Below are 56195 nucleotides of genomic sequence, written 5' to 3'. Positions count from 1 at the left end.
GTCGAGGGGAGCGGGGTGTTTGTGGCGCTGGCCTGTCTTGGCGGGGAGTCCGAGGTGCCGCTTGCGGAGGCGGTGACCAGAACGAGGTTCTTTGGCGGGGAGTTGACGGTGTGCTGGGCCGATGGGTTCGAGACCGTCGTGGGGTTCGAGCCGCTGCGCGTCCAGTGCGGGTGAGTGGGGGCTGGTCGCGCAGTTCCCCGCGCCCCTGGCGGGGTTGAGGCGGGGGCGTGTCGGGAGCGCGGCCCCTACTCGGTGCGTCCCCGCGCCCCTGGCGGGGGCGCGGCCGCGGCGGAGTCGCTAGGCGATGGGGTCCCGTGATCCTGACGGGGGCGCGGCCACGGCGGCGTCGCTAGGTGATGGGGGCCCGTGCTTCTGGCGGGGCCAGCTGTGCTTGTACGGCCGGGGCGTAGCGCCGCACCAGTTCCTCGATGGGCGCGGCCCGTACCTGCGGGCCGCGGGCGATGCCGTACATGACGCCCAGGCCGAGCAGCATCGAGACGGCCAGTTCGGCGCGCAGGCCCGCGTCCTCGCCGGTGAGGCGGCCTGCGAGGGCACCGCTGACCTGGGCGCGGAAGTTCGCCCGGAGGATCTCGCCCTGCTCGCCCTGGAGCGGGGCGAAAACGATGCGCAGGATCGGGTCGGCGCCGCGCTCGGCCTGCCCGGTCAGGACGTGGCGCACCAGGTGGGCGCCCAGGCCGTCCAGGGGCGCGTCGAGGAAGGTCTCCACGTCGGCCTCGAAGTTCATGACGCCGGAGAACAGGGCATCCTTGTTCCCGAAGTACTTGAGGATGAGCGGCGGGCTGACACCGGCCCGCTCGGCGACCGCCTTGAGGGTGATGTCACCGTGCGCGTGCCGGGCGAGCAGATGCCGGGCGGCCCGCACGATGGCGGCCTTGGTCGCCTCGGCGTCGCGGCGCCTCGTGCCCGGCCCCCGCTGCCGTCCCCGTCCCTGTTCCTGTTCCCGTTCCCGGGGGTACGCCGTGGTCATCAACTCAGGGCTCCCTTCGTCGTGGCCGCCCGGGGGGCCACGCCCGCGTCCGTGTCCTCGCGCGCCCGGTCGGACGGGACGGCCAGGGCGACGGCGGTGGCCACGAGCGCGACCGCACCGGCCATGGTGAAGGCGAGCTGGTAGCCGGGGAGGGTCGGCACCTCGGCGCCGTCCACGCGGGTCGTGTGGTGGACGAGGACGGCGGCGACGGCGGCGCTGGAGACGGCCTGGCCGATGGTGCGCATCAGGACGTTGACGCCGTTCGCGGAGGCGGTCGCGCCGGACGGGACGGCGCGCAGGATCAGCGTGGGCAGTGCCGAGTAGGCGAGGGTGGTGCCGGTCGAGACGACGGCGGCGCCGACGAGGATGACCCACAGGTCGGTGCTGTCGGCGATGCGCACCGCGTAGCCGAGCGCGAGCACGACCCCGCCGACGGCGAGCGTGACGCGGGGCCCGCGCGCGGCGGAGACCCGGGCGGAGACCGGGGAGAACAGCAGCATGATGACGCCGCTGGGCAGCATGCACAGGCCGGTCGCGACGATGGAGAGACCGAGCCCGTAGCCGGTGGCGACGGGGGCCTGGACGAGCTGTGCGGTGACGAGGGAGTTGGCGTAGAACGCGAAGCCGGTGAAGAGCGCCGCGACGTGTGGAAGGCCCACCCGGCGTCCGACGGCGAGCCGCAGGTCCACCAGTGGTCGTGCGGTGCGCAGTTGCTGCCACGCCCACAGGCCGAGGATCACGACGGCGGCCGCGAACAGGCCGACGACCCGGGCGCTGCCCCAGCCCCACTGACCGCCCTGGGAGACGCCGAGCAACAGGCTGCTCAGGCTGGCGGCGAGACCGAGGGTGCCGAGCGCGTCGAAGCGGCCCGGTGATCTGACGGGTGATTCGCGCACCGCCCACCAGGCGAGCGCGAGGCCGAGCGCGCCGAGGGCGCTGGTCGCCCAGAACATCACGTGCCAGTTGGCGTACTGCACGATCAGCGCGGCCAGCGGCAGTCCGAGGGCGGCGCCGATCCCGACGGTGGAGCTCATCAGGGCGACGGCGGAACCGGTGCGGTGCGGCGGGAGTTCGTCGCGCAGGATGCTGATGGAGAGCGGGACGACGGCCGCGGCGGCGCCTTGCAGAGCGCGGGCCGAGATCAGGACCCGGATGTCGGAGGTGACCGCGCACAGCACGGAGCCGCAGGTCATCAGGGAGAGGGCGATCAGCAGGACGCGCCGCTTTCCGTACATGTCGCCGGCCCGCCCGAGGACGGGGGTGAGGACGGCGCCGGCGAGCAGGGTCGCGGTGACCGTCCAGGAGACGGCGGCGGGGGACGCGCCGGTGAGCCGGGGCAGGTCGGGCAGGAGTGGCACGACGACGGTCTGCATAACCGCCATGAGGATGCCGCCGAAGGCCAGTACAGGCACGGTGAGGCGCTCGCGCAGGCGCGGCGCCGCGGGCAGCGGGGCGGTGGCGGAGGGCATGGGTCTCCTGCTCGGGGACGCGGCCGGCGGGCCCGGCGTCGTGGAGTCCGGGTGAATCAGCATTCACTCGTGAGGTGAATCAGTATTCACCATCCTGTGCCCCGCTGTCTGCGCCCCGGCGGGCCCGGCCGCGCCGCGCGCGGGGGCCCGGGCCCTTCGGTTCCCGGCGGGTCCGGGCGATACTGCCGATCATGACTTCGACTGACGCGCCCCGCTTCGGACTTGTCGGCACGGGCCCCTGGGCCCGGCGGACCCACGCCCCCGCGATCGCCGCCCATCCGCGCACCGCTTTCACGGGCGTCTGGGGGCGCCGTCCGGAGGCCGCCGCGGAACTCGCCGCCGAGCACGGCACGACGGCCTACGACGACGTGGACGCGCTGTTCGCGGCGTGCGACGCGGTGGCGTTCGCCGTGCCGCCGGACGTGCAGGCCCCGCTGGCGGCGCGGGCCGCGGCGGCCGGCTGTCATCTGCTGCTCGACAAGCCCGTCGCCACCGAGCCGGCCGCGGCCCGCGCCGTGGTGGAGGCCGCCGACGCGGCGAGCGTCGCCTCGGCCGTCTTCTGCACGCTGCGCTATGCGCCCGCCCCCGCGGCCTGGATCGCCGAACAGGCGTCCACGGGCGGTTGGTTCACGGGCCGCGCCGACTGGTACGGCTCCCTGTACACGCCCGGCGACGACGCCGCGGTGCGGGCCTCGACGCCGTGGCGTGCCGAGCGGGGCGCCCTGTGGGACGTGGGCCCGCACGCCCTGTCGGTCCTGCTGCCGGTCCTCGGCGACGTGGAGGCGGTGACGGCCCGGCGCGGCGCGGGCGACACCGTGCATCTCGTGCTGCGGCACTCGTCGGGGGCCTCCAGCACGGCGGCGCTGAGCCTGACAGCGCCTCGGGGTGCGGGTGGCACGACGGTCGAACTCCGGGGCGAGGCGGGGCTGTTCACGATGCCGGCGGGCGGCGCGGCGCAGGATTCCTTCGGCATCGCCGTGGACACCCTGCTGGAGTCGGCGCGGACGGGCGTGGCGGCACCGTGCGACGCGCGGTTCGGCCTGCGGCTCACCGAGATCCTCGCCGCGGCGGAGCGTTCCCTGGCATCGGAGGGGTCCGCAGCGGATCCCGGCCGGTGAACCAGGGGCGCCCGCGCCGCGGCCCGGGCGGCGAGATCCGCACCCGGGCGCGGTCCGGGGCGCTCGCAGCGCGTCGCGGGTCGCGCGCGCGGGCCCTCTACGCTGGTGACCATGCCGCTCGAGATCAGCGCCACCAACCCCGAGCACCCGGTGCTCCTGCTCGCCCTGCCGTGGCACATTCCGCTGGAGGAGTGGCCGCAGGAGTACCTCGTGCCGTTGCCGCGCGGCATCTCGCGACACGTGGTGCGCTATGCGCGGGCGGGCGACGAGGTCGTCGCCGTGAAGGAACTCGCCGAGCGTCCGGCGCTGCGCGAGTACGAACTGCTGCGCACACTGGACCGGTTGGGGATACCGTCGGTCGATCCGCTGGCCGTCGTCACGGGCCGCGAGCAGCCGGACGGCAGCCCTCTCGAACCGGTGCTGATCACCCGGCACCTGGGCGGGTCCCAGCCCTACCGCTCGATGTTCGAGACGACGATGCGCCCCTCCACCGTGCACCGGCTGATGGACGCGCTGGCGGTGCTGCTGGTCCGGCTCCACCTCGCCGGGTTCGCCTGGGGCGACTGCTCGCTGTCCAACACGTTGTTCCGGCGGGACGCGGGCGCGTACGCCGCGTACCTCGTGGACGCGGAGACGGGCGAGCTGCATCCGACGCTGAGCGACGGGCAGCGCGCGTACGACATCGACCTGGCCCGCGTGAACATCAGCGGCGAGATGCTCGACCTGGAGGCGTCCGGGGCGCTGCACCCCTCCATCGACCCGATCGAGTTCGGCACGGAGATAGAACAGCGCTACACCGGCCTGTGGAGCGAGCTGACCCGCACCTCGGTCTACCCGGCGGGCAAGCACCACTACATGGAGCGCCGGATCCGGCGCCTGAACGACCTGGGCTTCGACGTGGCCGAGATGCAGATCTCCCGTTCGCCGCAGGGTGACACGGTCACGTTCGTGCCGAAGGTCGTCGACGCGGGCCACCACCAGCGTCAGCTCCTGCGTCTGACCGGTATGGACGCGGAGGAGAACCAGGCGCGGCGGCTGCTCGCCGATCTGGAGAGCTGGATGGCGACGCAGGACGACGCGCCGGACGCCCGCCCCGAGGTGCTGGCCCACCGGTGGGTGCGCGATGTGTTCCGGCCGACGGTCCGCGCGGTGCGCGACCGGATTCCGACCCCGGTGGACCCGGCCGAGCTGTACCACGAACTACTGGAACACCGCTGGTACTTGTCCGAGCGCGCCCAGCACGACATCGGGCTCGACGCCGCGGCGGAGGAGTACGTACGCGGCCTGCTGAAGGAGTGACGCCGCCGGGTCAGTGCCCGCCCCGCGGTTTCACGCAGCCGGTGCCCTCGATGTACACGCCGTGCGTCTCCACGTCGACGACGCCCGTGACCCCGCCGACGGAGCCCTCGACGCACACGGGGGCGAGGTCGACGACGTAGGTCACGATGGAGCCGACGCCGTCCGTGGTCACCTTGCCGGGCGCGTACCCGAGCCCGGTCAGCGCGGACGCGACCTGTTCCGGTGTCACGCCGTCCTGTCCGGCGAGGCGCGCGAGGGCGCCCTTGACCCGTTCCTCCTGGCGCAGGGCCGTGCACAGGGTGGCGCCCTTGAGCTCCAGGGTGCTCTGGAAGGCGTGGTTCTCGCGGTACTTCGCGTTGGCGTCACCGGCCGCGTCGGGTTGCTCCGGCGGGGCATCGGAAGCGGCGGGCGGCGCACAGTCGGTGGCGGTCGCGGACGGGGCGGGGGGTTCGGCGCGGGCCGCGGAGGGGGCGGGTCGTCCGGCTCCGGCCGCGTCGCTCGCGTTCTGCGCACCGCATCCGGCGAGCAACAGGCCCCCGGCGAGGACCGTTCCCGCCACCGCGGCGCGTCTTCGTGTCGTCATGGGCCCGAGTATGCCCGGGCGGCCGCGCAGGACCGGGCGCGGCCGATGCCGTGGCCGCTACGTAATGGCGAGTGACGGCACCGACCGCAGCCAGTGACCCTCGGTCCACCGCTCGCGGACAAGTGCGGGACGTGCGTCGTGCAACGCATTTTCCGGCCACATCGAACGAATTTGGTGGCCCGGTCCCGCCCTCTCTTCCTCGAACAGCCCGAAGGCTCGTGAGTTACCCGGCGCCGGGTTGTTTCGGCCATTTTCGAGCGGCCTGGCACAGGTGCCCCATCACTGTGTCTACATGCCCACAGATGATGAAACCGGCAGGTGGGTAACCCCGCACCAGACATCATGACGGACCGCCTGATCGTTTTCTTCGGGCAATGTTTATTACCAAAGGCGATGGGAGTATTTAGACTGCTCACGCTCAACTCGGCGTGTACGAAGAGGGATTACCCACCATGAACAAGAAGGCGCTCCGCGCCCTGCTCCGTGAACGGCGCGCCCTCGTAGCCCCCGAGTCCCACGGCTTCACCCGGCCCACGGGGCAGGGCCGGCGCGCGCCCGGCCTGTCCCAGCACCAGGTCGACCAGCTGCTGCACCGGACGCTGGGGACGTATCACCGGCTCGAGGCAGGCAACTACCCCAATCCGCCCACCGATCTCCTGCGCGATGTGGCCCTGCTCTTCGGCCTCGACGAGCAGGAATGGGTCTCCTTGTGCCGCTTCGCGCTCCTCCAGGACCCGCCGGGCCCGCTCCACCAGTCCTCGGGCAAGGAGATCCCGGCGTTCTGGCAGGACGCGCTGAACGGCATGAGCGACATGGCGTACGTGACGGACGCCTCCTGGGACCTGATCGCCCACAACGACGCCTTCGCCGCTCTCTTCCCCGGACGTCAGGTGCCGGGCAACACGATGCGGTGGATGCTTCTGGAGCCCCAGGGGCGTGCGTTGCTGGCCGACTGGGACAACGCGTGGGCACCGTGGGTGCTGCCGCAACTGCGCGCCGCCCTCGCCGCACGCCCCGCCGACGAGACACTGCAGCAGATCGAGAAGGAGGTGCTGGCCGACCCCGACACCGCCCGCATCTACGAGACCGGGGCCACGCTCATCCACGCCGACGGGCACGAGCGCCCCATCCGCCACGCGCTGCGCGGGTACGGCTGGGTGTCGATCTGCGCGGCCCAGCCGATGACGGCACCGGGTTCGCGCCTCTTCATCCTGTTGTTCCGTCCCGGTTTCGACCGCCCCCTGCACCAACAGCAGATGTTGCGTGCTCACACCCCCACTCGATGACCCCTCGAACCCCTGGACGGGCCGCACGGACCGTCCAGTAATTTGGGCACCGCCCCCCACGCATCCCCGATCCAGCTCTGTGGGAGTTGCCCATGCCCGCCTACGTCTCGCCACCGCGCTCCGTGCTCGGAGCCCACAAGGTGACCACAGAGGAGATCGCCGACGACATCCGGGCGCACCACAGCGGGCATCCGCGGCTGGGCGCGTTCTTGCGCGTGGTCAACAACTGCGGCGTGCACACGCGCTACTTCAGCCGCCCTCTGCACTCCCACACGGTCGCCGGCACGGCCAATGTGCACGTCCGTACCCGGGCCGCCTTCGATGACGCTCTCGACATGTCCGAACGTGCCGCGATCGCGGCGATCGAGTCCGCCGGTCTCGCTCCTGAGGACATCGGTGCCCTCGTCACGAGCCACGCCACCGGTTACGCGGTGCCGAATCTGGACGTCCATCTGATCCACCGGCTGAACCTGCGTCCCACGACCCGGCGCGTTCCCCTCACCACCCTGGCCTGCGCGGGCGGGGTGCACAGCCTCATCAAGGCGGCGGACCTGGTCGCCGTCCGGCCCCGGGAGCCGGTTCTCGTGGTGGCCGCCGAGGTGCTGTCCACCGCCTACAACCACACCGCCGCCACGACCGAGGCCATGATCTACAAGGCGCTGTTCGCGGACGCCGCGGGCGCCGCCGTGGTCAGCGCCACCCCGCTGACCACGGGGTTCGCCATCGAGGACACGTTCGAGTACACGCTGCCCGGGAGCATGGACCGTTATCGGGGCCGGCTCGACGCCCACGGCATGCACTTCGACTCGACGAAACAGGCGCCCAAGGCACCGGCGGAGACGTTCCCCGCCCTGACCGGATGGATCGGCGCCCGCTCCGTCGAGTTCGCCGCCATCCACCCGGGCAGCCCCAAGATGATCATCGACACGGCCGAGGTCCTCGGACTCGACGCGCACCACGCGCGCCACTCGACGGAGACGCTGAGCGACGAGGGCAACATCGGTGGGGTCAGCGTGCTCCGCGTCCTGGAGCGCCTCCACGGCGCTCCGCCCGCACCGGGGGCCCAGGGCGTCGCCGTGGCGTACGGCCCCGGATTCACCACCACGGCCGTCCACGGGCACTGGCACGCCTGACGCGCCCGTTCCCTGTATGTCCCGCTGAGACATATGTCCCGCCGGGACATATAGGTGTACCCTGAAGGCATGAAGGCGAACGAGGCAGGCACCGTCCGGCCCCCCGAGGACCGTCGACAGGTCAAAGCCCGCCGGACGCGCGAAGCGCTGGCCGAGGCCGCTGTCGAGCTGGTGCTCGAACGGGGGCTGGGGAACGTGACCGTCGAGGCGATCGCCGAGCGCGCGGACGTCACGCGCCGCACCTTCAGCCGGCACTTCACCGGCAAGGAGGACGCGGCGCTCGACTTCACCCGCGCGGACGGCGCCCGCATCAACGCGGCGCTGCGCGCCCGCCCCGAGGACGAACCCCCGCTGCTCGCGTACCGCGGCGCCGTCGCGGACTGGCTCGCCGACCGGGAGGACCCCGGCTGGCACCACCGCCCCGCGACGCGCGCGCTGTACGCCGTCCTGGACAAGGAGCCCGCACTGTTCGCCGCGTACGAACGCATCCGGGTCGACGCCCAGGACGAGTCCGTCCGCATCATCGCCGGCCGGCTCGGCACCGACCCGTCCCGGGACCTGCGTCCCGAGGTCGTCGTCGGCGCCGCCGCCGGTGTGCTGACCGCCGCGCTGCGCGCATGGGCGCGCGGCACGGGCAAGGACGCCGAGGACCTCGCCGCTCTGGTGGCGCGGGCCTACGACGCTCTCATCGGGGAGGCCGCCCGATCGGCGGCGACCTCCGACATCGCAACCAGAGAGTGACACGCACCATGAGCACCACCCGCACCACCGGTCAGGTCGTCGAGAACGCCGTCGAGTTCGCCGGGAAGACCGCCCTGGTCACCGGCGCCGCCTCGGGCATCGGCCTGGCCACCGCCCGCCGCCTGGGCCGCGGCGGCGCGCACGTCGTCATCGCCGACCACAACGAGCAGGGCGCGAAGGAAGCCGCCGAGACCCTGAAGGGTGAGGGGATCACGGCCGCCGCGGTCGCCGTCGACGTGACGCTGCCCGCCTCCGTCGAAGCCGCCGTCCGGTTCGCCGTCGACACCTTCGGCGGGCTCGACCTGGCCGTGAACAACGCCGGGATCGGCGGCGCCGCCGCACCGACCGGCGAGTACGACATCGACGTGTACGACCGGGTCGTACGGACCAACCTCGACGGTGTCTTCTACTCGATGCGCCACGAGCTGCCCGCCATCGAGGCCACCGGCCGGGGCGGCGCGATCGTGAACGTCGCCTCGATCCTCGGCTCGGTCGGCTTCGCGGGCTCCCCCGCCTATGTCGCCGCCAAGCACGGCGTCGTCGGTCTGACCAAGACCGCGGGCGCCGAGTACGCGGCCAAGGGCATCCGCGTCAACGCGGTCGGCCCGGGCTTCATCGAGACCCCGCTGCTCAAGGAGATGGACAAGGCGGCCTACGACGGTCTCCTCGCCCTGCACCCGGCGGGCCGGCTCGGTCACTCCGAGGAGGTCGCGGAGCTGATCGCGTTCCTGCTCTCGGACCGCGCCTCGTTCATCGCCGGCAGCTACCACCTGGTGGACGGCGCCTACACCGCCGTCTGATCCGCCGCCGACGCGGCGAGCGCCCCGCCCCCTCGTGTCACGTCCGTCACGTGACGGCGCTTGTGCCCCGCCCCCAGTCATGGAACCGTCTGCACGGGGCAGGCGGGGGGTTTGGTCCGGCTCAGGAGGGGCGCAGGGGGCGCGATGGAACGGCAGGCAGCGGCGCAGGGCATATCCGACGGCACCGGCACGGCCACGGCGCAGGGGCCGCGCAAGGCACGCGAGTCGTACTTCGACAACGTGAAGTTCCTGACCATCGTGCTGGTGGCGTGCGGACACGCGTGGGAACCGCTGACGTACGGCAGTCGCGCGGTGACGGCGGTGTACCTCACCGTCTACGCGTTCCACATGCCGGCGTTCGCGCTGGTGTCGGGGTATTTCTCCCGCAGCTTCGACATGGCGCCCGGGCGGCTGAAGCGGCTGGTGACCGGCGTCGTCGTGCCCTACGTCGTCTTCGAGGTGGCGTACACGCTGTTCTACCGGTGGGCGCAGGACGACCCCGGGTATCCGATCAGCCTGCTGGACCCCTGGTATCTGATGTGGTTCCTGGCGGCTCTGTTCATCTGGCGGCTCTCGACCCCGCTGTGGTTGCAGATGCGCCATCCCGTGCCGGTGTCGCTCGCGCTGGCGACGGGGGTGTCGATGATGCCGGACGCGGGCGGTGATCTGGCGCTCCAGCGAGTGATCCAGTTCCTGCCCTTCTTCGTGGTGGGGCTGGTGCTGCGGCCCGAGCACTTCGCGCGGCTGCGGACCTGGCGGGTGCGCGGGGCGGCGGGGCCGGTGGCACTGGGCGCGGTGGTGGCCGCGTACTGGGCGGCGCCGTGGTTCGACGCCGGCTGGTTCTATCACCGCGGGAGCGTGGAGGGGCGCGGGGTGTCCGCGTGGGCGGGGGTGCTGGCCACGCCCGCCCTGTTCGTGCTCGCGCTGGTGCTCACGGCCTGCTTCCTGGCGTGGGTGCCGGGGCGCAGGCTCTGGTTCACGGCGCTGGGCACCGGGACCGTCTACGCGTATCTGCTGCACGGTTTCGTCATCAAGTCCTCGCGCTTCTGGGACTGGTACGACCACCCCTGGGTGCACTCCCCCGCGGGCGCGCTCGCGGTGACGGCGACGGCGGTCACCGGTATCACCCTGCTCTGCACGAACCCGGTGCGGCGCGTCTTCCGGTATGTCGTCGAGCCCCGCATGGACTGGGCGTTCCGGCGCGCCGAGCCGAAGCCGGGGCCCGAGCGGGCGGCCGAGCGCGAGAAGGTCACCTCCGGCGGCGGGTGAGCGCCTGCGCCGAGGTGAGCAGGCAGTGCATCCGCTCGGTGAGCGCCGTCAGGTCGTCGGCGGGGCTGTGGAACGGGATGCGGACGTCGGCCTGGCCGCGGGCCCGCTCCAGGCGCAGCGTCAGGCCGTGCCGGTCGACGGCGAGCGGCTGGACCCGAACGACGCCGTGCAGGCTGTCGGGGGTGATGAGGCGGGTGAGCTGCTCGATCGCCTCGGGGTGGGCGTCGGCGAGATGGGTCAGCAGGCGGGGCTCGGCGACGGCCAGCGGGTCGGGCGCGGCGGCGGCGAGTTCACCGAGGTCGATGCCGATCCGCTCGGTACGGGTCTGGAGCACGGCGCGCCGGGGGCGCAGCACCATCTCGCCGTCGCCGCGGCCGTCCGGGCTCCGGGCGCCGTCGGGCACGAGTTCGCCGGAGAGCCACAGCCGGGCGCGGACCCGGTCGCGTACGGGCACCGGTGCCGCGTCGGCGAACTCCAGGAGTGCGGTGGGGCGGCCGTGCGGTGAGCAGAGGACGGCTGCGGCCAGCACGCTGTCCGGCGGCGGCGTGATCCGCACGGTGCCGTCGTCGGCGACGTGGTGGGCGCCGACGAGGTCGTCCTGTCCCACGTCGGTGGTGACGCCGCAGGTCCACGCGGCGGCGAGCACGGAGCGTGCGCGGGTCGCCGTGGTGGGCACGGCGGTAGCGATCTGGCGGACACCCATCCTGAACCTCCATTAGGTAAGCCTTGCCTAACTTAGCGGAGATCGTCGGTGGGGGTCCACCCCACGAACGGGGGGTGAATATGCCGTCCGCCCACGCACCGGGTCCGGGGACGGCATCATGCCGCCATGGACGGACTTGCGCTTCTGCGGGAGCTCTTCACGCCCGACGAGTACGAGGCGGTGTGCGGGCACGCCGATCACCTGGGCGTGACGGTCACCGAGTACGTTCGCCGCACGGCAGCCGAACGGGCGCTGGGGCGGCGGCACTTGACGGAGGCCATCGAGGCCCAGGCGCCGCATCTCGGGAAGTCGCCGATACCGCAGGTCGACCGGGTGCGCTGCGGGGGCGGCGCGTCGCCCCCTGCCCTTGAGCGGTTCCTGGACACGCTGGCCCATCCCCCCGAGACAAGTTGACATGCCGTCACCCCGCGTGTTCCGGCGCCGACGGGGCATCCGGAGTCCATGACATCGGTGACGGCACAGACCGGTAAGGCGGACCGACCACGTTCGGGACGCTGGTGGCGAGTGCTGGCGCGGGCGGCGATCGCGCTCGTCGCGTTCCTCGCCCTCGTCGCCTTCTCCGCCGTACTGGCACGTCTCACGCTCACCCCGTCCCCGGCCTCCGACAAGATCGCCGGGTCCAATCTGCGGCCGGGCGCCTCGCTGCAGCAGTACGCGCAGTCGTACACGTTCGCGGCCGCGTGCAAGCAGATCGGCGGCAACCTGCTGCTCGGGGCGCCGTTCGGGCTGTTGCTGCCGGTGCTGGTGGCACGGCGGATGCGCATGATGCGGGTGCTGCTGGTGACCGCGATCGTCATGGTGCTGGTGGAGCTGGCGCAGGGCGCGCTCGTGCAGGGCCGCGCGTTCGACGTGGACGACGTCATTCTCAACACGGCGGGCGCGCTGATCGCGTACCTCCTGGTCGGCCGGCGCATCGGGCACGGGTTCCACGCGCTGGCGGGGCCGTCGGAGCGGAGCCGCTTGCCGATCACGCTTCGTGGGAATGGTGCCCGTGACCAAGACAGGACCCCTGTAGGAGACAACGAGAGGGAGTGATCGTCATGCGTGCGCTCAGGACCGCCGAACGGCGCGCCGCACGCGTGGAGTACCTGATGCCGCAGGGCACGGGAGCCGCCCGCTGGGCGCGCCGCCTGACCCGGTCGTTCCTGGCGGGACGCACCGACGAGGCGGCGACGGACGCCGAGTTGGTGGTGTCGGAACTCGTCACGAACGCCACCCGTGCGTCCGGTCATGGCTGCCGGATGAGTCTGCGCCTGGACGCGGGCGAACTGATCGTGGAGGTACGCGACGACGGGCCGGGACTCCCCCGGCTCAAGGCCCCGTCATCGACCGCCGAGTCGGGCCGCGGCATCGCCCTGGTCCACGCGCTCGCCCAGCGGTGGAGCGTCCGGCCGGACCGGCGCGGCGGCAAGACGGTACGCGCGGTCTTCGCCGCGGCCTGACACATACGGCCGACGCCTTCGGCCGGGCGGCAGCGCTCGGCTGCCGCCCGGCCGAAGGCGCGGGGCGCTCAGTGGCCGCGCTTGATCCACTCGTCGAGCTGCGGCGCCTCCGCCCCGATCGTGGTGCTGTCGCCGTGCCCGGTGCGGACCACGGTCTCGGGCGGCAGGGTCAGCAGCCGCTCGCGGATCGACTCGACGATGGTCGGGAAGTCGCTGAACGTCCGCCCGGTCGCGCCGGGACCACCCTGGAACAGGGTGTCGCCGGTGAAGACGGTGCCGAGCGCGGGCGCGTACAGACTGACCGCTCCGTGGCAGTGCCCCGGCGTGTGCAGCACGGTCAACTCCACGCCCGCGACGGTCAGTTGTTGACCGTCCGTGAGTTCACCGTCGGGCGCGCGGTCCGGGTGCGTCCGCTTCCACAGCTCCGTGTCGGCGGGGTGCAGCAGGACCGGCGCGCCCGTGCGGGCGGCGAGTTCGGGCGCGGCGTCGATGTGGTCGTCGTGGGCGTGGGTGCACACGATCGCGACGAGCCGCCGGCCTCCCACGGCCGCGGCGATGGCGTCGGCGTCGTGCGCGGCGTCGATGACGACGACCTCGGAGTCGTCGCCCACGAGCCATACGTTGTTGTCGACGTCCCACACCCCACCGTCGAGGGAGAACGTGCCGGAGGTGACGAGGTGCTCGACCCGCGCGGCAGGCGTGGCGGCCATCAGAACATCACCACCGAGCGCAGCACGTCACCGTGGTGCATCCGCTCGAACGCCTTCTCCACGTCCTCGAGCCCGATGGTCTCGGTGACGAACGCGTCGAGGTCCAGGCGCCCCTGCAGATACAGGTCGATGAGCATCGGGAAGTCGCGGGAGGGCAGGCAGTCGCCGTACCAGGACGACTTGAGCGCGCCGCCGCGTCCGAACACGTCGAGCAGCGGCAGATCGAGCCGCATCTCCGGCGTCGGCACCCCGACGAGGACCACCGTGCCGGCCAGATCCCGTGCGTAGAAGGCCTGTTCGTAGGTCTCGGGGCGGCCGACCGCCTCGATGACCACGTCCGCGCCGAAGCCGCCCGTCAGCTGGCGCACGGCCTCGACCGCGTCGGTGGAGCGGGAGTTGACGGTGTGGGTGGCACCGAGCGAGCGGGCCGTCTCCAGCTTCTTGTCGTCGATGTCGACGGCGATGATCTTCGCGGCGCCGGCCAGACGGGCCCCGACCACCGACGCGTTCCCGACGCCGCCGCACCCGATGACGGCCACCGAGTCGCCCCGGCCGACCCCGCCGGTGTTGATGGCGGCGCCGAGCCCGGCCATCACGCCGCAGCCGAGCAGTCCGGCGGCGGCGGGCGACGCGGACGGGTCGACCTTGGTGCACTGCCCCGCGGCGACCAGCGTCTTCTCGGCGAACGCGCCGATGCCGAGCGCCGCGCTCAGCTCGGTGCCGTCGGACAGGGTCATCTTCTGCTTCGCGTTGTGGGTGCTGAAGCAGTACTCGGGGCGGCCCCGGCGGCAGGCGCGGCACTGGCCGCACACCGCACGCCAGTTGAGGATCACGAAGTCGCCCGGGGCGACCTCGTGCACCCCCGCGCCCACGGACTCCACGACACCCGCCGCCTCGTGTCCGAGCAGGAACGGGAACTCGTCGTTGATCCCGCCCTCCCGGTAGTGCAGATCGGTGTGACAGACCCCACACGCCTGGATCCTCACGACGGCTTCGCCCGGCCCGGGGTCCGGCACCGTGATCGTCGCGATCTCCACCGGTGCGCCCTTGGCTCGCGCGATCACGCCCTGCACCTGCTGTGCCATGACGGTCGGCCCTCTTTCTCTCGGCGTCGTCTGTCTACGCTGTATTGTCCGCCCATCGTCGCGCATGCCCGAGGTGCGGAACAGCACCGGTGCCCAGGTCGGAGGTCGCGAACCCTAGGCTCCGGGGATGTCCGGTCCAACGGTGGCGGCGTCCGCCCTCCTGCCCGTCAACGGCGTCCTCGCGGTCGCGCTCGTCGCACTGTTGCTGGTGGCCGTCGCCGCGGCGGCGGTGTTCCGGCTCGCGCCGGACGCCTCGTGGCGGCGGGCCGGGGAGATCGCGGTGGCGGGTGTCCGCGCGGCGGTCCAGCTCGGCGCGGTCTCGCTGGTGCTCGGCTGGGTGGTCCACCACGGCGCAGCGGCCTTCGGGTTCGTGCTGCTGATGTTCTGTGTGGCGGCGCGTACGGCCGGCCGCCGCATCACACCCGGCCGCGGCTGGATGTGGGCGGCGCTGCCGATCGCGGCGCCGGTGGTCCCGGTCGTCGGCGCACTCCTCGCCTCGGGCCTGCTGCCGCCGGCCGGCATCACGCTGATCCCCGTTGCCGGCATCCTCATCGGCGGCGCGCTCACCGCGACGGTCCTCGCGGGCCGGCGCGCCCTGGACGAACTCGCCGCACGCCACGGCGAGGTGGAGGCCGGCCTGGCCCTCGGCCTCCTCCCCCGCGAGGCCCGGCTGGAGATCGCGCGCCCCGCCGCGTCCGACGCCCTGCTCCCCGGGCTCGACCAGACCCGCACGGTGGGCCTGGTCACCCTGCCGGGCGCGTTCGTCGGAATGCTCCTGGGCGGCGCCTCCCCGGTACTGGCCGGCGCGGTCCAGCTCTTCGTCCTCGTAGCTCTCATGGCTGTCCAGACGATCGCGGTGGCGGCGACGGTCGACCTGGTGGCCAGGGGCCGTCTGCACCGCCGTCCCGCCGACCGTCGCGCGTAGTTGTCGTTCCCGGCGTCAGACCGTCCCGTACGCGTGGGCGGGCGCGCCGCGCCACTCGATGTGCGGTGAGTCCCCGAGCACGATGTCCTCCGCGCTCTCCAGCCCCGCGCGGCGCAGGAACTCGATGACATCCGCGTCGGAGTGGGCGATCCCGAGGGGCACGGCCCCGACCGTGACGCTGCGGCCACCGCCCGGGGAGGGGCGGTGCACGACTACCGCGGGGCGCATGAGCCCGACCGGGAGCCGGCGTCGTACGCCCGCGCGCCAGGCCGCCCGGTCCGTTCCTGCCGTGTGCGTACGAGGTCGTCGGTGTTGGTGTGCCACATGTCCGTGATTAGATCGCATGTTCGAATTCGCATGCAAGCGGGACCGCGCCCCGGGCGGCTGCCCGAAACCGCCGACGAGCCTCGTCACGGTGAGCAATACTTCGATGACACAAGGTGGCCGCTTCCCGTACAGCAGCTCACCGCGAGGGGGTTGCCCAGTGGAACCGTCCGAAGCACCCGTCGCCCTGGACCGCGACGTCTTCATGCGCAGTCTGATCCGTGAACTCTCGCGCGTTCTGGAGGACGTGGTCGGCCTGGAGGAGGCGGCGGGCTACGTCAGCCTCGTCAGCCAGACCATCGGCGGCGACATCAACCGCCAGTACACCAAGGCACTCTCGGTCGACCGGCTCGACCGCGGGCAGGTCGCCAAGGTCATGGTCGATCTCAAGAAGCGGCTCGGCGGCGCCTTCTTCGTCATCGAGGAGAACGAACAGCGCATCGTCCTTCGCAACCATGTCTGCCCGTTCGGCGAGAAGGTCGTGGGACGCCCCTCGATGTGCATGATGACGTCGAACGTCTTCGGGACCATCGCCGCGGAGAACCTCGGCTACGCGCGCGTGGAGCTGGCCGAGACCATCGCCCGCTGGGACGTGGGCTGTCGCGTCATCATCCATCTCCGCCCGTCGTCGGAGACGGACCACGACTCCGGGCGTGAGTACTACGGCGACCCTCTGTGATCCGCGACGAAGCGCTCGGCCTCTTCACCCAGATCACCGGGCTGCTCGTGGAGCCGGTGCTGCTCGTCGACGCCGACGCCCGGGTCCTGGCCGCGAACCCGGCGGCCGTCCGGCTGCTGCCGGGGGTCAGGGAGAGCCCGCCGCTGAGCACCCTCGTCTCGGAGACCGCCGACGACGTCACCCGGTTCGTCCGGCAGTGGCTGCGCACCAGCCACCCGACGCCCGCCGGTCTCACACTGCGCGGCTTCGACGGCGCACGGGTCCGCTCCCGCTGCTTCGGCGCCCGGGCCCGCTGGGTGCCGACGCCTGCCGTCCACGTGCGCGCCGTGCGCATCGACCCCGGTGACCGCTTCCTCACCCTACGGGAGCGCGTCAACGCCCTCGAACGCGAACGCACCCTCCGCTTCCGCGCGACCGAGGACCGCACGGCGCTCACCACGTCCCTGGTCTCGGTCCACGACAGGCTGGATCATCTGCACGCGCTCGTCGTGTCGACCACCGCGGCCGTCACCGCCGCCGACGTCGTCCGAGCGGTCGCCCGGCACGCGGCCCCGGCCCTCGGCTGTGCGCGGGCCGACCTGTACCTCACCCCCGCGGCCCGCTCCCCCGCCCGGTTCCACCTCCCCGTCCCCCCGGGCGCCACCCTCGCCCTCACGGCGGCCGGCCTGCCACCGGCGGCGCACCTGGAGTCGGTGACGGCACTGGTCAGCGGCGCGCTCAAGAACGTGGCCGGATAGCGGCCGGTCCTCCCGGGGCGACACCGCCTCAGGCGACGTCGGCGGTGCGGCGCAGGACCAGCGTCACGAAGCCGAAGGTGTCCCGGTAGCCGCGCAGCCATTCCGTACGGCGGATGGCGGCCGTCTCCAGCGCGTGGGCGCTGTCGGGGTCGGCGGGGTGGTCCAGGGCCCAGGCGGCGAGCGAACCCCAGCAGGACCATTCGTAGGCGTCCAGCTCGCTCCGGCTGCTGACGTGACCGTCGACGGGGGTCCACCCCTCGGCGACGACGCGGTCGACGGTGGTCGCCAGGTCGGCGAAGTCGCCGAGCATCCCGACGGCCTCCGGGGACGGGGTGCGCTCCCAGAAGCCGTCGCCGATCAGGACCCGGCCGCCCGGCGCCAGGTGGGCGCGGGCGGCGGCCAGCGTCGGGAGCAGACCACCGAAGACATGCGCGGCCCCGACGCTCAGCACGAGATCGAACGGCTGCTCCGGGGCGAACTCCTCGGCCCGCTGATGATGGAGGACGAGGCGCTCGTGCACGCCGAGTCCGGCCGCCGCCCGTCGGGCCTCGGCCAGGTCGCCCTCGGAGATGTCCACACCCTCGGCGTGCAGACGCGGCCGGGGGGCGAGGGCGCGCAGGAGCCACTCCGCGCCGCCGCACCCGAGGTCCAGGACGCGTTCGTCGCCGCGCGGGAGCCCGCGTTCGAGCAGCCGGTGGACCGAGGCGTCGTCCATCGGCGCCTTGATGGGGTGCTCGGCGTGCGCGATTCTGGAGATCTGTTCACGGTTCACGGGCGCAGCATGGCAACAGCGGTGGGCCCGCGCACCTTGTTTTCGCCCGGCGCCCGACGGTTCGTGCGGCGCGGCATATGAGCATGTCGGCATGGCCGAGGGCCGCATCGTCTTCCTCAACGGGACGTCCGGTTCGGGCAGATCGAGCATGCGATGAACTGGCCCGCCGGAAAGCGGTGTGCGGCGACCGCCCCCCGGGCCTCGCCGCCCACCGGTAGGGGCTTCGGGCGCGCTCCCCCGGGTGACCGTACGGGTGCGCCCCATGGGTGCGCGTTGCACCATGGCTGCATGCTCTTTGCCCGGCTGGCTCAGGTGTCGCAGGAGGTCGCCGCCGTCTCGGCGCGGTCCCGGAAGATCGAACTGCTCGCGGAGCTGTTCCGGGACGCGGAGCCGGACGACGTGCCGATCGTCATTCCGTATCTCGCGGGCCGGCTGCCGCAGGGGCGGCTCGGTATCGGGTGGCGGGTGCTGGGCGAGCGGGTGGCGCCGGCGGCCGTGCCGGGGCTGAGCGTGCGGGACGTGGACGCGGCGCTGACCACGCTCGGTGAGGTGTCCGGTGCCGGGTCGCAGGCCGAACGGCGGCGCCTGGTGGGCGAGTTGATGGGGGCCGCGACGGAGGACGAGCAGCGGTTCCTGTTCGGCCTTGTGACCGGCGAGGTACGGCAGGGCGCCCTGGACGCGGTCGCGCTGGAAGGGCTGGCCCGGGCGACCGGGGCGGCGCCGGGCGACGTACGGCGTGCGGTGATGCTGGCGGGCGGGCTCCAGCCGGTCGCGCGGGCGCTGCTGGCCGGCGGCCCCGACGCGCTCGCGGAGTTCCGGCTGACCGTGCGCAACCCCGTGCTGCCGATGCTGGCGCACTCGGCGGGCTCGGTCGGCGAGGCCCTGGACAAGCTGGGCGCGTGTGCCGTGGAGGAGAAGCTCGACGGCATCCGCATCCAGGTGCACCGGGACGGCGATGACGTCCGGATCTTCACGCGCACGCTCGACGACATCACCGACCGGCTGCCGGAAGTGACGGCGGCGGTAAGGGAGTTGCGGGGCGAGCGGCTCATTCTGGACGGCGAGGTCATCGCCCTGGACGCCGCCGGGCGGCCGCGCGCGTTCCAGGAGGTGGCCGGCCGGGTCGGGTCACGGGTGGACGTGGCGCGGGCCGCGGCGGCGGTGCCCGTCTCGCCGGTCTTCTTCGACGTGCTGTACGTCGACGGGGCCGATCTGCTGGACCTGCCGTTCGCCCGGCGGCACGAGCGGCTGTGCGCACTCGTGCCGGAACCGATGCGGGTGCGGCGCACGGTCGTCGAGGACAGCTCGGAGGCGCGGCAGCGGGCGGCGGCGCAGGGCTTCTTCGACGCGACGCTGGAGCGCGGGCACGAGGGTGTCGTCCTCAAGGGGCTCGAAGCCCCGTACAGCGCGGGGCGCAGGGGCGCGTCCTGGCTGAAGGTGAAGCCGGTGCACACGCTCGACCTGGTGGTGCTCGGCGCGGAGTGGGGGCACGGGCGGCGTACTGGGAAGCTCTCCAATCTGCATCTGGGCGCGCGGCGCGAGGACGGTTCGTTCGCGATGCTCGGCAAGACGTTCAAGGGGCTCACCGACGCGCTGCTGGCCTGGCAGACGGAGCGGCTGCGGGAGCTGGCCGTCGAGGACGACGGGCACGTCGTGACGGTCCGGCCCGAACTGGTCGTGGAGATCGCCTACGACGGACTGCAGCGGTCGACGCGCTATCCGGCGGGCGTGACGCTGCGGTTCGCGCGCGTGGTGCGGTACCGGGAGGACAAGACGGCAGAGCAGGCGGACACGGTGGAGACGGTGCTGGCCGCGCATCCGACCCTCGACAGCTGACGATTTCTTTGCCAAAACATGGTCCGTATAAGGTGACAGTCGCATCGAAAGATGCATTCGCCACGTAACGGCCGCCGGGACCGCAGCCCGGACACGCACGGACAAGGGGAGAGACGTGCCCGCCTCACGCCTGAGCAGGACACCATTGCCGGGGATCGGATTCCGCTACGACCTCACCACGCGAGAACAGCGGCAACTGTCGGTCGTCGCCCACCGGGACGGCGGCCGCACGCTCAGCGCGTACCAGGCCGACGACCCGGACGCCTGCGCCCTGTCGCTGAAGCTGACCTCGGGCGAGGCCGCGTACCTCATCGACGCGCTGATGCCCTCGCACCACAGCCCGAACCTGCTGCACACCACCGATCTGGGGCTGGTCGCCGAGCGCATCGAGATCCCGGGCGTCTCCCACTGGAACGGCCGGGTCCTCGGGGAGACGCACCTGCGCACCGAGACGGGGGCGTCGATCGTCGCGGTGCTGCGCCGGGCGGAGGCGATCCCGTCACCGACGCCGGACTTCCGGCTCGCGGGCGGCGACACGGTCATCGTGATCGGCACCCGCGAGGGCGTCGAGGCGGCGGCCGCGATCCTGGGGCGGGAGTGATCGGATGCACTCCGCTGTCTTTCTCATCGAGTTCGGGGCGATCATCCTGGCACTCGGCCTGCTGGGCCGGCTGGCCGGACGGATGCGGTTCTCGCCGATCCCGCTCTATCTCCTCGCGGGACTCGCGTTCGGCGAGGGCGGGCTGCTGCCGCTCGGCGCGAGCGAGGAGTTCGTCGCGATCGGCGCCGAGATAGGTGTGATCCTGCTGCTGCTGATGCTCGGCCTGGAGTACACGGCGAGCGACCTGGTCAGCAATCTCAAGACGCAGTACCCGGCGGGCCTCGTCGACATGACGTGCAACGCGCTGCCGGGCGCCGCCGCCGCGCTGCTGATGGGTTGGGGCCCGGTGGCGGCCGTCGTGCTCGCCGGTGTCACCTGGATCTCGTCGTCGGGTGTGATCGCCAAGGTGCTCGGGGACCTCGGGCGGCTCGGCAACCGTGAGACACCGGTCATCCTGAGCATCCTGGTCCTGGAGGACCTGGCGATGGCGGTGTACCTGCCCATCATCACCGCGCTGCTCGCCGGCGTCGGCTGGGCCGCGGGCGGGCTCACCCTGGCGATCGCGCTGGGCGCCGCCGGGCTCGTGCTCTTCGTGGCGGTGCGCTACGGGCGCCACATCTCCCGGTTCGTGTCGAGCGACGACCCGGAGAAGCTGCTCCTCGTCGTGCTGGGTCTGACGATCCTGGTCGCCGGGCTCGCCCAGCAGCTCCAGGTGTCCGCCGCCGTCGGCGCGTTCCTCGTCGGCATCGCGCTCTCCGGCGAGGTCGCCGAGGGCGCGCACACGCTGCTCTCACCGCTGCGGGACCTGTTCGCCGCGGTGTTCTTCGTCTTCTTCGGACTGCACACCGACCCGGCGAGCATCCCGCCGGTGCTGCTGCCCGCGCTGCTGCTCGCCGTGGTGACGGCCTGCACGAAGATCTTCACCGGTCACTGGGCGGCACGCCGCGCCGGTATCTCGGTGAAGGGCCGCTGGCGGGCAGGTGGCGCGCTGGTCGCCCGCGGGGAGTTCTCCATCGTCATCGCGGGGCTCGCGGTGACGTCCGGCATCGAGCCGCGACTCGGTCCGCTGGCGACCGCGTACGTGCTGATCCTGGTGATCGTGGGGCCGCTCACCGCCCGCTACACCCAGCCGCTGGCCCAGCGGCTGTTCACCCGGCGCGCCGCCGAGCCGGTCCAGACGACGGCCGCGGTGCCCGGGCCGCGCGCGGCGGAAGACCCCGCTCCGGCGGACTCGGCCCCGGTGGACGAACAGATCGGCTGAGCGGCGCGGACCGGGGCGACGACGGCGGCCGCCGGGGGAACGGCGCCGTTCTCTCCCCGGTCGCCGACCCGGGGCAGGGCGCTTAGCGTGGTGGACGAGGTTGATCAGGGAGTGCACCCGGGGTGTCTGGAGGCCACCATGGATCGCTCGTCCGACTCCGCCGCGGCATCGTCCGATCCCGGCATACCGTCCGCTCCGCCCGACGGCGGATCGGCGGCGTACACGGGCGGTGGGAAGCACGAGCACCGCTGGCTGATCCTCGCCGTCATCGGCATCGCTCAGCTGATGGTCGTCCTCGACGCGACGATCGTGAACATCGCGCTGCCGTCCGCGCAGCAGGATCTCGGCTTCAGCGACGGCAACCGGCAGTGGATCGTCACCGCGTACGCGCTCGCCTTCGGCAGCCTGCTGCTGCTCGGCGGCCGCATCGCCGACCTGGTGGGCCGCAAGACCGTGTTCATCGCCGGTCTGATCGGCTTCGCGGCCGCTTCCGCGCTCGGCGGCGCGGCGACGAGTTTCGGGATGCTGGTGTTCGCGCGGGCGCTGCAAGGTGTCTTCGGCGCGCTGCTCGCACCCGCCGCGCTGTCGCTACTGACGACGACGTTCACGAACCCGCGCGAGCGTGCGAAGGCGTTCGGCATCTACGGCGCCATCGCGGGCGCGGGCGGCGCGGTCGGCCTGCTGCTGGGCGGTGTGCTGACCGAGTACCTGGACTGGCGCTGGTGCCTGTACGTGAACCTGCTGTTCGCGGTGGTCGCGATCGTCGGCGGGATGCGGCTGCTGCACGGCGGCCGGCCCACGGACCGGCCGAAGCTCGACGTGCCCGGCACGGTGCTGGTCTCGGTCGGCCTGTTCTGCATCGTCTACGGGTTCTCGAACGCCGAGTCGCACGCCTGGGGCGATGTGCTGACCTGGGGCTTCCTCGTCATCGGTGCGGCGCTGCTGGTCGCGTTCGTCTGGTGGGAGATGCGGGCACCGCATCCGCTGCTGCCGCTGCGCGTGGTCCTGGACCGGGACCGCGGGGCGTCGTACCTCGCCATGTTCATCTCCGGCGCGGGCATGTTCGGTGTGTTCCTGTTCCTGACGTACTACCTGCAGCAGATCCTCGCGTACTCGCCGGTGATCACCGGTGTGGCGTTCCTGCCGATGGTGGCCTGCATGGTCTTCTCCTCCGTCGTCACGACGAACTACCTGGTCCCCAAGCTGGGGCCGAAACCGATCGTGCCGCTCGGCATGGCGCTCGCGGCCGGCGGCATGGGCTGGCTGACCGCCCTCGATCTGCACAGCACCTACGCGGCGCATGTGCTGCCGCCGTTGCTCATCGCCGGTCTCGGGCTCGGACTGATCTTCGCTACGGCGATGAACCTGGCCACGGCGGGCGTCGCCGCGCACGACGCGGGCGTCGCCTCCGCGATGGTCAACACCAGCCAGCAGGTGGGCGGTTCGATCGGTACGGCGCTGCTCAACTCGCTCGCGACCTCCGCCGCGACGAACTACCTCGTCGGGAAGAAGCCCTCGCCGCTGGTGAAGGCGCAGGCGTCGATGGAGAGCTACTCGACGGCGTTCTGGTGGTCGGCGCTCTTCTTCGTCGTCGGCTTCGTGGTGACGCTGGTGCTGTACCGGCCGGGCGTGCCGAAGTCGGCGCTGACCGAGGACTCGTCCGCGCCCGTGTGACGCGGTTCGGGGCGACCGTTCACGGGGCATACCCCTTCTGCAAAGTCCGCCCGTCCGGCCGTGCGCCGGGCGGGCGACTGTGCCTGCGCGGGGCGAACGGGTGAGGGGCAAGGGGGACAGCCATGCGTGGCGTGCCGTACGAGGCGTACCAGGTGGACAGCGAACGGCTCGCGACGGCGTTCGTGGAAGTGGCGGACGCTGCCGCGCGCGGCCCCACCCAGGCTCTGGGCGCCCTCGTCCGGAGCTGTACCTCGCTGCTGGGCGTGGGCTCGGCGGCGGCCGTCCTCAAGCCGCCGACGGGGCGGGTGGAGATGGCGGCGTCGGACGACCGCGGCCTACGCCTCGAGCGGGCCTCGCTCTCCTGGGGCGAGGGCCCCGGTGCGGACTGCCGTACCTCGGCGCAGCCCATCCGCGGTGTGCCGCTCGCTCATCCCTATGCCCGCGCCAACTGGCCGTCGTACACGGCGATGGCGCGCTCGCTGGGTTTCGCCTGCGTGGTGGCGGTGCCGCTGCGGAGCCAGGACCGGGCGGTGGGCTCGCTCAGCCTGCTGTCCGAGCGGACCGGCCCGCCCGGAGCGCTGCAACTGCGCCTGGGCCAGCATCTGGCGGACGCCGTGGCTCTCGGCATCGTGCCCCGCGGCCGCTGCTGAACCCGCTCCTGCCATGGAGCCGCCCGGCGGGGTCGGCGAACTTCCCTCCGCCGGGTACTCGCGCTCGTCCGGTGTCCGCACCGAGACTGGTCCCATGACTGACGGGACGAAGCGCACCAGACGCAGCGCGGGCCTGCTCCTCTTCCGCCGCACCCCCACCGGGCCCGAGGTGCTGCTCGGTCACATGGGCGGCCCGTTCTGGGCGCGCAAGGATGCCGGGGCGTGGAGCGTCCCGAAGGGTGAGTACGAGGCCGACGAGGCGCCCTGGGACGCGGCGCGGCGCGAGTTCCGCGAGGAGCTGGGCCTGCCCGCGCCCGAGGGGACGCCGCTGCCGCTCGGCGAGACGGTGCAGTCCGGCGGGAAGCACGTCACGGTGTGGGCGGTGGAGGCCGACCTGGACCCGGCGGACATGGTGCCGGGCACCTTCACGATGGAGTGGCCGCGCGGCTCGGGGCGCATCGCCGAGTTCCCCGAGCTGGACCGGGTGGCGTGGTTCGGCCTGGACGCGGCGCGGGTGGCGCTCGTCAAGGCGCAGACCGTGTTCCTGGACCGGCTCGCCGGGCAGGTCTGACGGCGGCCTGGCCGGGTACGCGGAGGAGCCCCCCGCGTTGCGCGGCCCCGCGCCGCGCGGGAAGGTCGAAGGAACCGCGCACAGGAGGTCGCCCCATGCCCATCGCGACGGTCAACCCCGCGAACGGCGAGACACTCAAGACGTACGACGCCCTCTCCCCCGAGGACATCGAGCAGAAGCTGGCCCAGGCGGCCCGCACGTTCGACACGTACCGCACGACATCGCTCTTCGACCGGGCGAGGCTGCTCCAGCAGGCCGCCGACCTGCTGGACGCGGACACCCCGGACATCGCGCGTGTCATGTCGACGGAGATGGGCAAGCCGATCGCGGCGGCCCGCGCCGAGGCGGCGAAGTGCGCGAAGGCGATGCGCTGGTACGCGGAGAACGCGCAGCACCTGCTGGCCGACGAGCATCCCGCCGAGGCGGATGTGAAGGACTCCGGCGCGGCGCGGGCGGTCGTGCGCTACCGGCCGCTCGGTGTGGTGCTCGCGGTGATGCCGTGGAACTTCCCGCTGTGGCAGGTCGTCCGGTTCGCGGCGCCCGCCCTGATGGCCGGGAACGTGGGTCTGCTCAAGCACGCGTCGAACGTCCCGCAGACCGCGCTCTACCTGGAGGACCTGTTCCGCCGGGCCGGGTTCCCCGAGGGCTGCTTCCAGACGCTCCTCGTCGGCTCCGACGCCATCGAGGACATCCTGCGCGACGAGCGGGTGGCGGCGGCGACCCTCACCGGCAGCGAGCCCGCAGGCCGGTCCGTCGCCTCGATCGCCGGTGACGAGGTGAAGAAGACGGTCCTGGAGCTGGGCGGCAGCGACCCGTACGTGGTCATGCCGTCGGCGGACGTCGCCAAGGCCGCGAAGACCGCGGTGACGGCCCGCGTGCAGAACAACGGCCAGTCGTGCATCGCGGCGAAGCGGTTCATCGTGCACGAGGACGTCTTCACGGAGTTCAGGGACGCCTTCGTGGAGGGCATGCGGGCGCTGCGCGTGGGCGATCCGCTCGACGAGTCGACGGACGTCGGCCCGCTCGCCAGCGAGCAGGGCAGGAAGGACCTGGAGGAGCTGGTCGACGAGGCCGTCGAGTCCGGGGCCACCATGCTCTGCGGCGGACAGCGGCCGAAGGACTTCGCGGACCACGGCTGGTTCTACGAGCCGACGGTCCTGGCGGACATCACCCCGCAGATGCGGATCCACAAGGAGGAGACGTTCGGGCCGGTCGCCACGGTGTACCGGGTCGCGAACCTGGACGAGGCGATCGAGGTCGCCAACGACACGCCGTTCGGGCTGAGTTCCAACCTGTGGACCGGTGACGAGGAGGAGATCGAGCGGTTCGCCCGCGACAGCCAGGCGGGCGGGGTCTTCGTGAACGGGATGACGGCCTCGCACCCGGCGCTGCCCTTCGGCGGCGCGAAGCGGTCCGGGTACGGGCGTGAGCTCGCGGGCCACGGGATCAAGGAGTTCTGCAACATCACCACGCTGTGGGTCGCGGCCTGAGCAGGAGAGGCCCTGGGGAGGTCTTCCCATGGAACGCTCAAAACGATCAACTTGGTCGTTCCTCTTGAGCGTTTGAAACTCCGGGTGCTAGAAACCGCTTACCCCCAGCGGTCACTCCAGCATCCCGGAGCTTCTCATGACGTCGCAGACGCCCTCTTCCCCGCTCCCCTCCCCCTCGGCGCCTCCGTCGTGGTCCCGGCGCGGCTTCCTCGCCTCGACCGCCGCCGCGGGCGCCGCGCTGGCCGTCGGGCTCCCCCAGCAGGCCGGAGCGGCGGACGGGGGCGAGGGCGGGGCCGCCGCTGCGGACGACGACGCGTTCGCCGCGCTGCGGGCCAAGTGGCGGGCGCTGTACCTCGGCGAAGGGTTCAGCCCCACCGCCGAACCGTTCAAGTCGAAGCTGGCCACCCTCGGTACGCAGGCCGGCTCCTGGCGCGACGCGATGGCCCCGGCGGAGAGCTCGCTCTGGCCGGACGCGGTCTTCGGCGACCCGGACCCCGACACGGACACCGAGTCGTACGGCTACTCGGAGAAGATCCAGACCAGTTACGAGCGCGTACGGACCATGGCGGAGGCGTTCTGCCAACCCGGCACCGGCCTCACCGGCGACGACTCCCTCAAGAGCGCCATCCTCACCGCTGTCGACCACCTGAGCGCGCGGGTCTACAACACGTCCCGGACCCAGTACGGGAATTGGTACAACTTCCAGATCGGCGCTCCGCAGCGGCTGCTCGACATAGCGATCCTGATGTACGAGCACCTGAGCGCCAAGCAGCTGACAGCGGCGGTCGAGGCGATCGACCACTTCGTCCCGGACTCGCTGGTGGCGACGTACACGGGTACCAGCACCGGCGCCAACCGCATCGATCTCTGCCGCGTGCTCGCGCTGCGCGGCATCCTCGACGGCACCGCGGCCAAGGTCGCGCTGGCCCGCGACGCCGTCTCGCCGGTCTTCCCGTACGTCACCTCCGGCGACGGCCTCTACGCGGACGGCTCGCTGATCCAGCACACGTACGTGCCGTACACGGGCTCCTACGGCGCCGTCCTCATCGACGGCCTGAGCAAACTGTTCGCGCTGCTCGGCGGATCCACCTGGGCGATCACCGACAGCAGGCGGCAGATCTTCCTGGACTCGGTGGAAGGCGCGTACGCGCCGTTCCTGCACGACGGGTTGATGATGGACAACGTGTCCGGGCGGGCGATCAGCCGCGGTCTGGTCGCCACCGATCCCCTGAGGATCCAGCAGGACGATCACGCGCGCGGACACGCGGTCATCGCCTCGATCCTGCTGCTCGGACAGGGTGCGAGCAACGAGGAGAACGCGCGCTGGCAGGCGCTCGCCAAGGGCTGGTACACCCGTGACCGCTACAGCGACGTGACGACGGGCCGCACCCTCGGGGTCGCCGCGCTCTCCCGGGTGACGTCGCTGCTCGGCGACTCCGCGGTGAAGCCGGCCGCCGAACCCCTCGGCCACCACGTGTTCCCGTCGATGGCGCGGGCCACGCACCGCACCAAGCGGTTCACGGCGTCGGTGTCGATGTCCTCGAAGGCGATCACCTTCTACGAGAACGGCAACGGCGAGAACGTCCGCGGCTGGCACACCGGTTCGGGCATGCTCTCGTGGTGGGCCGAGGGCGACAGCGACGGCGGCGGCCAGTACAGCGACGGCTACTGGCCCACCGTGGACCCGTACCGGCTGCCCGGCACGACGGTCTCGCGCAAACCGCTCGCGGACGCCGAGGGCGGCACGTGGGGTGCGGCGCGGCCCGACACGACGTGGGTGGGCGGCGCGACGGACGGCACCTACGCGGTGCTCGCCCAGGACGTGCGCGGCCTGTCGTCGACATTGCGGGCGAAGAAGTCGTGGTTCTTCCTCGACGACGCGGTGGTGTGCCTGGGCGCGGGCATCACCGGCACCGACGGCGCGCGGGTGGAGAGCGTCCTCGACACCCGCAACCTGGGGGCGTCGGGCACGGCCCGGCTGACGGTCGACGGCCGCCCCCAGCCCACCCGGCTCCCCTGGAACTCGGGCTTCGCACGCGCCCGTTGGGCCCATGTGGCGGGGCACGGCGGTTACGTCTTCCCCGGCGGTACGTCCCTGACGGCGCTGCGCGAGGAACGCACGGGCACCTGGCGGAGCATCAACGGCGGCGGCTCGACGGACCCGGTGACACGCCGGTACGTGACCCTGCTCGCCGACCACGGCACCGATCCCACGGACGCGGCGTACGCGTACATCCTGATGCCCGGCGCGAGTGAACTGCGCACGGCGGCGCGGGCGCTGGACCGGGGCTGGCTCGCGATCGGCGCCAACTCCGGTGCGCAGCAAGGGGTGCGGGTGCCGTCGCTCGGGTTCACGGGGGTGACGTTCTGGGAGCCGGGGACGGTCGGCGCGGTGACGGTCGACGCACCGCTGATCGTGCAGATCAGGGAGAAGGGGGACGGCACGGCGACGGTGTCGGTGAGCGACCCGAACCGCGCGGTGCGGGCGGCCACGCTGACCTGGCGGCGCCGGGTGCGGTCGGTGACGTCGAAGCCGGGTACGGTGACCGGCGTCCGGACCGGCCGCGAGCTGCGGCTCGCCTTCGGCGACCTGAGCGCGGCCGGCGGCGTCACGCAGAAGGTGACCGTCCGGCTCGGCTGACCGGGGCTCCGCACGAGGCGCGGACCCGCAACTCCGGGAGCACGTCGATGTGTTGCCCCGGCTCGTGGGTGCCGGGGGGCGCGGCGAGCCGGGACAGCAGCAGTTCGGCGGCGCGCCGGCCGACGGTCCGCTTGGCCGGGGCGACCGCCGTCAGCGGCAGGTCGGCGAGGGCGGCGACCTCGTCGTCGTACGTGATCACGGACAGCTCCTCGGGCACGCGCACGCCGTGCGCCCGCAGCCGGGGCACCAGGACGATCGCGTCGGCGTCGCTGTGCAGGATCGCGGCGCTCACGCCGTGCTCCTCGACCGCGTCGCGCAGGTAGGCGAAGGTCCGCTCGAACCGTTCGGCCTCGGTGGCGGCGGGCTGCCGCTCCTGCGGCCCGGGGGCGCGGCGCAGCCCGAGCGCCTCGACGGCCGCCTCGTACCCGCGCCTCAACTGGGCGCTGGTGGGCGACTCCTGGGCCGCGAGGGCGAGGGTACGGTGGCCGAGCGCGGCCAGATGGCGGACGGCCTCCGCGGCGCCGTGGGCATGGTCGGAGCGGACCCGGTCGAGCGCCGCGGCCGGGTGGCCGTGCGGGGCCGAGCGCTCGACGAGGACCGTCGGCACGGGCCGCTCGGTGATCCGCAGCCCCTCCCCCGGGCCCGGCACCCCACGCTCCCAACTGGGCGTCAGGAGCAGCCCGTCGACCCCCGCCGCGAGGAGCCGGTCGACCTGGACGGAGTCCTCGCCGGGCAGGTACCGCGACAGTGCGACGACGAGGCGGGCGCCGCTCTCCTCCACGGCCTCCCGGGCGCCGCGCACCACCTCCGCGTAGTAGTACTCGGTGGTCGGCACCACCATGCCCACGACGACGGCCTCCTTCGACTCGGCCGCACCGTACGGGGGTTCGGCCCCGTCGCCGGGCCAGACCACGGCGCCGTGCAGCCGCTGGAGCCGACCGCTCACGGCGAGGGCCTCGACGTCGCGGCGCAGGGTGACCAGGGAGACGTCCAGCTCACGGGCGAGGTCGGCGACGCGCACCGTGCCGCGCTCCCGCACCAGTTCCAGGATGCGCGCGTGGCGCCGGTCGACGTGCAGCCGCATGAGTCCGGCCCTCCCCCAACGTGCCCCGCCGATGATCCGTCCACCGTCGGCGGCGGCCGCGTCATCGTATCGATCGCAAGCGATCGGAACGATCCGGGCGGGGAGGCTACGGGCGGCGGCCCACGACGTGCGCGTGGCGAGGTACGACTCCAAGGACGCCGACGCGCTTCACGAGGTCGCCTCCATGACGTACGAGGTCGCCTCCGTGACTTACGGGGTCGTCTCCGTGGATTATGGGGCCGTCTCCGCGGCGAGGGAGTCCCGGACGAACGCGAGGATCTCCGTACGGGCGGCCTCGGCCTGCGGCTCCAGGCCCGGCGTGCTGAGGAACGCGTGCTCCGCTCCCGGGTATTCGGTGAGCCGGGTGGGCGTCCCGGCCGCTCGCAGTCGTTCGGCGTAGCGGCGGCCGTGGTCGGCCACCGCGTCGTGGGTCGGCACCACCACGAGCGCCGGTGCCAGGCCACTCAGGTCGTCGGCGTACAGCGGGGAGACCGCGCGGGGATCGGTGCCCGCCGGTACGGCGAGCCGCTGGAACAGCTCCAGCTTGGGCCGGGCCAGGGCCTGACCGTGGCCGTACCGTTCGACGGAGTCGTGGTCGAACATCGTCCCTGTCACGTCGACGGCGGGGTTGACCAGCACCTGCGCCCGCAGGCGCAGGCCGGTCCCCCTCGCCCGGACGGCCACCAGGGCAGCGATCAACGCGCCGCAGCTCTCGCCGAACACGACCGTCCGCGCCGGGTCGACGCCCCACTGTGCGGCGTGCTCCACGACGTGCCGGAGCGCGTCCCAGCCGTCGTCCACGGCGTCCGCCAGCGGGCTGTCCTGCGCGAGGAGGCGGTGCTCGACCGAGACCACGACCGCGGGCAGCCGGGCGGCGAGATGGCTGGTCACCCAGTCGCACTGCGCCGCCGTGCACGTGGAGCACGAGGGGGAGGTCGGTGCGGACGGCGCCCTCGTGCCCGGGCAGCGGGCGGTACACCCGGATGGGGAGTTCACGACCGGGCAGCGCCATCCGCTCCCAGCCGATCGTGGCGCCGGGGTCCGGTTCCCCGGTGATGCTCCGTATCGCCTCGGATGCGCGGAAGCGGTTCTCCGCCTCGCGGTAGACGGCCAGTTCCTCGGCGGTGACCGAGGACCAGTCCGGCTCCGGCGGCCTCTGCACGGCAGTTGTCTCACTCATGGCTTCTCCTCGTCCTGCGGCACCCGTGGCGCCGCCTCGACAGTTACGCGACCTGAGGTATCGAAACCTAAGGTAGCGTAAAGCGGTATCGTCCGGGCATGCCTTCGACCGATCCGCCCACCAGACCGCCCGGCCGCCCCCGTGCCGGGGTCACCGACACGGTGTTCGCCGCGACCTTGGACACGGTCCAGGAGCTCGGCTACGCCCGCGCCACCGTCGAGCGGATCGCCGCGGCGGCCGGCGTCGCGAAATCGACGGTCTACCGGCGCTGGCCCTCCAAGGGCGCGCTGATCGTGGACTGTCTCCTGGACGCGTTCGGCCCGGCTCCAGTGGCCAACGCCGACCGGGCCGCGTTCATGGACTCGACGATCCGCTGGATCGCGGAGAAGATCGGCGAGCCCGGGGTGGGCGACGCGTTCGCCGGCGTGTTCAGCGACGCCGTCAGCGACCCCGCCCTGCGCGAGATCCTGTCCACCCGGCTCCAGGACCCGTACCGGCTGGCGCTCCAGGAGGCGCTCGGCGAGCCGGAGCACCGGGTCCTGTTCTTCATCGACGTCGTGGTCGGCGTGCTGCTGCACCGGATGGGCATGACGGGTGAGCCGATGGTCGACGCCGACGTCGACGCGCTGGTCGAGATGGTCCTGCCGCACTTCTCCGACGGCCCGGCCCCTGGTTCCGGCCCGCGACACCCGCGGTAGAGCACGGGCCGGGGGCGGTCGGGCCGGGAGGCCGGTCGGGGGCGGAGGGTCGGCCGGGGGCGTTCGGGCCCGTGGGCGGTCGGGCCCCGGGCGGTCGACAGGCGCCGTCCATGCGTTCACCCGTATTCACCCTGCCGTCACCGGGAGTTCGACGCCGGGGCCGACCGTGTGCGCAGTTCACCTTTCCGCGCCTCAGGAGGCTCGATGTCCCCGCACGTCCCCGGCAAGCGCCGCGTCCGCCGCACCGTCGCAGCGGGGGTGCCGCTCGCCGCGCTGGCCGCGTTCGCCATGGCCGGGAGCGCGACCGGCGCCCCGGCGGGGTCCGGCAGGCCGGACACGGCCGTGGTGACGGGCGGCGCGACGCTCGGCGAGATACCGCTGGCCGCGTTCAGCAACGGCCTGCAGCCGGGCTCGGTGGGCGACGACCGCGGCGTCCACCTGGGCGGCATCGGCTCCGATCTCTACCCGGCGGGGAGCGCGGGCGAGTTCTGGACGGTGACCGACCGCGGTCCGAACGGCCAGATCAAGGTCGACGGCGCCAAGCGCCGGACATTCCCGGTGCCCGGCTTCGACCCGGCGATCGTGAAGATCCGTGTCACAGGTGACCGGGTGCGCGTCCTGCGGTCGATACCGCTGACGACGACGTCCGGCAAGCCCGTCACCGGCCTGTCGAACCAGGAGGGCAGGGACGAGAAGCCGTACACGTACGACGCGGGGACCCCGCTCCCGTACAACCCGAACGGTCTGGACACCGAGGGCATCGTGCGGGCGGCGGACGGCACGTTCTGGCTCGTCGACGAGTACGGGCCGTCGCTGGTGCACGTCTCGGCGCACGGGAAGGTGCTCGCGCGGCACGTGCCGAGGGGGCTGAACCTGAAGGGCGCGGATTATCCGGTCGTCGAGTCGCTGCCGGCAGTCCTGCTGCACCGGAAGACCAACCGGGGTTTCGAGGGGCTCGCCCGACTCCCCTCGGGCGACCTGGTGCTGGCCGTGCAGAGTCCACTGTCGCTGCCCGACGGGGCGGCCGGGGACGCCTCGCGGACGACGCGGCTGCTCCGGTTCTCGCCGAAGAGGCAGGCGGTCACGGCCGAGTACGCGTACCGCTTCGACCCGGTCGGTGTCGTCGACCCGGGTGAGGACGACACCTCCGAGCTGAAGATCTCGTCCGTGGTCGCGCTCGGCGACGACCGGCTGCTGGTCGAGGAGCGGACGGACAAGGCGGCCCGCCTCCAGGAGGTGCGGCTCACCCGCCGCGCGGACATCCTGGGCGGCCCCTTCGACCGCGCGGCCACGTCGCCGTCGCTGGAACAGCTGGCGGACCCGGCGGCCGCGGGGGTGCCGGTGCTCGGCAAGCGGCTCGTGGTGGACCTGAACACGGTGGACGGGGTGCAGGACAAGATCGAGGGCGTGGCGCTCGCCGGGCGCGGAACCCTCGCGCTGATCAACGACAACGACTTCGGGATGACGGACGGCGCGGGTGCGTTCGACGCGGCCGGGCGGCTCGTGGACAGCGGCATCGAGACGAAGGTGACGTACGTGAAGCTGCCGAGGGGCGCGCTCTGACGGACGCTCCGGGCATGCGTCCCACGGGGTGCGGAGCGGTCGGCCGCCCCTCGTCGGCCGCACGCCCGGCGGGTCAGGGCAGCAGGGACCCGATGTCGCTCGGCAACAGGCTGCCGGGCAGTTCGCTGGGCACCTTGCTCGGGATCCCGGACGGAAGCTCGCTGGGCAGCCCACTCGGAAGCTCGCTGGGGAGCGCGCTCGGCAACTCGCTCGGCAGTTCGCTGGGAATGTTCGCGGACGGTGATTCCGTACTCGAACGGCTGGTCCTGTCCGGGGAGGGTTTGTCGTCGCCGTCCGAGGAGCGCGTCGTCACGAGCACGACGGCGCCGACGATCACCACGAGGGCGATCAGCACCGCGAGCAACAGGTAGGGGCGGTGCCCGGGGCGCCGCGGACCCTCGGGCGGCGGAGCGCCGAACGGCGGCCCTCCGGGCGGCGGACCGAACCCGCCACCACCCGGGGGCGGCCGGTCACTGGGCGGCGGGGGCGGCTGCGGCGGAGGCGGGGGCACGGACATGCCCCCAGACTCCCCGCCCGGAGGCCCAACGCGCGACCCCCTGACGAAAGTTGTCGCACGCCGCGTCCCGACGGGGGCGCCGGGTCGGGGGTGCCCGGGTGGACGACCCCGCTGGACATATCCCGTCGGGGAGCGCCGGTGGCGCCCCCGGCAGGGCCCCGGGGCCGCCTATGAGCAGGGCTCTGGGGGACGCGCCCTGGCAGGAGCTCGCGGGGCGGCCCCGGTTGGACGCGCCCGTGCAGGAGCCCACGGGCCCCCGTGGGGAGCCCCGGCGGAGGCATCCCGTCACGAGATCCCGGCGACAGCCTCCCGACGGAAAGCCCCGCCGAACGCCTCCCCGCCGGGCCCGCCCCCCGGGCCCGCACCTCGGCAGGGTCAGCCGCGCGCGGCCAGCAGGTGGTCCATCGCCAGCTGGTCCAGGCGCTCGAAGGCCATCCCGCGCTCGGCGGCGGCGTCGACGTCGAACTCCTCGAACGCGCCCTTGTCCGCGAGAAGACCGGCCACGCCGTCGGTCGCCGTGGGCTGCGCCAGCTCGTCCAGGCGGGACGCGCGCAGCGCCTCCTGAACCTCCGGGTCGGCGCGGAAGGCCGCCGCACGGTCCTTGAGGATCAGGTAGTTGCGCATGCAGCCCGCGGCCGACGCCCACACGCCGTCGAAGTCCTCGGTCCGCGGCGGCTTGAAGTCGAAGTGCCGGGGGCCCTCGTACCCGGCGGTCTCCAGCAGGTCGACGAGCCAGAACGCGGCGCGCAGGTCACCGGCGCCGAAGCGCAGGTCCTGGTCGTACTTGATGCCGGACTGGCCGTTGAGGTCGATGTGGAAGAGCTTGCCGGACCACAGCGCCTGGGCGATGCCGTGCGGGAAGTTCAGGCCCGCCATCTGCTCGTGGCCGACCTCCGGGTTGACGCCGTACATCTCCGGGCGCTCCAGGCGCTCGATGAACGCGAGGGCGTGGCCGACCGTGGGCAGGAGGATGTCGCCGCGCGGCTCGTTCGGCTTGGGCTCGATGGCGAACTTGAGGTCGTAGCCCTGCTGGAGCACGTACTCGCCGAGGAGGTCGAACGCCTCCTTCATCCGGTCGAGGGCGGCGCGGACATCCTTGGCGCCACCGGACTCGGCGCCTTCGCGGCCGCCCCACGCGACGTACGTCTTCGCGCCCAGTTCGGCGGCGAGGTCGATGTTGCGGATCGTCTTGCGCAGCGCGAAGCGGCGGACGTCACGGTCGTTGGCGGTGAAGCCGCCGTCCTTGAAGACCGGGTGGGTGAACAGGTTCGTCGTGGCCATCGGAACGATCAGGCCGGCGGTGTCCAGGGCGGCGCGGAACCGCTTGACGATCGCCTCGCGCTCGGTGTCGGACGCGCCGAAGGGGATCAGGTCGTCGTCGTGGAACGTGACGCCGTACGCACCGAGCTCGGCCAGGCGCTGCACGGACTCGACCGGGTCGAGCGCGGGCCGGGTGGCGTCGCCGAACGGGTCGCGTCCCTGCCAGCCGACGGTCCACAGGCCGAAGCTGAACTTGTCGTCGGGGGTGGGCTGGTACGTCATCTTGCGGCTCCCTCGCCGTCGGCGGACACGGCGATGCCGTGCCACTGCCTATTTCGTCATGGCACTTTACAAATTAGTATGCGGGCACGCCGCTGGGAAGAGCCGACCCGTGTCGGACCCTTCTCGGTCACGTTCCGCTCACCGGAACCCGGAGATCAGGAGAGCCGCATGTCAGTCGCCGATGGGCCCTTTGTCGTAGGGGTGGACAGCTCCACGCAGTCCACGAAAGCCCTGGTCGTCGATGTCGCCACGGGCGCGGTCGTGGCCAGTGGCCAGGCGCCGCACACGGTGACCTCGGGCGCGGGCCGCGAGAGCGACCCCGAAGAGTGGTACACCGCACTGCGCTCGGCACTCGCCGGTTGCGGTGACGCAGCGCGCCGCGCCTCGGCCGTGTCGGTCGGCGGGCAGCAGCACGGTCTGGTCACACTCGACGCGCGGGGCCGGCCGGTGCGTCCGGCGCTGCTCTGGAACGATGTGCGCTCCGCGCCCCAGGCCCGGCGCCTGACCGACGAGCTGGGCGGGGCGAAGGTGTGGGCGGACCGGTTCGGCAGCGTGCCCGGCGCCTCGTTCACGGTGTCGAAGTGGGCGTGGCTTGCCGAGCACGAGCCGGACTCGGTACGCGCGACAGCGGCGGTGCGGCTGCCCCACGACTACCTGACGGGGCGGCTGACGGGCGCGGGCACGACCGACCGGGGCGACGCGTCCGGCACCGGGTGGTGGGCATCGGCGACCGAGGCGTACGCCGAGGACGTCCTCGGCCGGGTCGGGCTCGATCCCGCGCTGCTGCCGAGGGTGGTCGGGCCCGGCGAGGTGGCGGGCACGGTACGCGACACCGACCACGAACTCCCCTTCTCCAAGGGCACGTTGGTGGCCGCCGGCACCGGGGACAACGCCGCGGCCGCGCTCGGCCTCGGCCTGCTGCCGGGCACGCCCGTACTGAGCCTCGGCACCTCGGGCACGGTGTACGCGGTGTCACGGCGCAGGCCCACGGACGCGAGCGGCATCGTCGCCGGGTTCGCGGACGCCCGCGGCGACTGGCTGCCGCTGGCCTGCACACTCAACTGCACCCTCGCGGTGGACCGGATCGCCGCGCTCCTCGGCCTGGACCGGGAGGCCGTCGAGGGGGGCGGCGCGGCGACGATCCTGCCCTACCTGGACGGTGAGCGGACCCCCGATCTCCCCCGTGCCAGCGGCCTGTTGACCGGCCTGCGGCACGACACGACGGGCGGGCAACTCCTCCAGGCGGCGTACGACGGAGCGGTGCACGCGCTGCTCGGCGCCCTCGACCGCGTCCTGGACGACGAGGCCGACCGGACCACTCCCCTGCTGTTGATCGGCGGCGGCGCGCGCGGCACTGCCTGGCAGCAGACGGTGCGGCGCCTCTCGGGGCGGGCCGTCCAGGTCCCCGAGGCCCGCGAACTCGTGGCACTCGGCGCCGCCGCCCAGGCAGCGGGCCTCCTGACCGGCGAGGACCCGGCAGCCGTGGCCCGCCGCTGGGACACCGCCCGCGGCCCGCTCCTCGACCCGGTCGAGCGGGACGAGGCGACGCTGGAACGGATCTCGGGGGTGCTTGCGGACGCGGGGCCCCTGTTGGAGCGGGCCTGAGCCGGGCCGCTCGGGGATGGGCGCGGGTGGGTCGGCCCGGAGCCGGCTGGATCGGCCCGGAGCCGGGCGGATCGGCCCGGAGCCGGGCGGATCGGCCCGGAGCCGCGGGGCGAGCGCTGCATCGCCGGTGCCGGGGCTCACGGCGGCGTAGGGCTGCGTCGCCCGCCGGTGCTGGGGCTCACGGCGGTGGCGCGGGGCGTTCCGCCACTGGGCGATCGGTCTCGGCGGCTCCGGTGAGCGCGCATCCGTGGCACCCGGCGGGTTTCCCGAGCGCCGCACACCGCCACCACACCCGACCGGTCCTGCCGGCTCGCGCGCGGCGGCCGTGCTCGATCCCCGGTCCGCATCGAGGCGGGCCACGGTCCGGCCCGCCCGCCCCGGGCGCCGCGCACGCGCCGGGGCCCATTCCTACCTGCGCGCATCGCCCGCCGCGCGCCCTGGGAGCATGACGGCATGACCGCACCACTGCACCGGTCCCGACCGGGGACGCCCGACACCCAGCAGGGCATGCGCCGCCGCAACCTGTCCCGCGTGATGCACACGGTCGCCGCCGAGGGGCCGTTGTCCCGGGCGTCGGTGGCGGGGCACATCGGGTTGACCCGGGCCGCCGTCTCCACGCTGGTCGACGAGTTGATCCGGGCCGGTCTCCTGGAGGAGCTGGGCCCGCAGCGGCCCGGCGGCGTGGGCCGGCCCGGCTCCGCCCTCGCCGTCAGCGGCCGGGGCCCCGCCGGGCTCGGTGCGGAGGTGGGCGTCGACCATCTCGCGGTGTGCGCGGTGGATCTGCGCGGCGAGGTCCGGGTCCGCGCCGAACTCCGGGTCGGCAACCGGGGGCGGGCCCCGGGCCCGGTGCTCGGGGATCTCGCGGCGCTGGTGCGGCAGGTCACCGAGGAGGCCGCGGCCGAGGGGCTGCGCCCCGCGGGGCTCGCTGTCGCCGTCCCCGGCCTGGTGGCCCGGGGCACCCCCACCGTCGTCCGCGCCCCGAACCTGGACTGGCACGACACGGACGTCGCCGCACTGCTCCCCTGCGAGATGCCGCTGCGCGTCGACAACGAGGCGAACTTCGGCGCGCTCGCCGAACTCTGGCTCGCCCCCGAGTCCCCAGCGGACTTCCTGCACGTGTCGGCGGAGATCGGCATCGGCGCGGCCCTCGTCGTCGACGGGCAACTCCTGCGCGGCACACGGGGGTTCGCGGGCGAGCTGGGCCACATGCCGGTGCGCCCCGAGGGTCCGGCCTGCCCGTGCGGCGGACGGGGGTGTCTGGAGCAGTACGCGGGCGAGGAGGCGGTGCTGCGCGCGGCGGGCGTCGCGCCGGGCGCGGACCGGGTGTCGCTGCTCGCCGAACGGGCCGCGGCGGGCGACACGGACACGCGCCGGGCGTTGCGCGGTGCCGGTACAGCGCTGGGCATCGCGCTCACCGGCGCGGTCAATCTCCTCGACCCGCGCGCGGTGGTGCTGGGTGGCGCGCTCTCCCGGCTGGCGCCGTGGCTGCTGCCGGCCCTGGAGCGTGAGCTGACGCGCCGTACGGCGACTCCGGCGGACGGCGTCGCTGTCTCCCGGTTCGGCTCGGACGGGCCCTTGCTGGGGGCGGCGCACTCGGTGGTGCGGGCGGTGCTCGACGATCCGACGGGGGTGGCGCAGGCGGCGTGACACTCACCGCTCGCGCCGCCCGCCCACGCCGCTCACGCCGCCCGGGCGGCCACCTCCGATGCCAGTGGTTCGGACCTCTGACGTGCGGTTGTGCACAATCGACGGGTTGTCCACAGCTCCGCCGCGCCCTCTTCCGCCTCGACCGGCGGCCCCCGTACCGTGAGGCACGCGAGGCGCCGACCTCCCGTCCCTCCCGTCCCTCCTGTCCTGCCCTGTCCCGCACGCTGACGTAGCCGCACGCGCGGCCGCGTGAGATCACGGCGACGCTGCCGCACCCCTAGCACTGACCGGCAGCGCCGCCGACCGGTTCCCTCCACCGCCCGACGCCATTCGTCCGAGAAGTTCGAGAAGTTCGAGAGAGGCAGGATCGCCATGGACCGAGCGAGACACCTTCCTGGCCGCCCGAGCCGCCGCCGCATCCTTCGGGCCGGCGCCCTGGCCGCGGTGCCCGGTGCGCTGCTGCCCGCGGGCAGGGCGGGCGCCCAGGCGCAGGCCGTCGACTACCCGGCGGCCGAGTCCGTCCCCGCCAGCACCTCCAACTACACGGTCTCCGGCCGCCCTTCGTCGTATCCCGTCGACTACGTGGTCATCCACGTCACGCAGGAGACGTACGCCGACACCGTCAAGATCTTCCAGAACCCCGCCAAGCAGGTCTCCATCCACTACCTCGTACGGTCGGCCGACGGGCACATCGCGCAGTGCGTGCGGGAGAAGAACATCGCCTGGCACGCGGGGAACTGGGACTACAACACGCGCAGCATCGGCATCGAGCACGAGGGCTGGGTCGACAAGCCCCAGTACTTCACCGACGCGATGTACGAGAAGTCGGCGGCGCTGACCGCCTCGGTCTGTGCCCGGTACGGCATTCCGAAGGACCGCAAGCACATCATCGGCCATGTCGAGGTGCCCGGGACCGATCACACCGACCCGGGCCCCTACTGGGACTGGTCGCGTTACATCAGGATGGTCAACTTCGCCTGAGCGGACCCGAGTACGCCTGATCACGGGCCGAGGGGCCCGTTCCGTGTCCGGCTCCTTGTCGGCGCGCGCCGCCGGGGCGACGATGTTCCCACCGCATCGCCGTCCTGGAGGCCGAGTTGACCGATCCCTGGGTCGCCCTGGAGCCGGGTGCCGATCCCGACGAGCGGGCCCGGGTGCTGCGCCGCGCCCACGACCGGTTCACCGCGGCGGGCACCGTCAGCCTCCCGGTCCGGCCGGTGGTCGCCGCTTCGTGGCGCCGTTCGGCGGGCGCGCACGTCAGCCCCGACGCCTCGGCGTCGGTGGAACTGACCGACGGTGACCTCGGGGCGTACCGCGCGGAGCACCCTCTCTCCCGGGTGATGCCGCTCTTCCGTGAGCTGATGGGCACGTTCGCGACGGACGGGGAGCATCTGCTCGCCGTGTGCGACGCGCACGGCCGACTGCTGTGGGTCGAGGGGCATCCGGCCACCCGGCGGCGGGCGAGCGGTATGAACTTCGTGCCGGGTGCCCGCTGGTCGGAGTCGGCGATGGGCACGAACGCGCCGGGTACGGCGGTCGCCGTGGACCGGCCGGTGCAGGTCTTCGCCGCCGAGCACTTCATCCGCCGGGTGCAGCCCTGGACGTGCGCGGCGGCCCCGGTGCACGACCCGCGTACGGGCCGGGTGCTCGGCGCGGTCGACATCACCGGCGGGGCCGGGCTCGCGCATCCGCACAGCCTCGCGTTCGTGCAGGCGGTGGCGCGCGCCGCCGAGTCCCAGCTGGCGCTGCTCGCCCCCGCTCCGGCGAGCGCGCCCGAGCTGCGCCTGTGCGCGCTCGGCCGCGACGAGGCGCTGCTGTGCACGGGGTCCGGTCGCCGGATCCGCCTCAGCCGCCGCCACAGTGAACTGTTCGTCCTCCTCGCCCGCCACCCGGAGGGGCTGACCGGCGACGAGCTGCTGTGCTGCCTGTACGAGTACGAGTCGGTGACACCGGTGACGCTCCGGGCCGAACTGGCGCGTCTGCGCCGGGTGTTGGGGCCCGGCATCCTGGCCTCCCGCCCCTACCGCCTCGCGGTCGCGGTCGACTCGGACCTGACGACGGTCGAGCGGCGTCTGGGCTCGGGCGCGGTGACCGCGGCGGCCTCCGCCTACCCGGGCCCGCTGCTCCCGGCCTCCCAGGCGCCGGCGGTGGCCCGGATCAGGCGCAGGCTCGCCGACGGCCTGCGGGCGGCGCTCGTCGCGCGCGGCGACCCGGACCTGCTCGCGGACTGGGCGTACGCCCCCTGGGGCGAGGACGACCTCGACGTGTGGCGGGCGCTGGCGGCGGTGCGGCCGACGCCGCCGGTCCTGGCCCGGCTCGCCGCGCTCGACGAGGAGCAGCGCGCCGTGCGGGACCCGTACGCAACGTGGCTGCAACGTCCGGATCCCTAGCCTGCGGAGCGAGCGCTGCCCGACGGCGGGCAGCCCGCACAGGAGGCCAGCCACGATGACCCGTTACGCAGCGCCCGGCTCCCAGGGCTCCGTCGTCTCCTACCAGGCCCGCTACGACCACTTCATCGGCGGTGAGTACGTGCCGCCGGCCCGCGGCCAGTACTTCGACAACCCGAGCCCGGTCAACGGGCAGCCGTTCACCGAGATCGCGCGCGGCACCGCCGAGGACGTCGAGCGCGCTCTCGACGCCGCCCACGCCGCCGCGCCCGCCTGGGGCCGCACCTCCGCCGGCGCCCGCGCCGACATCCTCCTGAAGATCGCCGACCGGACGGAGGCCCACCTGGAGGAGCTCGCCGTCGCCGAGAGCTGGGAGAACGGCAAGCCGGTCCGTGAGACCCTCGCCGCCGACCTGCCCCTCGCCGTCGACCACTTCCGCTACTTCGCGGGCGCCCTCCGCGCCCAGGAGGGCAACCTCTCGCAGATCGACGACGACACGGTCGCGTACCACTTCCAGGAGCCGCTCGGCGTCGTCGCGCAGATCATCCCGTGGAACTTCCCGATCCTGATGGCGACGTGGAAGCTGGCCCCGGCGCTCGCCGCCGGGAACGCGGTCGTCATCAAACCGGCCGAGCAGACCCCCGCCTCGATCCACCTCTGGATGAGCCTGATCGCGGATCTGCTCCCGCCGGGCGTCGTCAACATCGTCAACGGTTTCGGCGTCGAGGCGGGCAAGCCTCTGGCCTCCAGCCCGCGCGTGGCGAAGGTGGCGTTCACGGGTGAGACGACGACGGGCCGGCTGATCATGCAGTACGCGTCCGAGAACATCAAACCGGTCACTCTCGAACTCGGCGGCAAGTCCCCGAACATCTTCTTCGACGACGTCTGGGCCAAGGACGACGACTTCCGGGACAAGGCCCTCGAAGGGTTCACGATGTTCGCCCTCAACCAGGGCGAGGTCTGCACCTGCCCGTCCCGGGCGCTCATCCAGCAGGGCCACTACAGCGAGTTCCTCGAAGCGGCGATCGCCCGCACGGAGGCCATCAAGCCGGGCCACCCGCTCGACACCGACACGATGATCGGCGCCCAGGCCTCCAACGACCAGCTCCAAAAGATCCTCTCCTACCTGGACATCGGCCAGCAGGAGGGCGCGAAGGTCCTCACGGGCGGCCAACGCATCGAGTACGACGGCGAGTTGGCGGGCGGCTACTACGTCCAGCCCACCATCTTCGAAGGCTCCAACCGCATGCGGATCTTCCAGGAGGAAATCTTCGGCCCGGTCGTCTCGGTCGCCTCCTTCACGGACTTCGACGACGCCATCAAGACCGCCAACGACACGCTGTACGGCCTCGGGGCCGGCGTATGGACCCGCGACATCAACACGGCCTACCGCGCGGGCCGTTCGATCCAGGCGGGCCGCGTCTGGACGAACTGCTACCACGCGTATCCGGCACACGCGGCGTTCGGCGGGTACAAGCAGTCGGGGATCGGCCGGGAGAACCACAAGATGATGCTGGAGCACTACCAGCAGACGAAGAACCTCCTCGTCTCGTACTCACCGAAGAAGCTGGGCTTCTTCTAGATCGGATCAAAGTCCACGGCTTATCCGCCGCCCGGCACCAAGGTCGGTTTCCCCTCAAGCGCGCTCCACCCCCGGATGATCGGGGTCCCAAGGGGGGTGGGCCGGGTGGGTCAGTTGCTTTCCGTCGGCTCCTCGGCGTTGCGCCAGACCGTCACGTCGACGGTGACGTACTTGCTCGGGTCGTTCTCGCCGGACTTGCCGCGGTAGGTGACCACCGCCATGTGGCCGGCGTCGCTGCGGACACAGATCTGTGAACCGGGGGTCAGCTGGTTGAGGCTGATCTTGTCGGTGTAGCGGGTCTCCGTGCGGCAGGTCTGCAAGGAGCCCTTCTGTGCGTTGTTGAGGAGTACCAACTTGCCGTTGTCGGTGCCGAGATTCTGGTTCCTGGTGACCGTGTCGTCGTAGTAGTAGTAGAGGTCGCCGCCCATGTACATGGCCCCGGTGTCGCCGCCGTCGAGCGGCTTGGGCGGGTTGTCTCCGAGCTTGAGGTAGTAGTCCTCGGTGAGGTCGATGCCCTTGTAGGTCGCCGGCTTGGGGTCGGGCCGCGTGGCACCCTTGGCCGAGTCGCCCGAGGTGCCGGAGCTCGATGAACCGGAGGATCCGGCCTGGCTGTCATCCTTGTCACCGTCGGGGAGCAGCGCGCCGATGACCGCCAGTGCGGCGAACACGCCGATCACCACCCCGGCCACGATCAGCCCCGTCCTCTTCTTGGGCGGGGGTGGCGCGTTCCAGGGCCGGGGGCCGGGCATGCCCGGGTGCGGCTGCGCGTAGCCGCGGTTCCACTGCGGGTGCGGGGTCGGGTAGCCCTGCCCGGGGGCGGGCGTCGGATACGGGGCAGGCCCCGCGACGGGCTGGTAGTGCGCCGTGTTCGCGTACGGGGAAGGGGGTGGTGTGTGGGGGCCGAACGCGGTGGGTGCGTGGGGCGGCATACCGGTTGCGGGTGTGGCCGGCGCGGTCGGCGGGTGCGCGGTGGGGATACTCGCGGCGGGTGGGGGCGTCGGTGCGGGTTCCGGCAGGCGCAGCCGCTCGGTGATGGAGCTGGCGAACGTCTGCGGGAGCCAGTCCTCGCCCTGGCGCAGGGGGGTCGGGGACAGCTCGTGGCACTTTTCGATGATCTGGTTCAGGCTGGGCCGGTCGGCGGGGTCGCGGCTCAGGCAGTGGGACACCAACGACCGCAGCAGATCGGGGAGTTGGCTGAGGTCGGGGTCCTCGTGGACGATCCGGTAGAGGACCGCGTGCGAGGAGCCCTCGCCGAAGGCCGGTGCGCCGATGGCGGCGAAGGCGGTGATCTGGCCCAGCGCGAACACGTCGGTGGCCGGGGTGACGGTGCCGGCCGCCGCTTGTTCCGGGGCCATGAAGTGGGGCGTGCCGACGGACACGCCGGTGCCGGTGAGCGAGGTCGCGTCGGCGGCGCGGGCGATGCCGAAGTCGATGACGCGCGGGCCGTCCGCGGCGAGCAGGACGTTGGCGGGCTTGAGGTCGCGGTGGACGATCCCGGCACCGTGGATCACCGTCAGGGCCTCGGCGACGCCGACCGTGAGCAGGAGCCCGCTGCGCAGCGGGAGTGCACCGTGCTGGCCGACGGCGTGCGCGAGCGAGGGCCCGGGCACGTACGCGGTGGCCAGCCAGGGCTGTTCCCCCTTCGTGTCGCCGTCGATGACAGGTGCGGTGTACAGCCCCTGCACCCGCTGTGCGAGCGTGACCTCCTGCTCGAACCGGCGCCGGAATTCGGGGTCCTGGCTGAACTCCGGCCGGATCACCTTCAACGCGATGGGCCTGCCGCCCGGCGTGTAGGAGAGGTACACCTTGCCCATGCCGCCCGTGCCGAGAACGGCGGCCAGGCGGTACCCGCCCACCACCGGTGGATCGTCGGCCCCGAGCGGCTGGAACAGCTCCGCCGAAGGTGTCACCATGTCGCACTCATCCCTGCTCAAGGGCAGCCGACGCCACCCGATCCCCGAAGTCCCCGGAAAGATACCGAAAGAGCGGACTGTATCTGTCATCTGTGCCGCAACAGTCGCGCTACAGAGTCGGGTTCCGCCCCGGTCCACGGCCGAGCGGGGTCACCGCGAGGGCCCCGGCACTCGACGCCAGGGCCGGAGGCATGGCGTCGTCGGAGATGAGTGATGAGGACGACGCGGTGTCCAGGGGGACGGATGCCAGTGCGTCCGGCCATGATGCGTCCGCCGTCACCCGAGCACTCACCTCGGCCGCCTGCCAGATGCCGCCACCGCCGCTGCCGGTCGAAACGTTTCGGATCCATGGGCGAATGATGCAGAGGGGTTGACGCGTCCCGACGGTCACCCAGCATCCTTAGCGTCCGAGCAGTCGTTACACGTTCGAAACATCGAACATGCGGTGACTGCCGAGCTGTGCCCGCGCACGTCGGCACGCAGACCATGGCCACACGACCGCCGCCTCAAGGAGCACCACATGTCATGTTCTCGTCATCCGGTGAACCGCCGTGCCGCGCTCGCAACGGGCACCGGCCTGCTCGCGGGAGGCATCCTGCCCGCAGTGACACCCGGACAGGCGTCGGCCGACCCGGCCGCCGGCTCCTCCCCGCCCCTGGCCGCCAACTACACCAACCCCGTGCTCTGGCAGGACTTCGCGGACATCGACATCATCCGCGTGCAAGACACCTACTACTGCTCGGCCTCGACCATGCACTACTCGCCGGGCGCACCGATCCTGCGCTCGTACGACCTCGTGAACTGGGAGTTAGCGGGCCACTCCGTTCCGAGGCTGGACTTCGGGACGAAGTACGACCTCAACGGCGCCCGCGGCTATGTCCGGGGCATCTGGGCCTCGTCACTGGCCTATCGGCCGTCCAGCAGGACGTTCTACTGGGTGGGTCAGATCGACTTCGCGAAGTCCTACGTGTACACCGCCCCAGCCGTCGAGGGACCCTGGAACCGGCTGACCACCATCGACACCGCCTACTACGACGCGGGGATGCTCGTCGACACCGACGACACCCTGTACGTGGCGTACGGGAACAGCACGATCAACGTGGCGCAGCTCTCCGCGGACGGCCGCACCCAGGTGCGTACCCAGCAGGTGTTCAGCACGCCGTCGAGCATCGGGACCTTGGAGGGCTCCCGGTTCTACAAGATCAAGGGCAGCTACTACATCTTCCTCACCCGTCCCGCCAACGGCCAGTACGTGCTGAAGTCGACGAGCGGACCCTTCGGGCCCTACACGCTCCGGCAGGTGCTGCTCGACCTGCCGGGGCCGGTCTCCGGCGGCGGCGTCCCCCACCAGGGCGGGCTCGTCCAGACCCAGTACGGGGCGTGGTACTACATGGCGTTCGTCGACGCCTATCCAGGCGGCCGGATCCCCGTCCTGGCCCCGGTCACCTGGACCGCCGACGGCTGGCCCACCGTGCAGCTCGTCAACAACGCCTGGGGCAGGACGTATCCGCTCCCCGTCGTGCCCGCGCCGCCCCGGGCGGTGGAGCCGATGACGGGCGTGGATCACTTCACCGGGACTTCTCTGGCGCCCAAGTGGGAGTGGAACCACAACCCCGACAACACCAAGTGGTCGGTGGGCGACGGACTCATGCTCAGCACCGCGACCGTCACTAGCGACCTTTATTGGGCACGCAACACCCTCACCCACCGCATTCCCGGGCCCACCTCCACCGCGACGGCGCTCCTGGAGTTCTCCGGGATGCGGGACGGGGACCGGGCGGGCCTCGCGCTGCTTCGCGACTCCTCCGCCTGTATCGGCCTGATGCGCGACGGTGACGGCACCCGCGTGGTCATGGTCGACGCCCTCACCATGGACGCCAACTGGAAGACGACCGGCACAGGCACGGTACGGGCGAGCGCCGACGTCTCGGGCACCCGTATCTGGCTGCGGGCGAAAGCGGACATCACCCCTGGCGCGAACAGGACCGCCAGGTTCTCGTACAGCACCGACGGCACCTCCTTCACCTCGTTGGGACCCGCGTTCACCCTGACCAACGCCTGGCAGTTCTTCATGGGCTACCGCTACGCCCTCTTCAACTTCACGACCGGGTCGCTCGGCGGCTCCGTCAAGGTCACCCGGTTCGAAGTGGCCACCCCCTGAACCCGTCAGTACATCTGCCCACCTCCCCCTCCCCCTCCCCTCCTGGAAAGGGCACGTCATGTCGTCCTCCGTCAGCAGACGCCGTCTCCTCGCGATCGCCGGGGCCACGGCCGTGGCGTCGACCGCTCCCTCCCTTGTCGGCGGTTCGGTCGCGCGGGCGGCGGTCGTCCTGCCGGCCCGTGCCGATACGGGAGTTCTGGCCCATGGATTCGAGCCGGGACAGGTCCGCCTGACCGCGAGCCGGTGGCTGGACAACCAGAACCGTACCGCCGCGTATCTCCGGTTCGTCGATGTGAACAGGCTGCTGTACGTCTTCCGCGCCAACCACGGACTGTCCACGGGCGGGGCCGCCGCGAACGGCGGCTGGGACGCGCCGACCTTCCCCTTCCGCAGCCACGTCCAGGGGCACTTCCTCACCGCCTGGGCGCAGTTGTACGCCGTGACCGGAGACACCGTGAGCCGGGACAAGGCCACGTACATGGTCGCGGAGCTCGCGAAGTGCCAGGCCAACAACGGCGCCGTCGGCTTCGGTGGCGGATACCTCTCCGGCTATCCCGAATCCGACTTCACCGCCCTGGAACAACGAACCCTGAACAACGGCAACGTGCCGTACTACACGATCCACAAGACCCTCACCGGGCTGCTGGACGTGTGGCGGTACATGGGCAACCTCCAGGCCCGGGACGTGCTGCTGGCCCTGGCGGGCTGGGTCGACACCCGTACCGGCCGGCTCAGCACGGCGCAGGTGCAGGCCATGCTGGGCACCGAGTTCGGCGGCATGAACGCCGTACTGACCGACCTCTACCAGCAGACCGGCAACGCGCGCTGGCTCACCGTGGCCCAGCGTTTCGACCACGCCGCGGTGTTCGATCCGCTGGCGGCCGGACAGGACCGGTTGGCCGGTCTGCATGCCAACACCCAGGTACCGAAGTGGATCGGCGCCGCCCGCGCGTACAAGGCCACCGGAACCGCCCGCTACCGGACCATCGCCGTCAACGCCTGGAACACGTGTGTCGGTACGCACACCTACGCCATCGGGGGCAACAGCCAGGCGGAACACTTCCGTGCCCCCGACGCGATCGCCGCCTACCTGAACCAGGACACCTGTGAGAGCTGCAACACCTTCAACATGCTCAGCCTCACCCGGGAGCTGTACACCCTCGACCCGGACCGGGCCGCACTCTTCGACTACTACGAACAGGCGTGGCTCAACCAGATGACCGGCCAGCAGAACCCGGCCGACCCGCACGGCCACGTCACCTACTTCACCCCGCTCAACCCGGGCGGGCGGCGCGGCGTGGGCCCCGCCTGGGGCGGCGGCACCTGGAGCACCGACTACACCACCTTCTGGTGCTGCCAGGGCACAGGTCTTGAGATGCACACCCGGCTCATGGACTCCGTCTACTTCCACGACGGCGGCACCACCCTGACCGTGAACCTGTTCGTCCCCTCGGTCCTCACCTGGAGCCGGCGCGGCATCACCGTCACGCAGACCACGTCCTTCCCGGCGAGCGACACCAGCACGCTGCGCGTCACCGGCGACGCCACCGGGACCTGGACCATGCGCATCCGCGTCCCGAACTGGACCACCGGAGCCTCCATCAGCGTCAACGGCGTCCCGCAGAACGTCACCACCACGCCCGGCAGTTACGCCGCTCTCACCCGCTCCTGGACCGCCGGGGACACGGTGACCGTCCGCCTGCCCATGCGGGTCGTCGTGCGGCCTGCCAACGACGATCCCAAGGTCGCCGCCGTCACCTACGGTCCGGTCGTCCTGTCCGGCGTCTACGGTGACACCGCACTCAGCGCCCTGCCCTCCCTGGACACCGCCACGGTCAGACGAACCAGCACCGACGCGCTCACGTTCACCGCCACCGCGAACGGCGCGCCCGTCGCCCTAGGCCCGTTCCACAACGCACACGGCCACAACTACACCGTCTACTGGAACATCGGCACCGCCCCGACCACACCCAGCGCGCGCCTCGTCAACGCGGGCAGTGGCCTCGTCCTGGGCATCCAGGACATGTCCACGGCGGACGGCGGCCGAGCCCTCCAATGGACGGACAGCGGCACCGCGGACCACAACTGGGAAATGATCGCTGACGGCGCCGCCCTCCGCTTCCGCAACGCCCACAGCGGCAAGGTCCTCGGCGTCCTCGACATGGCCACGACCGACAACGCGACCGTCCTCCAATGGGCGGACAACGGAACCGCGGACCACCGCTGGACCCTGCTCGACCAGAACGACGGCACCTACAAGATCCGCAACGAGCACAGCGGAAAGCTGCTCGCCATCACGGGCAACTCCACGGCCGCGGGTGCGTTCGCGGTCCAGGACGCCGACAACGGGACGGCCGACAACCGCTGGCGCATCGTGCGCAATTGAGCCTTGACCCACGATCCGGAATCGGCGTCCGGGGGACGGTGCGGCGCTCCGGACAGCAGGTCGTCGACGGGGCCGCCACTTCGTCGAAGCGTGCCTACGGGCACCACTCGCTGATGGGGTTCGTCGACCACGGGCCGGGCGGCACCGGGGAGCCGGTGGCGGCCCTGCTCAGGCCGGGAAACGCGGGCTCGAACACCGCGGCCGGCCGCATCACCGTTGCCTGGACTGGTCGGCCGTCAGGCGTTCGGCCGTTTTCGCCGCGGTCAGCCGCTCGTGGACCAACTGGTTCATGGCAGACCGTTGTTGGGCAGTCAGTGTGGTCGCGGCCAGGCGTTTGCGGATCGCGATGACGTGCGTGGGGATGCGAAGGCGCAGGGCGCATGTGGCGTCGTCCGTCGCGACAGCGATCTCCCGCCGTCGTAGCGCGGCCGTGGCCCCCTGTTTGCCGTAGGCGGCTTTGAGCTGCTCCTGGGCGTCGGCCGGGAGGGTGTAGCGGTAGCCGGTGGCGGTCATGCAGGTGCTCCACTTCCGCATCAGAGCCGAATAGCCGGTGTCGTGCTGGACGCGGGTGCCGAGGGCAGCGCTGAGGTTTTGCGGAACGGATCTCAGTTGGGCGTAGGTCACCAGGGTGCCGTAGAGCCGTTTGCGGGCGGCGGGTTCACAGCCTCTGGTGGAGAGGGTCAGGGTGGTGCCGGACATCCGGATGTCGCGCAGGTCGGAGGTGGTTCCGCGCAGGGCCGCCATGAAAGCGGCCGCTTTCTTGTCGGGAAGCTGCTGAACGTATTGGTCGTTCGTCTTTATCGCCGTTGTCGTAGCTACGCTCGACGTCGATTTACGGGCCGCATGGGAAGCGAATTGTGCGTACAGCCCGTAGCCGTGGACGCGTCGTTGGGAGAGGTTCACGTCGAGACCCTGCGGCGCAACGGCATCGATCACGTAGGGGAATCCTTGGGCCTGCATGCAGGAACGGATGAGTTCGGACTCAGCGAGGGAGAGTGCTTCCTCGTTCCTTGTGTAGGAGCCTGATCTGGTCAGCAGATCGAGTGCGGCCGGGGTGATGCCGGAGGTGGTGGACCGGGACGCGGCGTGACTCGCGCAGCCGGTCAAGGCGAGCACGCCGACAACGGCGCAGGCGAGGAGCGCGCGGCTTGTGGAGGTACGTGGGCGTGAGCGGAAGGCAGGGGACATGAGGCTGGAACTCCCTCGAACGGGACGCCCTGGGGGCCGGGGACCGGAGCGGCCACCCGGCCCCCAGAGGGTCACTTACGGGCCGGCAAGGAACCCGGATGCGGTCAGGGTGCTTGCCAGGAGTTCGACGAGACCGCGTTGTTGAAGGTGGAGTTGAAGTTTCCTCCCGTTCCACGGGCGATGAGACCAGGGGTCCCCGAGTAGCCGGCGGCGGTCCACACCACGGCGTTGTAGCTCGTACCGTTGTTGTAGTCGGACGAGGCGCAGTCGTTCCATGTCCTGCTGGGGCAGGAACTGTGCGAGAACGCGGTCCAGTTGGAATTCGTCCCGGACAGCTGCCCAGGGCCGTCGACGTAGCCCGTACCGTTCCAGAAGCAGAGATTCGTGGACGCGCAACCGGACGGCGCTGCCAACGGCTTGACGACCGTGGCGGTCAGATACGACGAGGCGGACGCTGAACTGTCCTTGTTCGCCGGTACGGGCGAGCTGGCGGCGGCCGTGCCGACCAGCGAACCGAGCAGCAGGAAGACTCCTGCCAGCACGGCCAGCATTCTTTTCACGATGTTCCCCTTCTAAGGGTCGGTGATGTGGCGGAAAAGTGCCCTGATCAAACGGTGGCGCGAGGCAGGTGACTGCGTTTGGCATTGCCATGAGCGCTCAGGTCCGTTCATGCTGTGTCAGCAGGCTTTCCATTCCGAGGTCCACCAGGGATTGGCATGCCCCGAGCCACCCGCACTGCTTTCCGGCTCGCCTGGGCGACAACCGGTCCGCCTGTCGAGCCCGACACGGCCGGGCCCTCCCCCGGGGGTGCCATGCCGTGTACCGGTCCAGCGACGTGGACACTGGCAGGCGCCGCTGTTCGCCGACAGGTGATCAGCGCCGGATGGGATGCCTGGACGCGGCACATTCGGTGACCTGGCGCTTGGGACGACCTACTGGGATGCGCGTGGGACGCGCACCCGAAGCAGACTGCGATCCCGGTCGTCGGCACCGAACAGCGGTGCGCCGACGGACCGTGGACTCGACCAGATGGAGATGCCACACGACGCAGGGGCCCGGGATCGGGTAGCTGGCCTGGACGGCGGTAGGGACCGAGGGGTGGATCGCCATGGCTCAGACGGTGCAATTCGACGAATTCGCTGCTTGCCTGAGGGCGTTGAAAAAACGTGTGGATCTCAGTTATCAATCGCTTGCGCACAAGACCGGTATCAGCAGCTCCAGCCTGCACCGATACTGTTCCGGCTCCTGTGTCCCCCAGGATTACGGGCCCGCACACCGGTTCGCTGCGGTCTGCGGTGCCTCACCGGAGGAACTTCGGCGTCTGCACCGACTCTGGGCCCTGGCGGATGCCAGCCGGGGCTCGGCGCAGTACCCGAAACCGGAACCTGCGCCCCTCCCTGGTCCCAGGCCCGCGTCGGCGACGGAGCCCGAGCCGGTGCTCATGGCGGCAGGGGATGTACCACGGCGGCGACGGAAGCTGCTGGTCATCGGCCTGACCGCGCTGGCCGTGGCGCTGGGGACAGCGTGGGCGGCCGTGAGCAGGACCAACGTCCTGAGGGGCGCCGGAAGACAACGGTCTCCTTCTCTCTTCCGAAACGTGTATGCAACCGGTGAACGTGAGCAGTTGTTGTCATTCCGGACTGAGGGCGGTGTTTTCGCTGGTCAGAGGTAGGGGCGGTGATTCTGGCCGAGCAGACGACCCTGGTGAGCAGCCCTCAACAGGCATCCGAGACCGGCCGGATGCGGCGGAAGCGGGCGCCCGGCTGATGCTTCCTCCTTCGCAGGAAAGAGATCAGGAGGAGTGCGGCGGCGACGGCGATCAGGACGAGTGGCGTCACGTCGGCCAGGAGGGTCAGCAGCAGCCCGGCCGAGTCGGCCTTGTCGCCGAGTTCCCGCATGCTCGCGGGAGTCACGCGGAACGTGAAGGAGGAGACCGGCATCAGGGAGGTCGGTTCATCGCCGACGGTGGTGCTCGCCACGACGGTTCTGCTCACCGTCTGGTCGATGGCGATGCCGGTCCGCTGGTCGATGTAGGCGACCAGCGTCGAGCGGCCCTGGTAGGCGATCGGCACCGGGTCCGGCAGAGCGGACAGCGCCGCGGGGGTGAGACGGGCCCGGGCCGTGGAGTCGAGTTGGGGCAGAAGTTTCTCGACCAGCTTCTTCGGCAGGGCGGGCGGCAGTGGTGCGAGTACCGCGGGGTCCTTGACCGGGGCCGACACCGTGATGTCGTAGACGTTCACCGCTCGGCCTTCACGCTTCGCGGTTCCGGTGTAGCGGACCGGCACGATCGAGCGCGTCGTCGAGTCGTAGTACCTGTAGGAGTTGTCCTGTGCGGCGTCCGGGGGGAAGGCGGAGCTCAGCGCACCGCGTGAGGGTTCCACGGACTTCGAGGCAGGGGGTGACGTTCCCCGTCTGCTGTCCCTGTCGAGGGCGTACGTCTTGGCGCTGGGCAGGGACTGCTTGCCGAGGTGGATCGTCGTGGCGTCCTTGAGCACGGCCGTGTCGCCGTGGGTGGAGGTGACCTGTACCCGGCGGTCGACGGTGATGGGGATGTCGGACTTGAGCGCGTGCGCGGTGTCTGCGGACTGCAGGGCCTTGCTGTCCAGCATCATGGCCTCACCCGCGTAGTGCACCGTCTGGTCGGTGTCATCGGGCAGCTTCGTGGCGTCAGGGGCGAGGACGAAGCGGACGACTGTCGCGACAGCGACCAGGACGACGGCCAGGGTGATGAGCACGATCGACGAACGACGAGCGGACACGTAGTCCTCTCTTCCTGTTCTGGGCACGGTGGTGGTCACATGTTCTCGGCGCCTGCTTTGATCGCTTCGCGGATACGGGGATAGGTGCCGCACCGGCAGATGTTGCGGATGCCGTCCAGGTCGGTCTCGGTGACCGAACGGCCTTCCTCCTTGACGCGGCGGACCAGGGCGACGGCGGCCATGATCTGGCCGGGCTGGCAGTAGCCGCACTGGGCCACGTCCTGGTCGAGCCATGCCTCCTGCATCGGGTGCAGGTCCGCTCCCACGGTGGCCGGGAGCCCTTCGATGGTGGTGACTTCGTCGGACGGCCGCAGATCGCCGACGGGGATGGCGCAGGGGTTGGCCGCTCTGCCGTTGAGGTGGCTCGTGCAGGCCTTGCAGACGTTGATGCCGCAGCCGTACTTCGGTCCGGTGATGCCGAGGATGTCGCGAAGGACCCAGAGCAGCCGCTCGTCGTCCGCGGCGTCGACGGTGACCTGCTCGCCGTTGAGGCGGAACGTGTGCTCAGGCACGGAAACTCCCTGTCTCGACGCACATCAGCGGACGTGGTCCAGGCCGTCGGTGGGTGATGCGGGAACGGGCGGGACGGTGGGTTTGGGGGTGAAGGAGAGGGTGCCGTGATTGATGGGGAAGTCGGTGGGCATGGCTCCGGTGGCACGGCCGTACGCACACGCGACCGCGGCCATCGACGCGGCCACGCCGAGTTCTCCGGCACCGCCGGGCTCGCCGGTACTGGTCGGCATGACGACGACCTTCAGCTCGGGTGGTGTGTTCCACTGCCGGGTGTAGAAGTAGTTGTCCCAGCTGGCCTCCAGGAAGTGTCCGTCGCGCAGGTGCAGGCTGGAGGTCAGGGTCAGCGCGATGCCGTCCATGAGACAGCCCATCATCTGCGCCTCGAGACCACGCGGGTTGACCGCGAGGCCGACATCCACGGCGATGACCGCTCTGGTGACGCGAGGGCCGGCGACACCGTCGCGGACGGGGCGGTCGACCGTCTCCGGGCGGCAGTCGAGTTCCACCAGCACCGCGCTGGCGGCGTGGTACTCGGAGTGGAAGGCGATGCCCTGAGCCGTACCGGCCGGCATGCTCCGGCCCCAGTTCCCGACCTCGGCGACCTTGTCCAGCACCGAGCGGAAGCGGTCGTCCCGCAGGAAGTCGTGCCGGAACCGGTAGGGGTCCTTGCCCATCCTGGCGGCGAGTTGATCGACGAGGAGTTCCCGGGCACAGGTGACATCGGGAGAGTAGACGTTGCGCATGCTGCCGGTGTTGAAGCCCTTGTCGGTCTCGCTGAGGAGCCGGCTGTTGGAGCCGAAGTCGTACGGCATCGACTGGGAGAGCTGGAAGAAGAGCTCCGAGAATCCGATGTCGCCCACCGGGAGTCTCGCGGCCAGGGCGGTGAAGATCTCCCCCAGGCCGTGACTGAGATCGGTGGAGACGCTGGTGTGCCGCTGGGTGTAACTGAGAACGGTGTTGCCGAGGTAGGCGATCCGCGCCCGGGAGATCGCCATGGGATGGGTGCGGCCCTGGCGGGAGTCGTCGGCGCGATGCCACATGAGCCTGACCGGCTTGCCGATCTTTTGGGAGACCTCGACAGCCTCCAGCGCGGCGTCGAAGAAGAGTTTGCGGCCGAAGGAGCCGCCTCCCTCGGTGACATGGACGGTCACCGAACGCAGCGGCAGGCCGAGCTTGGCGGCGATGGCCTCCCTCGCGACGATCGGTGCCTTCAGGCTCGACCAGATCTCGGCACGGTCGGGGCGGACGTCGGCGATGGCGCAGTTCGGCTCCAGTGCGCTGTTGCTGCGGAAGCGGAAGGTGAACCTGCCTTCCACGCTCGGCGTCAGCGGCGGGAGCCCGAGGGGCAGTTCGGCCGCTCTCAGTTCCTTCAGCACCACATCGTCGGACTTGCCTTCCGCGCTCCCGGCCTTCCACGACACCTTCAGGGCACGTACGGCGTCGATGCACTGTCCGAACGTGGCCGCGCGCACCGCCACCCCGGTCGAGATCACGACGACGTCGGTGACGCCGGGCATGGAGCGGACCGCGGGCAGGTTGGACACCGATCCGACCTTGCCGTTGATCGTCGGCGGGCGGCACACCATGGTCGGCATGGCGTCCGGGACGTCCAGGTCCAGCGTGAACTTCTTGCGTCCGGTGACCGCGGCGAGGGCGTCGACGCGGCTGTGCGGTCTTCCGATGACACTGAACTGTTCACGCGGCTTGAGGTCCACGGTCACTTGTTCGGTCCGTACACTCGCGGCCCTCTCGGACAGCGTCCCGATGTCGGCCTTCCGGTTGCCGGGGCCGGTGACGACTCCCGCCTTCAGAGCCAGCTCGCCGACCGGGGCCTTCCACTGTGCTGCCGCCGCCTGGAGCAGTCGGCTGCGGGCGATGGCCGCGGCGACCCGGATCGGGGTGTACGTCGAGAACGTCGTGTTGGATCCGCCGGTGAGCTGGTTGAAGAGCAGCTCCGGTCGCGCGTCCGCCAGGGTGACGTGGACCCGTTCCAGGGGCACGTCGAGTTCCTCGGCGATCAGCATGGCCGTCGACGTGGTGATGCCCTGGCCCACTTCGGCACGCGGCAACGCGAAGGACACGGTGCCGTCCTTGTTCACCTCGACGGTGATCAGACCGGAGGTCGGGAGGGCTGCCGCCGTCATCACGTCGTTGAGATCGATCAGTTCGGTGATCTCCGGTGAGGGGATGTCCGCCCGCGCCCCGGGTGCGGAGACGAGTTCGGCCGCGGCCGTCAGCGTCGGAGCGGCCAGCACGTAACCGAGGAACCGGCGTCTGGCGAGAGGTGCCGGGCCGCCTTCCTGCCGTGCCGAGGGATCAGTGCCTGTCACGAACGGCCTCCCCCCACCTGGATCGCGGGTTCGGCGGCCGGCTGTCCGTGGACGGCGACCCGGCAAGGAGCGCCCGGGCCGTCCCATCACTGCGCAGTGTCGTCATCGTTCCATCTCGGGTTCATGGTCGGGGAGTTCGGCTGACGGGCCCGGGCGGTACGTGCCGTCGTGGCGCGTACGGACAGGTCATGGGCCGGGGGGGGGGGGGGGGGGGGGGGGGGGGGCCCCCGCCCCGGAACCCCCCAGCCTGCCCCCACGGGGGGGGTGGGGTTTGGGGACTCCCATGTGCCGCCCCCTCCCCCCCCAAAGAAAAAAAAAAAAAAAACCCCTCC

49 protein-coding genes and 2 pseudogenes (1 of these 51 running past the window's edge) are annotated in these 56195 nt (G+C 71.8%); 33 read left to right on the top strand and 18 right to left on the bottom strand.

Annotation, left to right across the window (positions count from 1 at the left end; genetic code table 11):
• A protein-coding gene (locus ACZ45E_RS29870) for a DUF2264 domain-containing protein (protein ID WP_468226431.1) crosses the window boundary here: on the top strand, nt 1-174 show its end. The gene continues 1698 nt to the left of window position 1, outside the view; only the last 174 of its 1872 coding nucleotides appear in the window; the start codon falls outside the window, past its left edge; it ends in the stop codon at nt 172-174.
• Between the two features lie 175 nt (nt 175-349).
• On the opposite strand, the gene ACZ45E_RS29865 is transcribed toward ACZ45E_RS29870, so the two are convergent.
• Both ACZ45E_RS29865 and ACZ45E_RS29860 read right to left on the bottom strand, forming a co-directional pair.
• Nucleotides 350-988, bottom strand: a complete 639-nt coding sequence (locus ACZ45E_RS29865; RefSeq protein ID WP_468226428.1) for a TetR/AcrR family transcriptional regulator — start codon at nt 986-988, stop codon at nt 350-352.
• Nucleotides 988-2457, bottom strand: coding sequence for an MFS transporter (locus ACZ45E_RS29860; protein ID WP_468226426.1), 1470 nt, complete (start codon nt 2455-2457; stop codon nt 988-990). The genes ACZ45E_RS29865 and ACZ45E_RS29860 overlap by 1 nt, the downstream gene beginning before the upstream one ends.
• A gap of 191 nt (nt 2458-2648) precedes the next feature.
• Between ACZ45E_RS29860 and ACZ45E_RS29855 the strand changes: the two genes are divergently transcribed.
• Both ACZ45E_RS29855 and ACZ45E_RS29850 read left to right on the top strand, forming a co-directional pair.
• Entirely contained in the window at nt 2649-3575 is a 927-nt protein-coding gene (locus tag ACZ45E_RS29855; protein ID WP_468226423.1) for a Gfo/Idh/MocA family protein, read from the top strand.
• A 111-nt stretch (nt 3576-3686) separates the two neighbouring features.
• Nucleotides 3687-4874: a DUF4032 domain-containing protein gene (locus tag ACZ45E_RS29850; RefSeq protein ID WP_468226421.1), complete on the top strand. Its 1188-nt coding sequence runs from the start codon at nt 3687-3689 to the stop codon at nt 4872-4874.
• A 10-nt stretch (nt 4875-4884) separates the two neighbouring features.
• On the opposite strand, the gene ACZ45E_RS29845 is transcribed toward ACZ45E_RS29850, so the two are convergent.
• Nucleotides 4885-5457 carry a hypothetical protein gene (locus ACZ45E_RS29845; RefSeq protein WP_468226418.1) on the bottom strand — a complete coding sequence of 191 codons (573 nt, stop codon included), beginning with the start codon at nt 5455-5457 and terminating at the stop codon, nt 4885-4887.
• Nucleotides 5458-5909: 452 nt separating this feature from the next.
• Between ACZ45E_RS29845 and ACZ45E_RS29840 the strand changes: the two genes are divergently transcribed.
• The 5 genes from ACZ45E_RS29840 to ACZ45E_RS29820 all read left to right on the top strand — a co-directional run bounded on the left by ACZ45E_RS29840 (nt 5910) and on the right by ACZ45E_RS29820 (nt 10686).
• Nucleotides 5910-6743, top strand: a complete 834-nt coding sequence (locus ACZ45E_RS29840; protein ID WP_468226415.1) for a helix-turn-helix domain-containing protein — start codon at nt 5910-5912, stop codon at nt 6741-6743.
• Nucleotides 6744-6835: 92 nt separating this feature from the next.
• On the top strand, nt 6836-7876 hold the full coding sequence (locus ACZ45E_RS29835; protein WP_468226413.1) for a PhlD: 1041 nt from the start codon (nt 6836-6838) through the stop codon (nt 7874-7876).
• 69 nt (nt 7877-7945) lie between these two features.
• On the top strand, nt 7946-8617 hold the full coding sequence (locus ACZ45E_RS29830) for a TetR/AcrR family transcriptional regulator (protein ID WP_468226410.1): 672 nt from the start codon (nt 7946-7948) through the stop codon (nt 8615-8617).
• A gap of 8 nt (nt 8618-8625) precedes the next feature.
• The gene (locus ACZ45E_RS29825; protein ID WP_468226407.1) at nt 8626-9417 is read left to right on the top strand and encodes an SDR family NAD(P)-dependent oxidoreductase; all 792 of its coding nucleotides are present in this window, start codon (nt 8626-8628) and stop codon (nt 9415-9417) included.
• 144 nt (nt 9418-9561) lie between these two features.
• Nucleotides 9562-10686, top strand: a complete 1125-nt coding sequence (locus ACZ45E_RS29820; RefSeq protein WP_468226405.1) for an acyltransferase family protein — start codon at nt 9562-9564, stop codon at nt 10684-10686.
• On the opposite strand, the gene ACZ45E_RS29815 is transcribed toward ACZ45E_RS29820, so the two are convergent.
• Complete coding sequence (locus tag ACZ45E_RS29815) at nt 10667-11389, bottom strand: DUF2470 domain-containing protein (RefSeq protein ID WP_468226402.1); 723 nt, start codon at nt 11387-11389, stop codon at nt 10667-10669. The genes ACZ45E_RS29820 and ACZ45E_RS29815 overlap by 20 nt on opposite strands.
• A 126-nt stretch (nt 11390-11515) precedes the next feature.
• Here ACZ45E_RS29815 and ACZ45E_RS29810 point away from each other — a divergent pair, with 126 nt between their 5' ends.
• The 3 genes from ACZ45E_RS29810 (at nt 11516) to ACZ45E_RS29800 (ending at nt 12852) form a co-directional block, all read left to right on the top strand.
• Entirely contained in the window at nt 11516-11803 is a 288-nt protein-coding gene (locus tag ACZ45E_RS29810) for a hypothetical protein (protein ID WP_468226399.1), read from the top strand.
• Between the two features lie 111 nt (nt 11804-11914).
• Nucleotides 11915-12445 carry a VanZ family protein gene (locus tag ACZ45E_RS29805; protein ID WP_468226397.1) on the top strand — a complete coding sequence of 177 codons (531 nt, stop codon included), beginning with the start codon at nt 11915-11917 and terminating at the stop codon, nt 12443-12445.
• A gap of 5 nt (nt 12446-12450) precedes the next feature.
• Nucleotides 12451-12852 carry an ATP-binding protein gene (locus tag ACZ45E_RS29800; RefSeq protein ID WP_468226394.1) on the top strand — a complete coding sequence of 134 codons (402 nt, stop codon included), beginning with the start codon at nt 12451-12453 and terminating at the stop codon, nt 12850-12852.
• A gap of 68 nt (nt 12853-12920) precedes the next feature.
• On the opposite strand, the gene ACZ45E_RS29795 is transcribed toward ACZ45E_RS29800, so the two are convergent.
• Both ACZ45E_RS29795 and ACZ45E_RS29790 read right to left on the bottom strand, forming a co-directional pair.
• A complete protein-coding gene (locus tag ACZ45E_RS29795) occupies nt 12921-13562 on the bottom strand; it encodes an MBL fold metallo-hydrolase (RefSeq protein WP_468226392.1) in 642 nt (213 codons plus the stop codon).
• A complete protein-coding gene (locus ACZ45E_RS29790; protein ID WP_468226390.1) occupies nt 13562-14647 on the bottom strand; it encodes an S-(hydroxymethyl)mycothiol dehydrogenase in 1086 nt (361 codons plus the stop codon). The genes ACZ45E_RS29795 and ACZ45E_RS29790 overlap by 1 nt, the downstream gene beginning before the upstream one ends.
• A gap of 127 nt (nt 14648-14774) precedes the next feature.
• Between ACZ45E_RS29790 and ACZ45E_RS29785 the strand changes: the two genes are divergently transcribed.
• On the top strand, nt 14775-15572 hold the full coding sequence (locus tag ACZ45E_RS29785; RefSeq protein WP_468226387.1) for an ABC transporter permease: 798 nt from the start codon (nt 14775-14777) through the stop codon (nt 15570-15572).
• A gap of 15 nt (nt 15573-15587) precedes the next feature.
• Here the strand turns inward: ACZ45E_RS29785 and ACZ45E_RS29780 are convergent, their stop codons facing one another.
• Nucleotides 15588-15800 carry a hypothetical protein gene (locus ACZ45E_RS29780; protein ID WP_468226385.1) on the bottom strand — a complete coding sequence of 71 codons (213 nt, stop codon included), beginning with the start codon at nt 15798-15800 and terminating at the stop codon, nt 15588-15590.
• A gap of 256 nt (nt 15801-16056) precedes the next feature.
• On the opposite strand from ACZ45E_RS29780, the gene ACZ45E_RS29775 reads away from it, so the two are divergent.
• Complete coding sequence (locus ACZ45E_RS29775; protein ID WP_468226382.1) at nt 16057-16575, top strand: methanogen output domain 1-containing protein; 519 nt, start codon at nt 16057-16059, stop codon at nt 16573-16575.
• Complete coding sequence (locus ACZ45E_RS29770) at nt 16572-17312, top strand: hypothetical protein (RefSeq protein ID WP_468226379.1); 741 nt, start codon at nt 16572-16574, stop codon at nt 17310-17312. Before ACZ45E_RS29775 ends, ACZ45E_RS29770 begins: the two co-directional genes overlap by 4 nt.
• 28 nt (nt 17313-17340) lie before the next feature.
• Here the strand turns inward: ACZ45E_RS29770 and ACZ45E_RS29765 are convergent, their stop codons facing one another.
• A complete protein-coding gene (locus ACZ45E_RS29765) occupies nt 17341-18084 on the bottom strand; it encodes an SAM-dependent methyltransferase (protein WP_468226377.1) in 744 nt (247 codons plus the stop codon).
• 288 nt (nt 18085-18372) lie between these two features.
• Here ACZ45E_RS29765 and ACZ45E_RS29760 point away from each other — a divergent pair, with 288 nt between their 5' ends.
• The 8 genes from ACZ45E_RS29760 (at nt 18373) to ACZ45E_RS29725 (ending at nt 28808) form a co-directional block, all read left to right on the top strand.
• Nucleotides 18373-19920 (top strand): ATP-dependent DNA ligase, encoded by a 1548-nt coding sequence (locus ACZ45E_RS29760; RefSeq protein WP_468226375.1) that lies wholly within the window; start codon nt 18373-18375, stop codon nt 19918-19920.
• 115 nt (nt 19921-20035) lie between these two features.
• Nucleotides 20036-20521 (top strand): cation:proton antiporter regulatory subunit, encoded by a 486-nt coding sequence (locus ACZ45E_RS29755; RefSeq protein ID WP_468226372.1) that lies wholly within the window; start codon nt 20036-20038, stop codon nt 20519-20521.
• 4 nt (nt 20522-20525) lie between these two features.
• A complete protein-coding gene (locus ACZ45E_RS29750) occupies nt 20526-21782 on the top strand; it encodes a cation:proton antiporter (RefSeq protein WP_468226369.1) in 1257 nt (418 codons plus the stop codon).
• A 138-nt stretch (nt 21783-21920) separates the two neighbouring features.
• Entirely contained in the window at nt 21921-23456 is a 1536-nt protein-coding gene (locus ACZ45E_RS29745; protein WP_468226366.1) for an MFS transporter, read from the top strand.
• 122 nt (nt 23457-23578) lie between these two features.
• The gene (locus ACZ45E_RS29740) at nt 23579-24106 is read left to right on the top strand and encodes a GAF domain-containing protein (protein ID WP_468226364.1); all 528 of its coding nucleotides are present in this window, start codon (nt 23579-23581) and stop codon (nt 24104-24106) included.
• Nucleotides 24107-24200: 94 nt separating this feature from the next.
• Nucleotides 24201-24677 carry an NUDIX hydrolase gene (locus ACZ45E_RS29735; protein ID WP_468226361.1) on the top strand — a complete coding sequence of 159 codons (477 nt, stop codon included), beginning with the start codon at nt 24201-24203 and terminating at the stop codon, nt 24675-24677.
• Between the two features lie 95 nt (nt 24678-24772).
• Complete coding sequence (locus ACZ45E_RS29730) at nt 24773-26167, top strand: NADP-dependent succinic semialdehyde dehydrogenase (RefSeq protein ID WP_468226359.1); 1395 nt, start codon at nt 24773-24775, stop codon at nt 26165-26167.
• Nucleotides 26168-26303: 136 nt separating this feature from the next.
• A complete protein-coding gene (locus tag ACZ45E_RS29725; protein ID WP_468226357.1) occupies nt 26304-28808 on the top strand; it encodes a polysaccharide lyase 8 family protein in 2505 nt (834 codons plus the stop codon).
• Here the strand turns inward: ACZ45E_RS29725 and ACZ45E_RS29720 are convergent.
• Together ACZ45E_RS29720 and ACZ45E_RS29715 are read right to left on the bottom strand one after the other, a co-directional pair.
• The gene (locus ACZ45E_RS29720) at nt 28777-29892 is read right to left on the bottom strand and encodes a substrate-binding domain-containing protein (RefSeq protein WP_468226355.1); all 1116 of its coding nucleotides are present in this window, start codon (nt 29890-29892) and stop codon (nt 28777-28779) included. The two genes, ACZ45E_RS29725 and ACZ45E_RS29720, sit on opposite strands and share 32 nt — an antisense overlap.
• A 231-nt stretch (nt 29893-30123) precedes the next feature.
• Nucleotides 30124-31072, bottom strand: a pseudogene (locus ACZ45E_RS29715) (alpha/beta hydrolase).
• A gap of 98 nt (nt 31073-31170) precedes the next feature.
• On the opposite strand from ACZ45E_RS29715, the gene ACZ45E_RS29710 reads away from it, so the two are divergent.
• Both ACZ45E_RS29710 and ACZ45E_RS29705 read left to right on the top strand, forming a co-directional pair.
• Nucleotides 31171-31770 (top strand): TetR/AcrR family transcriptional regulator, encoded by a 600-nt coding sequence (locus ACZ45E_RS29710; RefSeq protein ID WP_468226352.1) that lies wholly within the window; start codon nt 31171-31173, stop codon nt 31768-31770.
• A gap of 204 nt (nt 31771-31974) precedes the next feature.
• Nucleotides 31975-33333: an esterase-like activity of phytase family protein gene (locus ACZ45E_RS29705; RefSeq protein ID WP_468226350.1), complete on the top strand. Its 1359-nt coding sequence runs from the start codon at nt 31975-31977 to the stop codon at nt 33331-33333.
• Between the two features lie 73 nt (nt 33334-33406).
• Here ACZ45E_RS29705 and ACZ45E_RS29700 read toward each other — a convergent pair whose 3' ends face one another.
• Together ACZ45E_RS29700 and xylA are read right to left on the bottom strand one after the other, a co-directional pair.
• A complete protein-coding gene (locus ACZ45E_RS29700; protein ID WP_468226348.1) occupies nt 33407-33850 on the bottom strand; it encodes a hypothetical protein in 444 nt (147 codons plus the stop codon).
• Between the two features lie 375 nt (nt 33851-34225).
• On the bottom strand, nt 34226-35392 hold the full coding sequence (gene xylA / locus ACZ45E_RS29695; protein WP_468226345.1) for a xylose isomerase: 1167 nt from the start codon (nt 35390-35392) through the stop codon (nt 34226-34228).
• 168 nt (nt 35393-35560) lie between these two features.
• Between xylA and xylB the strand changes: the two genes are divergently transcribed.
• The 5 genes from xylB (at nt 35561) to exaC (ending at nt 42613) form a co-directional block, all read left to right on the top strand.
• The gene (gene xylB, locus ACZ45E_RS29690) at nt 35561-36997 is read left to right on the top strand and encodes a xylulokinase (protein WP_468226343.1); all 1437 of its coding nucleotides are present in this window, start codon (nt 35561-35563) and stop codon (nt 36995-36997) included.
• A 453-nt stretch (nt 36998-37450) separates the two neighbouring features.
• Nucleotides 37451-38644, top strand: a complete 1194-nt coding sequence (locus tag ACZ45E_RS29685; protein ID WP_468226341.1) for an ROK family protein — start codon at nt 37451-37453, stop codon at nt 38642-38644.
• 372 nt (nt 38645-39016) lie between these two features.
• Nucleotides 39017-39625, top strand: coding sequence for an N-acetylmuramoyl-L-alanine amidase (locus ACZ45E_RS29680; RefSeq protein WP_468226338.1), 609 nt, complete (start codon nt 39017-39019; stop codon nt 39623-39625).
• 116 nt (nt 39626-39741) lie between these two features.
• Nucleotides 39742-41034, top strand: a complete 1293-nt coding sequence (locus tag ACZ45E_RS29675; protein ID WP_468226335.1) for a GAF domain-containing protein — start codon at nt 39742-39744, stop codon at nt 41032-41034.
• Nucleotides 41035-41089: 55 nt separating this feature from the next.
• A complete protein-coding gene (exaC, locus tag ACZ45E_RS29670) occupies nt 41090-42613 on the top strand; it encodes an acetaldehyde dehydrogenase ExaC (protein ID WP_468226332.1) in 1524 nt (507 codons plus the stop codon).
• Nucleotides 42614-42723: 110 nt separating this feature from the next.
• Here exaC and ACZ45E_RS29665 read toward each other — a convergent pair whose 3' ends face one another.
• Nucleotides 42724-44526: a serine/threonine-protein kinase gene (locus ACZ45E_RS29665; protein ID WP_468226329.1), complete on the bottom strand. Its 1803-nt coding sequence runs from the start codon at nt 44524-44526 to the stop codon at nt 42724-42726.
• A gap of 520 nt (nt 44527-45046) precedes the next feature.
• On the opposite strand from ACZ45E_RS29665, the gene ACZ45E_RS29660 reads away from it, so the two are divergent.
• From ACZ45E_RS29660 to ACZ45E_RS29650, 3 genes and pseudogenes are all read left to right on the top strand, one after another.
• The gene (locus ACZ45E_RS29660; RefSeq protein WP_468226326.1) at nt 45047-46687 is read left to right on the top strand and encodes a glycoside hydrolase family 43 protein; all 1641 of its coding nucleotides are present in this window, start codon (nt 45047-45049) and stop codon (nt 46685-46687) included.
• A gap of 58 nt (nt 46688-46745) precedes the next feature.
• Nucleotides 46746-49073, top strand: a complete 2328-nt coding sequence (locus tag ACZ45E_RS29655; RefSeq protein ID WP_468226323.1) for a beta-L-arabinofuranosidase domain-containing protein — start codon at nt 46746-46748, stop codon at nt 49071-49073.
• Between the two features lie 71 nt (nt 49074-49144).
• Nucleotides 49145-49294: pseudogene (locus ACZ45E_RS29650) on the top strand (IS1380 family transposase); the annotation flags it as partial.
• Here the strand turns inward: ACZ45E_RS29650 and ACZ45E_RS29645 are convergent.
• Both ACZ45E_RS29645 and ACZ45E_RS29640 read right to left on the bottom strand, forming a co-directional pair.
• Nucleotides 49284-50261, bottom strand: a complete 978-nt coding sequence (locus ACZ45E_RS29645) for a hypothetical protein (protein ID WP_468226320.1) — start codon at nt 50259-50261, stop codon at nt 49284-49286. The pseudogene ACZ45E_RS29650 and the gene ACZ45E_RS29645 overlap by 11 nt on opposite strands.
• Nucleotides 50262-50365: 104 nt before the next feature.
• Nucleotides 50366-50812, bottom strand: a complete 447-nt coding sequence (locus ACZ45E_RS29640) for a peptidase inhibitor family I36 protein (RefSeq protein WP_468226621.1) — start codon at nt 50810-50812, stop codon at nt 50366-50368.
• 557 nt (nt 50813-51369) lie between these two features.
• Between ACZ45E_RS29640 and ACZ45E_RS29635 the strand changes: the two genes are divergently transcribed.
• A complete protein-coding gene (locus ACZ45E_RS29635; RefSeq protein ID WP_468226317.1) occupies nt 51370-51933 on the top strand; it encodes a helix-turn-helix domain-containing protein in 564 nt (187 codons plus the stop codon).
• 43 nt (nt 51934-51976) lie between these two features.
• Here ACZ45E_RS29635 and ACZ45E_RS29630 read toward each other — a convergent pair whose 3' ends face one another.
• Genes ACZ45E_RS29630 through ACZ45E_RS29620 form a run of 3 tightly spaced genes read right to left on the bottom strand, consistent with a single transcriptional unit; the run spans nt 51977 to nt 55863 of the window.
• Nucleotides 51977-53020, bottom strand: a complete 1044-nt coding sequence (locus ACZ45E_RS29630; protein WP_468226315.1) for a porin PorA family protein — start codon at nt 53018-53020, stop codon at nt 51977-51979.
• Nucleotides 53021-53055: 35 nt separating this feature from the next.
• Nucleotides 53056-53532, bottom strand: a complete 477-nt coding sequence (locus ACZ45E_RS29625) for a (2Fe-2S)-binding protein (protein ID WP_468226312.1) — start codon at nt 53530-53532, stop codon at nt 53056-53058.
• Nucleotides 53533-53556: 24 nt separating this feature from the next.
• Entirely contained in the window at nt 53557-55863 is a 2307-nt protein-coding gene (locus ACZ45E_RS29620; RefSeq protein WP_468226310.1) for a molybdopterin cofactor-binding domain-containing protein, read from the bottom strand.
• Nucleotides 55864-56195: the final 332 nt, after the last annotated feature.

Source organism: Streptomyces sp. NPDC030991, from assembly GCF_055571235.1.
Note: the sequence above shows the minus strand (reverse complement) of the source record. Positions and strands in the feature narration are given on the sequence as shown.

Bases quoted from the DNA above. Each gene is read 5' to 3' on its own strand.
- ACZ45E_RS29865 (WP_468226428.1), bottom strand. From the start codon at position 988: ATGACCACGGCGTACCCCCGGGAACGGGAACAGGAACAGGGACGGGGA.
- ACZ45E_RS29860 (WP_468226426.1), bottom strand. From the start codon at position 2,457: ATGCCCTCCGCCACCGCCCCGCTGCCCGCGGCGCCGCGCCTGCGCGAG.
- ACZ45E_RS29855 (WP_468226423.1), top strand. From the start codon at position 2,649: ATGACTTCGACTGACGCGCCCCGCTTCGGACTTGTCGGCACGGGCCCC.
- ACZ45E_RS29850 (WP_468226421.1), top strand. From the start codon at position 3,687: ATGCCGCTCGAGATCAGCGCCACCAACCCCGAGCACCCGGTGCTCCTG.
- ACZ45E_RS29845 (WP_468226418.1), bottom strand. From the start codon at position 5,457: ATGACGACACGAAGACGCGCCGCGGTGGCGGGAACGGTCCTCGCCGGG.
- ACZ45E_RS29840 (WP_468226415.1), top strand. From the start codon at position 5,910: ATGAACAAGAAGGCGCTCCGCGCCCTGCTCCGTGAACGGCGCGCCCTC.
- ACZ45E_RS29835 (WP_468226413.1), top strand. From the start codon at position 6,836: ATGCCCGCCTACGTCTCGCCACCGCGCTCCGTGCTCGGAGCCCACAAG.
- ACZ45E_RS29830 (WP_468226410.1), top strand. From the start codon at position 7,946: ATGAAGGCGAACGAGGCAGGCACCGTCCGGCCCCCCGAGGACCGTCGA.
- ACZ45E_RS29825 (WP_468226407.1), top strand. From the start codon at position 8,626: ATGAGCACCACCCGCACCACCGGTCAGGTCGTCGAGAACGCCGTCGAG.
- ACZ45E_RS29820 (WP_468226405.1), top strand. From the start codon at position 9,562: ATGGAACGGCAGGCAGCGGCGCAGGGCATATCCGACGGCACCGGCACG.
- ACZ45E_RS29815 (WP_468226402.1), bottom strand. From the start codon at position 11,389: ATGGGTGTCCGCCAGATCGCTACCGCCGTGCCCACCACGGCGACCCGC.
- ACZ45E_RS29810 (WP_468226399.1), top strand. From the start codon at position 11,516: ATGGACGGACTTGCGCTTCTGCGGGAGCTCTTCACGCCCGACGAGTAC.
- ACZ45E_RS29800 (WP_468226394.1), top strand. From the start codon at position 12,451: ATGCGTGCGCTCAGGACCGCCGAACGGCGCGCCGCACGCGTGGAGTAC.
- ACZ45E_RS29795 (WP_468226392.1), bottom strand. From the start codon at position 13,562: ATGGCCGCCACGCCTGCCGCGCGGGTCGAGCACCTCGTCACCTCCGGC.
- ACZ45E_RS29790 (WP_468226390.1), bottom strand. From the start codon at position 14,647: ATGGCACAGCAGGTGCAGGGCGTGATCGCGCGAGCCAAGGGCGCACCG.
- ACZ45E_RS29785 (WP_468226387.1), top strand. From the start codon at position 14,775: ATGTCCGGTCCAACGGTGGCGGCGTCCGCCCTCCTGCCCGTCAACGGC.
- ACZ45E_RS29780 (WP_468226385.1), bottom strand. From the start codon at position 15,800: ATGCGCCCCGCGGTAGTCGTGCACCGCCCCTCCCCGGGCGGTGGCCGC.
- ACZ45E_RS29760 (WP_468226375.1), top strand. From the start codon at position 18,373: ATGCTCTTTGCCCGGCTGGCTCAGGTGTCGCAGGAGGTCGCCGCCGTC.
- ACZ45E_RS29750 (WP_468226369.1), top strand. From the start codon at position 20,526: ATGCACTCCGCTGTCTTTCTCATCGAGTTCGGGGCGATCATCCTGGCA.
- ACZ45E_RS29745 (WP_468226366.1), top strand. From the start codon at position 21,921: ATGGATCGCTCGTCCGACTCCGCCGCGGCATCGTCCGATCCCGGCATA.
- ACZ45E_RS29740 (WP_468226364.1), top strand. From the start codon at position 23,579: ATGCGTGGCGTGCCGTACGAGGCGTACCAGGTGGACAGCGAACGGCTC.
- ACZ45E_RS29735 (WP_468226361.1), top strand. From the start codon at position 24,201: ATGACTGACGGGACGAAGCGCACCAGACGCAGCGCGGGCCTGCTCCTC.
- ACZ45E_RS29730 (WP_468226359.1), top strand. From the start codon at position 24,773: ATGCCCATCGCGACGGTCAACCCCGCGAACGGCGAGACACTCAAGACG.
- ACZ45E_RS29725 (WP_468226357.1), top strand. From the start codon at position 26,304: ATGACGTCGCAGACGCCCTCTTCCCCGCTCCCCTCCCCCTCGGCGCCT.
- ACZ45E_RS29720 (WP_468226355.1), bottom strand. From the start codon at position 29,892: ATGCGGCTGCACGTCGACCGGCGCCACGCGCGCATCCTGGAACTGGTG.
- ACZ45E_RS29710 (WP_468226352.1), top strand. From the start codon at position 31,171: ATGCCTTCGACCGATCCGCCCACCAGACCGCCCGGCCGCCCCCGTGCC.
- ACZ45E_RS29705 (WP_468226350.1), top strand. From the start codon at position 31,975: ATGTCCCCGCACGTCCCCGGCAAGCGCCGCGTCCGCCGCACCGTCGCA.
- ACZ45E_RS29700 (WP_468226348.1), bottom strand. From the start codon at position 33,850: ATGTCCGTGCCCCCGCCTCCGCCGCAGCCGCCCCCGCCGCCCAGTGAC.
- xylA (WP_468226345.1), bottom strand. From the start codon at position 35,392: ATGACGTACCAGCCCACCCCCGACGACAAGTTCAGCTTCGGCCTGTGG.
- xylB (WP_468226343.1), top strand. From the start codon at position 35,561: ATGTCAGTCGCCGATGGGCCCTTTGTCGTAGGGGTGGACAGCTCCACG.
- ACZ45E_RS29685 (WP_468226341.1), top strand. From the start codon at position 37,451: ATGACCGCACCACTGCACCGGTCCCGACCGGGGACGCCCGACACCCAG.
- ACZ45E_RS29680 (WP_468226338.1), top strand. From the start codon at position 39,017: ATGGACCGAGCGAGACACCTTCCTGGCCGCCCGAGCCGCCGCCGCATC.
- exaC (WP_468226332.1), top strand. From the start codon at position 41,090: ATGACCCGTTACGCAGCGCCCGGCTCCCAGGGCTCCGTCGTCTCCTAC.
- ACZ45E_RS29665 (WP_468226329.1), bottom strand. From the start codon at position 44,526: ATGGTGACACCTTCGGCGGAGCTGTTCCAGCCGCTCGGGGCCGACGAT.
- ACZ45E_RS29660 (WP_468226326.1), top strand. From the start codon at position 45,047: ATGTCATGTTCTCGTCATCCGGTGAACCGCCGTGCCGCGCTCGCAACG.
- ACZ45E_RS29655 (WP_468226323.1), top strand. From the start codon at position 46,746: ATGTCGTCCTCCGTCAGCAGACGCCGTCTCCTCGCGATCGCCGGGGCC.
- ACZ45E_RS29645 (WP_468226320.1), bottom strand. From the start codon at position 50,261: ATGTCCCCTGCCTTCCGCTCACGCCCACGTACCTCCACAAGCCGCGCG.
- ACZ45E_RS29640 (WP_468226621.1), bottom strand. From the start codon at position 50,812: ATGCTGGCCGTGCTGGCAGGAGTCTTCCTGCTGCTCGGTTCGCTGGTC.
- ACZ45E_RS29635 (WP_468226317.1), top strand. From the start codon at position 51,370: ATGGCTCAGACGGTGCAATTCGACGAATTCGCTGCTTGCCTGAGGGCG.